Below are 57,671 nucleotides of genomic sequence, written 5' to 3'. Positions count from 1 at the left end.
AAGGCAAAACCCTGAACTACACCATTGAGGGTACGGACAGTAAAGGTTATGGCGTGGCATTTTGGGGCAATCAGACGGGCCTGGCCTACGATTCGCGCCGCATGAAAGAAAGCGAGTTGCCCCGTACCCTGCCGCAGCTCACCACCTTCCTGCAGACTCATCCTCAGGAGTTTGGCTTTAACGTGGAAAACGGCGGTTCCGGTCCGGCGTTTATTGAATCTGTCACGCGTACGCTGGTGCCTGGCTTTGATTTCACCAAAGGCGATGCGGATGTAAAAAGCCTGACGGCCTTACAACCGGCCTGGAACTGGTTCAAACAACTGCGTCCTGATTACATTATTACCGCCTCTAACGCCGACAGCGTGACGCGACTGGTGAGCGGTGAGTTTCTGCTGGTCCCCGCCTGGGAAGACTATCTGGTGGGCTTAGAAAACCACGGCGAAGTCCCCAAAACCATCCGACTCTATATCCCCGATTTCGGCATGCCCGGCGGCGGAAATATGGTGGCGATTCCCAAGAATGCGCCGCACAAAGCGGCAGCATTACTGTTTATCCACTGGCTGACGCTGCCCACGACACAAAGGCTGTTTCAACAAGTTTATGGCATTACGCCACAAAATAAAGAAGTGAATCGCGATGCTGGTCTGATCAACAGCAAAGAACGTGTTCATGGCACCCAGTTCATGCCTAAACCGCTAGGCGACGAAGTCAGAACCGAATTTTCTAACCAGGTCTTACTTAAGTAAGCCTGTGCTAACCCGACAACAGAAGGTAACGCTGAGCATGCCGACAAAAAAACACCCTGTACGCGTAGTGAATTCCCGCCTGATTGCACATCGTGGTGCGCCTCTGCTGGCACCAGAAAACACACTGCCTTCTTTTCAGGCGGCCGTTGAGCATGGCGCGACGTGGATAGAGGTGGATGTCAAACTGACCAAAGACAGGCACCCGGTCATCATTCACGATGATGCGGTGGATCGGACAACAAATGGCACCGGCTATGTCGCCAATTTAACCCTGGACCAAATCCGGTCGCTGGATGCGGGCGTCTGTTATGGCCACCTGTTCAAAGGCGTTAAAGTCCCTACACTGGCTGAAACCGTGGGATTTGTGCTGGATAAAGGTATTGGCCTTCAGCTGGAGATCAAACCAACGTCTGGTCAGGAAATTGAAACCGCGGAAATTGCCATTACGCAGCTGAAATCGCTGTGGCCTGCGGATGAAAAGAAGCTCTTTATCAGCAGCTTTTCTGAGCTCTCGCTGAAGGTTGCGGAAAGGATCATGCCTGACGTCCCGCGTGGACTGGCCGTGTGCGTTCCTCCCAGCGATCCTGTGGCATTACTGGCCAGAACCGGCTGTCAGATCCTGCACTTCCTGGCGGACTTTGCGACGGATGACGACCTGAAACGCCTGGCCGATTCCGGTATTGAATTTGCGATTGCCACAATTAATGACCCTGCTGTCGCCCGTAAATATTTACACAGTGGCGCGCAAACGATATTGAGCGATATACCTGATTTAGCCATTTAATAATAAATACATTATCAAGGCGTTATGCGCCCTGATAATCAACACCAGGGAAAACCATAAAAATACGGCCACATGATGTAGCCACGTAACGCTTTTAATTATTTCGTCATAACGAAACTGACATTTTTGAACAATGCCGCCTTGTGCGGAAATAAACCTCATGCTTCACCAACATTAAAGGGTAGATGATATGCAACGTAAAATAAAAATATGCGCGCCGCATGCACTGTGTTTGCTGATCTCATTTTCTGCATGCTCCGCTGAAATTTATAATAAAAACGGTAATAAACTTGATCTGTACGGTAAAGTCGATGCGCGTCATGTCTTTTCGGACAATACCGCCGAAGATGGTGATAACTCTTATGCGCGCCTGGGTTTTAAAGGTGAAACCCAAATTAACGATCAGCTGACAGGCTATGGTCAATGGGAATATAACTTCCAGCTGAACCACAGTGAAGGCGGCACTGACGCACAAACCGGGAATGCGACGCGTCTGGGTTTTGCAGGTCTGAAACTGGCTGACTTTGGCTCATTCGATTACGGCCGCAGCTTTGGCGTGCTGTATACCGCATCGGCTTACACCGATATGGCACCGATTTACGGTTCCGGCACCATGACCACCAACGACAACTTCCTGTCAAAACGCTCAACCGGCCTGGCCACCTGGCACTCGCCAGACTGGAACGGCCTGAAGGTCATTCTTCAGTATCAGGGGAAAAACGACCGCTCAACCGCTAAGCTGGCAAACGGCGACGGCTACGGTGCCGGTCTGACCTACAGCATTACCGATGGTTTGAGCATTGCTGCGGCCGGTATGAAAGCCAATCGTACGCTGACACAGCAAGCGGACGGTCAGGGTGACGATGCGACGGCATGGGTGACCTCGGCCAAATACGATGCGAACCAAATCTACCTTGCCGCGATGTACGGTGAGGCCAACGATGTGACCCCGTACGGCCAGCTATCGCAGATTGCTGACAAGACGCATAACTTCGAAGCCATTGCGCAATATCAGTTCCTCAACGGCTTACGCCCTTCCATTGGTTTTGTCACGCAGCGTGGAGAAAACCTGCAAGGCGCAGGCAACTTTGCCGGTGGAAGTCAGACCATGCAGAAGTATATTGCGGTGGGCACCTATTACTACTTCAACAAGAACATGCTGACCTATGTGGATTACCGCATTAACCTGTTGAAAGATAATGACTTTACTCGTGCTACCGGTATCACTACGAAAGACAGCGTCGGGATGGGCCTGACCTATCAGTTTTAATCGCAGTGACCGTGCTTTATCACATGCTTTGCCCTGTGTCGCTTCAATCCTGAGAATCGCTGTTTTAGCGAGGCCGGCAACTGCCGGCTTTTTTTATGACCGGCGTCGCCAGGATAACTAAAGGACAGTGGCAGACCGATGCGTCAACGGTGAGGGGTTCTGATCAAGGTTTTCCAGCCATTTCACATAGGCCTGATCCCACAGCGCAGCCGGCGTGCCCGCTTTACCCAGGCCAAAACCATGCCCGCCGCTGGAAAGCTGAATCAACTGAACCGGCACGCGATTGCGGCGACAGGTATCGCGCATTAACTGCGTGTTAAAGGGTTTTGAAGTGTGGTCGTCACCAGCCTGCGCCAGGAAGGTTGGCGGATAAGCGTGCGTGACGTAATTTTGCACAGACCAACTGGCTTCTTCCTGTGGGCTGGCATCATTACCGACCATCATCAGATGTGTATTGGTATGTTGATAAGGGGCTTCCAGGGTAATGACCGGATAAATCAGCCCGACACTGTCCGCTTTGGGGATTTCCTGATCCACTCTGTCAATGGGGGGATAGGACTGAAAGTCCGGACGCGCCGCCGCCATCCCCAGCAAATGCCCACCGGCCGAAAATCCTAATACATGCACTTTTCGTTCGAATGAGCGAAGCAGACGCAGCGCGCGCTGGGCATCCTGTAAAGGCGCCAGATTCCCGGCCTGCCACTTTTCACGCGGCAAACGGTAGCTGAGAACATAGGCGGTATAGCCGTTGGCATTTAACCAGTGTGCAACGGGCCAGGCTTCACGTCCCATACCGATCCAGCGGTAGCCGCCGCCTGCCGCGATGAGCACCGCTTCACCGTTGGGGTTTTCAGGTCTGAAACGCTGAATCGCCGGGCTGACGATATTCGACCAGGAGCCCCATGCATCAACACGTAATTTTCCGCCAGGGCCGCCACCGCCGGGCGGTTCGTCCGGCCAGAGGGGAATAATATCATCGCGGGCAAACAGTTTGCTGGTAGCCAGTGAAAGCGCAAGCGCTCCTGTGCCGAAAATAAAGCGTCGACGCGTAATCATGATGCCTGTTAAATCTATGCCAGAAAGGTCAGACGGCCCTGTCGGTCCGCTGCGTTTTTATTATGTATCGCACGTTTGGTGAAGACGCTGGCGATTATGTACGCAATCGGGCATGAAAATCCATTAAAAAACGCGCCATTTTAGCGCGTTTATTGACGATTTAACTGCGGTTAATCTTCCTGCTGGAACTGCGTCATCACCGTTTGCTCACACTGCTGCGTATTTTTACGCAGTTTAGCGCGCTCTTCGTCACCCAGCTGCAGCCATGCGCTGGCGACTTCATTCGCCAGTTCCTCGTCAAATTCAGGTTTATTGAAGGCGGAAGAGGACTGCGATCCTGCGACGCTGGATTTCATTTTTTCGACATACTGATCGGCTGTCGATACGCTTTTTTCACTGCTCACGATGTGACACAGCTGGCTGGCGTAAGCACTTTGTTCCGTGTCGTCTGCCGCCAGCGCACTGCCAGAGGCCAGTACGCTCAGCAACAGTATCTGAGATATCTTCATCGTCTTCTCCTGTTATCAGTTAACCCACTTTCATGACTGGCGCTGCTTTGCATCCAGTCGGGCCTGGCGCCAGTTTAGCAGCGGCGTTACCGACACGCCGTGCACCACGATGCTGCATACCACCAGCGTCAGCGCCATATCAACCATCATCGTTGCCTGCGAGCCGCCCATACCATGGACCCAGGCAAACGCAATATAATTAAGACTACCTATACCGCGAATCCCCAGCCAGCCGATGAGCAAACGGTGAGGAAGCGATACGCCGCAGCGCAGCGTGACCAGCCATACGGCGAGTGGCCGGACGACCACAAACAGCAACAGGCCGAGCATCACGCCCTGCATGTTCCAGTGATGGGCCAGCGTCACGCCGAGGACCACCATCATTGTGGCCGCCAGTAAACGCTCAATAGTATCGCCAAAAGACAGCGCGTCGCCTACCACTAAACCGACCGATTTCACCATACCGCTACCGTGTTGCTGTAAACGCTGGTTGGGATTGACCAGTGCTTCCGCAGGCAGCACCCGATCGTCATCCGGCATATCATCAGGCTGATAACGTTTGAACACACCCAGTTCAGCCCGACGTAATCCCAGGCCTGCCGCAAAGGTAGCCAGAAAGCCCGACGCGCCCAGCGATTCAGCAAGGGCATAGCTCAACGCAATGAGCGCCAGCGCCAGAAAGTCATTGGGTGCGACATCACCATGCGCATGACGAAGCCGTGCGGCCAGCAGGCCGACTAACCGCCCCAGACCAAACCCCAGCAGAATGCCGCCGCCAATGGCCCACACCACATCAATGGCTGCCCAGCGTGCCAGCATGCCCGTGCCCAGACTTTCACCGTTAAACAGCAACAGGGCCAGAATGAGTAACGGCAGCGCCGAACCATCATTCATGCCCGCCTCACTGGATATCGCAACGCGCAGGGCATCATCGTCCTGCGCATCGCTGACGGAAATCAGGCTGGCCAGCACAGGATCGGTGGGCGCAACAATGGCACCAAAGGCCAGCGCAATCGGCCACGACAGCCCCACCAGCCAGTGAGACAGCAGCGTCATTGCGGCGACCGTCAACAACATGGCCGGAAACGCCAGCAGGCTGCCCGCGCGCCATTGCCTGGCTTTCAGCGGCAGACGCAGCTTGAGCCCGGTGATGAACAGCGACGCGGCCATCGTTATCTCGGTAATATGCGCGACCAGTTCAGCATGGCGGAGGATATCGATTTCAATCACATCAAATCCCCACGGCCCACAGGCGATCCCGGTTAATAAAAAAAGACCAAAAGAGGTCACGGGGCCGCGGTGGATCCACCCTGATGCCAGCGACATTAATAACAGCAGACAGCCCGTCGCAGCTGTCCAGGCAATGAAGTTCATAACGCACCGTTTTAATTGAGTTTATGACTAAGCCTGGCACATTTGCTGGCGGGCGGAAGAATCAGTCCCTGAGGTGACGACTGGCGAGGCGGATCAACAGGCTGACAGCGGCGGCAACGGTGGATAACACGACAACGCCATTCCAGCCCCAGTGCGCCAACGCCAGGCTACCCAGTGCCGCCCCACTGGCCATACCGATAAACACCACGGTAAACAGCAGGGCATTTAGCCGGCTACGCGCCTCGGGAACCAGACCGTAAATCAATGTCTGATGGGCCACCAGGGTCGCCTGCACGCCTAAGTCAAAACCTATTGTGCTGATAATAATGACGGCCAGTTGAGCAGACAGCGGCAGGAAAGGCAGTAAAAACATCAGCGCGAAAGAGAGCGTCACCAGACCGGCACCAAACTGGGTGACGCGCGCCGGGCCAATACGATCCGCCACGTTCCCGGCCAGCGGCGCCGCCAGCGCGCCTGCCGCCCCTGCCAGACCAAAAGCACCGGCAATGGCACTGTCAAAATGGAAGCGGTCGCTAAGCATGATCGCCAGCGTTGACCAGAACGCACTAAAACTCACGGAGAGCAGTCCCTGTGCCAGCGCCGCACGCCGCAGGGTTTGATGCGCACGCCATAAGTGCACCAGTGACAACAGCAGGCGGGGATAGCTTACCGACGTACCCGGCGTAAAGCGCGGCAGTACGCGCCACAGCGTCAGGCTGATCAGCAACACGGCCACAGCCGCAATCATGTACATGGTGCGCCAGCCAAAATACTCCGCCACCACACCGCTAACGACACGGGATAATAAAATGCCGACCAGTAAACCCGTCATCACCGTGCCAACCGTTTTACCCCGGCTGGCCACCGGGGCGAGCGCGGCCGACGCCGGAACAATGTCCTGCGCCACGGTCGCCGTCAGGCCGGTGATAAAACTGGCGATAAGCAGTGCGCTGATGCCGCCGGAAAAGCCGCACAGCAGAAGCGCCATGACTAGCAGTAACCCTTTGATTAAAATAATGGTGCGACGATCGTGGCGATCGCCGAGCGGGGCCAGCAGCAGGATCCCCAGCGCATAACCCGCCTGGGTTAACATGGGCACCATACCGACGCTGCCAACGCTTATCTGGAACTGCTTGCTGATGATGTCGAGCATGGGCTGACTGTAGTAAATCGATGCCACGCTCAGACCCGCACCGGTTGCTAACGTAAAAACAAGGGGCGCAGGCAGGCGCTCAGTTGAATGCCGGTTCAGGTTATGTACCACTGTCATAGTGAAATCCTCGAAAAAAGCGTGTGGCAAGTAAAGCCTGTTTTTGGCATACGCGGTAGACTGATAAAAAACAAAACGGTTATACGTGGCGCGCATGAGCAATTTCAGCAATAACGATCGTATCGCATTGATGCATACCTTCATCCGCATTGTCGAAAGCGGCAGTTTGTCTGCCGCCGCAGTGCAACTTGGCACAACACAGCCCACTATCAGCCGTCGGTTGCAGGCGCTTGAGCACGGGCTCGGCGTGAAGCTGATACTGCGCACGACGCACGCGCTCAAGCTCACCGATGATGGCGAACGCTGTTATGCACAGGCACGTCAACTGCTCGCCACCTGGCATGCGCTGGAAGACGATCTGACCGGCGCAGGCAGCGATCCCGTCGGGACACTGCGGGTACGCGCGCCACATGCATTTGGTCAGGATCAACTGGTCGCCCCGCTGGTGGACTTTATGCGCCGCTATCCCCGTTTACGCATAGAGTGGATGCTGAACGACAGAACACCCGATTTTGTGGCCGAGAACGTTGACTGCGCCATTCAGGTCGGCGCGCCTACCGATCCTTCGGTCGTGGCGGTGCTGCTGGCCGAAGTGCCGCGCATTGTTGTCGCGGCCCCTGAACTGCTCCGGCAGCATGCACCGATCACCCGGGTCGAACAGCTGGGCGCGTTGCCCTGGCTCGCGTTAACCAGCTTCTACCGTAACGAAATCGCGTTACAGCATCAGGACAAAGGTGAACCGGTGAATCTGCCCATCGCCCCTGTTTTAAGCAGCGACAGCCTCTATGCGGTACGCAAAGCTGCGCTGGCGGGCCTGGGTGCCGCCATCGTCTCGTCGTGGGTGATACAAGAGGATTTAGCAGAGGGCAGGCTGGTCCAGCTCATGCCGGAATGGCAGGCTCCGGCGTTACCGGTATGGCTGACCTATCCCTGGGCGAGCTATTATCCTGCCCGGCTGACTGCGTTTTTTGCCATGATCAAGGCGGTGTTGCCTCATCTGGCGGGGGCACGGCCGGCGTCAGGCTGACGCCGGCATCTCGCGGGAAAAGCGACGTCAGTCGCCGGCGCGGATAACGCGTGCCGTCGGTTACACGTTTTTCTTCTCTGCCCGCGACATGCTGTCCAGCCAGCCCATCACAAAGGCCGACAAAACGAAGGTCAGATGGATGATCACGTACCACATCAGCTTATCATTTTCGACATTGCGCGCGTCCATAAACACCCGCAGCAGGTGGATGGAGGAGATAGCCACAATCGACGCCGCCACTTTGTTTTTCAGCGAGCCGGAATCCATCTTACCCAGCCAGCTCAGCTTCTCTTTGCCCTCATCAATATCGAGTTTGGAGACAAAGTTTTCATAGCCAGACAGCATCACCATCACGAGCAGCCCGCCGACCAGCGTCATGTCCACCAGTGACAGCAACAGCAGGATCAGGTCGTTTTCTGCAATGCTAAAAATGTTGGGCAACAGGTGAACAATTTCCTGGAAAAATTTGATGGTCAGTGCCAGTAATCCCAGCGAAAGTCCAATGTAAACGGGAGCCAACAGCCAGCGCGATGCATACATCAGGTTTTCGGTAAAACGTTCCATAATTTCCCAGTCATAAGCAGTAAAGTCGCGCATTATAACCGATCATCTGTGAAGTTATTTCAGCCCTTCAGGAGAAATTTCAGGTGCGGGCGGCAAGGGTAAAGAAAGGCGGAAACAGGCCCCACCTTCCGGGCGATTTTCCGCCCAGATCTGACCGCCGTGACTCTCAATGATGGTTTTACAAATGGCCAGCCCCAGTCCGACGCCAGGCACGGCCGACTCTTTGTCGCCACGCGAAAACTTATCAAAAATACGGGTCATGTCCTGTTCCGCGATGCCCGGACCGCCATCCCAGACGGCAATTTCCAGGCGGGCATGATCACACCAGGCGCGGATCCCGCGCGGCACGCAGTTACCGGCGTATTTGAGGCTGTTTTCGATCAGGTTGGTAAACACCCGCTCCAGCAAGGTGCTGTCTCCCTTAATCAGGACGATATCCGCAGGCAGATCGAGTTCGACCGCCTTTCCTTTCAGCGACGGTGCCATGCTACTGAGCGCCCCGCCGATCACCTCTTCGAGAGCCAGCCACTCTTCCCGTAAATTCAGACCGCCGGACTGAATACGCGCCATATCCAGCATATTGCTGACCAGACGAATCGTGCTCAGGGTCTGTTCGCGAATCTGGCTGGCCTGGGGCACATATTTTGAATTATCACTGGCCAGGTCGAGCATCAGCATTTCCGCCTGACCAAACAGCACGGTTAAGGGCGTGCGTAAATCGTGAGACAGCGCCGACAACAGGGCATTGCGTAACTGTTCACGCTCGGCGGCCAGCCGCGAGGCCGCTTCACTCTGCGACAGCGCCAGACGTTCCAGCGCGTTCGCAATCAGGACGGTGAAGGTTTCTAACAGCCGCTGCTGTTCGGGAATCATCAGCTGGCGCACGTTTTCTGGCTCGACGACCAGCAGCCCGCGACAGGATTCTCCTACCTTCAGCGGCAGAATCTGGTAGGGCACGGCCGGTAACGTGTCTGTGCCTGCGCCGGCTGGCTGGCCTTTGCTGTAGCTCCATTTGGCGATAGCCCAGTCCGGTTCATTTCCCGGCAGCGCGTTGCCCAGGGTTTGCAGCTCGCCCTGCTCATCCGGCAGCAGCAGCAGGGATCGGGCCTGCAATGTGGCGTCGAGCACGCGCTGACTGGTGGCCGCGATATCCTCGGGTGTCAGACCGCTGCCCAACGATTTAGCCATTTCATACAGTTGCCGGGTGCGCTGTTCGCGATAACGCGCGACGCGCGCCTGGTAGCGCACGCCCGCCGTCAGGTTACCCACGATCACGCCGACCGCCAGCATTACGCCAAAGGTCACCAGGTACTGTAAATCGGAGACGGCAATCGTGCCTTTCGGTGCCACAAAAAACAGATCAAAGGCAATGATGTTGATGACTGTGGCGATCACGGATGGCCATCGGCCATAACGCAGGGCCACGATCACCACCGCCAGCAGGTAGATCATCACGCAGTTGGCCGGATCAAAGCTGATCAGCACCGATTGTCCGGCGGCGGTGACCAGAATACACAGCACCAGCGCCATCATGACGCCGCGCAACTGCATGCGCCATTTGTCGCTGTTAACCCGGTCGCTGGCTAAGGGATGCGGCGCATCCTGCATGGGCTCATTGAGTGCCACTACCAGCAAATCCAGATCCGGGCCCAGTTGCCCAAGCCGCTCAGCAAAACTGTCGCGCCGCCAGCGTCGCACGGGACGCCGTCCGGTCACAATCTTGCCCAGATCGTGTTCCCGCGCGTAGCGCAGCACCGCCTGAGCGTCGTCGGGATCGGAGAGCGTTGCCGTTTCCGCGCCCATCTCCTGCGCCAGTTTGAGCGTCCGCAAAATGGCGCGGCGACGGGCCTCCGGTAAGCGGTTGAGGCGCGGCGTTTCAACATAGACAGCGTGCCATTCGCTGCCGAGCCGGGCGGCCAGCCGTGCCGCCGTACGAACCAGTTTCTCGCTGCCCGTATCGTCTCCGATACAGAGCAAAATCGCGTCGCGCGTGTGCCAGACCTTGTCCCGTCCCTGGCTGTCGCGCCAGGCGCGCATCTGGTCGTCTACCCGATCGGCCGTGCGGCGCAGTGCCAGCTCACGAAGCGCAAACAGGTTGCCTTTGCGGAAGAAATTTTCGATGGCCCGCTCGGCGCGATCGCCAATGTAGACCTTGCCCTCTTTCAGGCGTTGCCGGAGATCGTCAGGCGGCAGATCCACCAGCACCACTTCATCGGCGCTGTCAAAAAACGGGTCTGGTACGGTTTCACGCACCTGAATGCCGGTAACGCCGCCGACCACATCATTCAGGCTTTCCAGGTGCTGAACGTTCACTGTGGTCAGCACATCGATGCCCGCATCCAGGAGTTCTTCAATATCCTGCCAGCGTTTGGGATGTCGCGAGCCTTTCACGTTGGTATGAGCCAGTTCATCCATCAGGATGACCGCCGGATGACGTGCCAGCGCGGCATCCAGATCGAATTCAGCATGGCGGGATCGGCCGGTAGCGCGACGCGGCAGCACCACCAGTCCGTTAAGAAGCTGGGCCGTTTCCGGCCGCTCGTGGGTTTCCACCACGCCGACCAGCACGTCGAGTCCCTGGGCACGGAGCCGCTGCGCCTCCTGCAGCATGGCGTAGGTTTTCCCTACCCCCGCACAGGCACCAAAATAGATCTTGAGCTTACCGCGATGGCTGTCACTGTTGGCCTGTAACAGCGCATCCGGATCGGGGCGCAGCGGTTCGTGATTCATAGCGTCCTTTTACTTATTTAAGATCGTTCAGCGCCAGATTGAGTTGCAGCACATTCACCGTGGGTTCGCCGATAAATGGGAGCAGCGGACGTTGAGTCAGGCTGTCCACCAGCGCATCCACTTTCGCCAGCGGCAACTGACGGGCCGCCGCCACGCGCGGTGCCTGCCACAGCGCTGCCTGTGGCGAAATCTCTGGATCAAGCCCACTGGCTGAACTGGTCACCAGATCTACCGGCACCGGCCCATTGGCCTGCGGATTGGCTGCACGTAACGCGGCAACGCGTTCAGCCACCGCTTTGTCGAGTGCCGGATTACTCGCGGCCAGGTTACTGCCACTGGATGCCAGGGGATTATACGGTTTGTCGCCGGTGGCAGAAGGACGGCCCCAAAACTCGCCAGGCTGGCTAAAAGCCTGCCCAATCAGTGCAGAGCCCCGTTCTTCACCTTCTACCTTTAACAGCGATCCGTTAGCCTGCCAGGGAAACAGCCACTGCGCCAACCCGGTCGTGAGCAAAGGATAAACTACGCCACATACAACCGTTAGCAGCAGCAGCAGAAAAATTGCCGGACGTAACTGACTCATTTTATTCTCCTCAGGCCATACCAAACAGCACAAGCAACATATCGATCGCTTTGATACCGATAAACGGCACCAGCAGTCCACCTAATCCATAAATCAGCAAATTACGGCGCAGCAGTGATGCGGCGCTTAATGGCCGGTAGCTCACGCCTTTTAAGGCCAGCGGAATCAGGAAGACGATTACCAGGGCATTAAAAATCACTGCCGACAGAATCGCGGAGGACGGTGAGTGCAGCTCCATCACGTTGAGCATATTGAGCTGAGGATACGTAGCCGCAAACGCCGCCGGAATAATGGCGAAGTATTTGGCTACGTCGTTGGCGATACTGAACGTGGTTAACGATCCGCGCGTCATCAACATCTGTTTACCGATATGTACCACTTCCAGCAGCTTGGTCGGGTTGGAATCCAGATCGACCATGTTGCCTGCCTCTTTTGCGGCCTGCGTCCCCGAGTTCATCGCGACCGCGACATCGGCCTGCGCCAGCGCAGGCGCATCGTTGGTGCCGTCGCCGGTCATCGCCACCAGGCGGCCTTCGGCCTGATACTGACGGATCAGCGCCAGTTTGGCTTCGGGTGTCGCTTCCGACAAAAAGTCATCCACGCCCGCTTCGGCTGCAATCGCGGCGGCGGTCAGCGGGTTATCACCGGTAATCATCACGGTTTTAATGCCCATTTTGCGCAGTTCGGCAAAGCGCTCTTTGATCCCGCCCTTGACGATATCTTTCAGCGCGACCACGCCCAGCACTTTCGGGCCTTCAGCGACCACCAGCGGAGTGCCGCCCGCCCGGGCAACCTCTTCTACCCGGGCGTTTACTTCTGCCGGGAACGCACCGTGACTGGCTTCAATATGACGGCGCACCGCATCGACCGCCCCTTTACGAATCAGGCGGTTCTGCACGTTCACACCACTCATGCGCGTCTGGGCTGAGAAGGGAATAAAACTGGCTCCCATGCTGCTCAGGTCCCGCTCACGCAGATTAAATTTTTGCTTCGCCAGGACCACGATACTGCGACCTTCCGGCGTTTCATCCGCCAGCGAGGCCAACTGGGCGGCATCGGCAAGCTGTTCTTCTGTGACGCCGGGGGCCGGTAAAAACTGGGTCGCCTGGCGGTTACCCAGTGTGATGGTGCCGGTTTTGTCCAGCATCAGCACGTCCACATCCCCGGCCGCTTCGACAGCACGACCACTGGTGGCAATCACGTTTGCCCCCAGCATTCGGCTCATCCCCGCAACGCCGATGGCGGAGAGTAAACCACCAATCGTGGTAGGGATCAGGCACACCAGTAACGCAACCAGCACGGTGATGGTCACCGGCGTACCGCCCCAGGCGGAGAACGGCCACAGCGTGACGGTAGCTAACAGAAACACAATCGTCAGGGACACCAGCAGAATCGTCAGGGCGATTTCATTGGGCGTTTTACGGCGCTGTGCGCCTTCCACCATCGCGATCATGCGATCCAGGAAGGTTTCGCCGGGGTTTGCACTGCAGGTGATGACCAGCCAGTCGGACAGAATACGCGTCCCGCCGGTTACCGAGGCAAAGTCACCGCCCGATTCACGAATCACCGGTGCGGATTCCCCGGTGATGGCACTTTCATCAACCGATGCGCCCCCTTCGACCACCTCACCATCGCACGGGATAACGTCACCCGCTTCCACTAATACCGCATCCCCTTTGCGCAGCTCATCGGCCGCAATCTGCTGCCATTTTGCTCCGTAATGCGCAGCCGACAGTTTTTTCGCAAAGCTGGTTTTTTTGACGCCTTTCAGGCTGTTCGCCTGGGCTTTACTGCGCCCTTCGGCCAGCGCTTCTGCCATGTTCGCAAACAGCACGGTAAACCACAGCCAGACAGACACCGCGCCGGTAAAACTGGCGCTGCCGCTCTGATAGCCAGTAGACATCAGCACCGCCAGTACCGTGGTCAGGAGACTGCCCAGGTAGACGACAAACATCACCGGATTACGAAACTGAACGCGTGGGTCGAGTTTTTTCACGGCATCGATTGCTGAAGTGCGCAAGAGCGCTGCGTCAAACACCTGTTGTTGACGACTCATGATTAATGTCCCTGAATAAGTTGCAGATGCTCGGCTACCGGACCCAGAGCCAGAGCGGGGATAAAGGTCAGTGCGCCCACCAGCAGGACGGTGCCCACCAACAACGCGATAAACAGCGGACCATGCGTTGGCAGCGTCCCGTTACCGACCGGCTGAATTTTTTTACCGGCCATAGAACCGGCAATCGCCATTACCGGCAGGATGATGCCAAAGCGCCCCAGGAACATGCAGATGGCCAGCAAAACGTTCCAGAACGGCGTGTTCGCGCTCAGACCGGCAAAGGCACTGCCGTTGTTGTTAGCGGCCGACGATACGGCGTATAACACTTCACTGAAGCCGTGGGTGCCTGGGTTAGCCATACCGGCCCGGCCAGCGTCGGTCATCATGGCGATGGCTGTACCGATCAGCACCAGCGCGGGCGTCACCAGAATGGCAAGTGCGGTCATTTTCATTTCCCAGACTTCGATTTTTTTGCCGAGAAACTCGGGAGTACGGCCAATCATCAGTCCGGCGATAAACACCGCCAGCAACACGAACAGCAACATCCCATACAAGCCCGCACCGACACCGCCGAAGATCACTTCGCCCAGTTGCATCAGCAACATAGGTACCATGCCGCCCAGGGCCGTGAACGAGTCATGCATCGCATTCACCGCACCACAGGACGCGGCGGTCGTGATAACCGCAAACAGGCTGGAATTGAGAATGCCAAAGCGCGTTTCTTTTCCTTCCATATTGATGGCGCTGTCCGCGCCCAGCGTCAGGAAGTGCGGATTCCCGTTCACTTCCGCCCACATCACGAAGGCCGCCGCCACGACAAACATCAGCGTCATTGACCACAGCAGCATGTTGCCCTGACGACGGTCTTTCACACATTCGCCAAAGGCAAAGCACAGCGCGGCCGGTATCAGGAAGATACTGAGCATCTGCACGAAGTTGGTCAGCGCGGTGGGGTTTTCAAACGGGTGAGCAGAGTTCGCGTTAAAAAAGCCGCCGCCGTTGGTGCCCAGCATTTTGATGGCTTCCTGCGAGGCCACCGGGCCCATTGCCAGCGTTTGCTGCGCCCCATCCAGGCCGGTAATCGTCTGATAAGGCAGGACGTTCTGAATGCTGCCCTGGCTGACAAAAAACAGCGCCATCAGCAGACTGACGGGCAATAACACGTAAAGCGTCACGCGCGTCAGATCGCGCCAGGCGTTACCCAGGGTTGCAATCGAGCGATTCGCAAAGCCCCGAATCAGGGCAAAGGCGACGGCGATACCGGTCGCGGCAGAGAAAAAGTTCTGCACGGTCAGGCCCACCATCTGGCTGAAATAGCTCAGGGTGCTTTCGCCTGAATAAGCTTGCCAGTTGGTGTTAGTGACGAAGCTAATCGCGGTGTTAAGCGCCAGATCCCAGCTCAAGGCCGGAAAGTGTTGTGGATTGAGCGGGAGCTTGTCCTGAAGCAGCAGTATAGCCAGCAGGAGGATCAGGCCGAACAGGTTGAACAGCACAATGGCCAGCAGGTATTGCGGCCAGCGCATATCGCCTTGCTGTACCCCGGCGACGCGCCAAAACAGCGCTTCGGCACGGGTAAAAAGGGGTTTGTCCGCCACCAGCGCTGCCAGACCACGTCCCAGCGGCTGTGCCAACACCATCAGCACCAGCAGATACACCGCGATCAGTAAAAATGCATTGGCCGCCATCAGAAGGCCTCCGCATTCAACAGGGCATACACTAAATAGCCCAGCAACAACACGACCAGCACAATGCCGGTTATCACGCCTGCACTCACAGCAACCTCCAGAGGTTTGGATTTGCTGAATAGCTTGCGCTGAGTCACATAAAGAAAGGGTTAAAAAGCACTGGCACGCTGTAAAAAAGGTATAAAAATGGCGATGTTGGCTCAGGCAACGTCCAGCAACCAGACCCGGTTGAGGTCGATCGTTGGCCAGGCCGCGAGACTCTCCGAGCAGACAATGCTGTCCGTGCAAAAACTGTCCCCCAGATCGACCACTTCTGGTCTGACGGGGCGCTTAGCGTGCAACGACCAGAAAACATGTACGCGCGGCTTCTGAAGCGATTGTTCGCCCGCCTTGACCACCAGTGCAATGCGTCCCGATGCCAGCCGCACCAGCGACCCCACCGGATACAGACCGATTGTCGTAACGAACGCATGCAGCAGCGTTGTGTCAAAATGCCCGCGCCAGGCCAGCATCGACTGTAAAGCTTGTGCGGGTGTCCAGCCCTCGCGGTAAGGACGCGTTGAGGTCAGGGCATCGTACACATCACAAATGGTGGCCATACGGGAATAGACGCTAATCTCATGGCCTTTATGGCGGTAGGGATAACCGCTGCCGTCATATTTTTCATGATGATGCAGGGCAATATCGACCAGGTCATCCCCTGCGTTCGCTTCCATCAGCATCTGTGCACCCGCTATCGGATGCTCGCACATGATGGCAAACTCGTCGTCGCTCAGCTTATCCGGTTTATTCAGGATACTGAGCGGTACGGCCGCTTTGCCAATGTCATGTAACAACCCTCCCATGCCAACGCGCTGAAGTTGATGCGCATCCAGGCCGAGCTTTTTACCCAGGGCGATCATCAAGCCGCAGACCGCCATGGAGTGCAGGTAGGTGTAATTATCGTGATCTTTCAGTTGTGCCACGCGCAGAAGTGCGCTGGGCTCGCGCTCAATCGAACCGGCTATTTTATCCACAATATCAATCATACTGCTCAGATCGAGGCCGCAACCCATTCGCGCTTCGTTAAACAGCGCCAGGACCTTGATTTTGCCTTGTTCAAACAGCTGCTGTGCCTGTTCACGTTCCTGCGTAAAGGGAGCCTGCTGGCAGGGTGCGGTATGGACTGGCTCAGGAGGTGGTGATGAAATCGATTTCTCTTCATCAATCCATAACCGCTGAATACCTTCACGACGGAACATCGCAACCTGCTGCGGATCGGTGATCAGCATCTGATTACGAATACGTTTGTCTTTAAACCACCAGACCTCAAGTTTGTGGACGAACATGCCCGTTTTCAGTTCGTCGATCGTTATTAGTTTTATCACAATCGCCCTCCAGAGCATCAGTGGGTGATACCGTCATATCGGCAGGCGATGGGTTTTATGCAGGGCATTTTGTGCGAACTGTGGCACAGAACAACGTTTAAACATGTTGCGCGACTTTTGACCTTAACGCCGCGCGCAAAAACGGGCAATGCGCGGTCGTTACGCCACGTTGAGCAGTTTGGCCATCATCACCACATCATGAAGTTTACCTTCACGTAAGGATGCCTGACGACGCACCCCTTCGCGCTCAAAACCCAGCCTTTCATACAGCGCCAGCGCCCGATGATTGTCATGAAACACCTCAAGCTCCATGCGGGTGATGCCCAGCCAGTTACGTGCATAATCCATTGCCGTGCGGATCAACAGCTCGCCAATGCCGCGCCCTGAGAACGCCGGATTGACACCGATGCCGAAGCTGATGCAGTGACGCGTACGCGGATTATGATTTGTAAACAAGGTCAGCTCACCAACCATTTCGCCGTCTACTTCGGCAACAAAATTGATGAAGCCCTCGGCATCCATTTTTGCGAATTTCTTTTCCCAGGTGGCGACGCTGGGAAACGGCAATTGCAGCGTCCAGGGGAAAACCGCCGGATGGCCGTAAAGCCGTTGGTAAGCCGCTGCATCATGTGGTTCACGGCCGCGCAGAGTGATATCCATAGAGAATCCTTTTTTTTAATCGGGCGTACACATGCACTAAGCTGTAATTCTTATCGAACGGAAAGAGTAACTGTATGTTGTATCGTCGTTTCGAACGTTTTATCAATATTTTTCAGGATGCCCCCACCGATATGCCGCCCTCACGGGTCTGGCCTTTTTATTTTTACTACCTGCGCCAGGTGTGGCCAAGCTTCGCCGCACTGCTGGTGGTGGGGTTGGTGGGCGCGCTCATTGAGGTGGCGCTGTTCAGTTATCTGAGCCGCATCATTGATCTGGTTAACCATTCCACCCCGGCTACGCTGTTTCACGATAACTGGCCAACCTTACTCTGGATGGGCTGCGTCGCCCTGATACTGCGGCCGGTGTTTATTGCGCTGCACGATATGCTGGTTCACCAGAGCATTAATCCCGGCATGACCAGCATGATTCGCTGGCAGCACCACAACTACGTTCTGCGTCAGAGCATGAATTTTTTCCAGAACGATTTTGCGGGCCGGATTGCGCAGCGCATTTTGCAAACCGGCAACTCGCTCCGCGATTCTGCGGTGCAGTTGGTCGATGCCATCTGGCATGTGCTGATCTACGCCGCGACGGCGCTGGTGCTGTTCGCCGAAGCGGACTGGCGTTTGATGATTCCGCTCATTATCTGGATTGTGCTTTACAGCGCGGCGCTGCGCTATTTTGTGCCGCGCGTAAAGGCCCGTTCCGTGGTGTCCTCAGAAGCGCGCTCGAAACTCATGGGCACGATTGTGGATGGTTACACCAATATCGCTACCATCAAGCTGTTCGCCCATAGCGACCTGGAGCGGCAGTACGCACGTGAGGCGATTCAGGAGCAGACAGACAAAACGCAGCAGGCTAACCGCATGGTAACCAGCATGGATTTGACGCTGTCGACGCTCAACGGCGTTCTGATTGTCGCCACGTCCGGCCTGGCGCTGTGGCTGTGGAGCGCATCGCTGATTAGCGTCGGTGCCATTGCCCTGGCGACCGGCCTGGTTATCCGTCTGGTTAATATGTCCGGTTGGGTGATGTGGGTGGTGAACGGCATTTTTGAAAATATCGGCATGGTGCAGGACGGACTGAACACCATTTCCCAACCGCTTAGCGTGCAGGATGCGCCCCAGGCGAAACAGCTCAGAGTGACGCAGGGGGAGATTCGCTTCGACAACATCCGTTTTAACTATGGTGGCGAGCGGCAGGTGATTAATGGCCTGAACCTGACCATTAAACCGGGGGAAAAGATTGGCCTGATTGGACCTTCCGGTGCCGGAAAATCGACGCTGGTCAATCTGCTGTTGCGTCTTTACGACCTGAACGGCGGGCGCATCCTGATTGACGGTCAGTGTATTGCCGAGGTGACGCAGGAAAGCCTGCGCAGCCAGATTGGCATGATCACCCAGGATACCTCGCTGCTGCACCGCTCTATCCGCGAAAATCTGCTCTATGGCCGGCCCCATGCCAGCGAGGAAGAACTGCAACTGGCTATCCGTCGCGCCCGCGCCGACGAATTTATCCCGCTGCTGTCGGATTCCCAGGGCCGGACGGGGCTGGATGCGCATGTCGGTGAGCGCGGCGTAAAACTGTCTGGCGGGCAGCGTCAGCGCATAGCCATTGCGCGCGTGTTGCTGAAAGACGCGCCAGTTCTGATCATGGATGAAGCCACTTCCGCTCTTGATTCAGAGGTGGAAGCGGCGATTCAGGAAAGCCTGGAGTCGCTGATGCAGGGTAAAACGGTGATTGCCATCGCTCACCGTCTGTCCACGATTGCAAAAATGGACCGGCTGGTGGTGCTGGAACACGGCCAGATTGTCGAAATCGGTAGCCACCAGGAACTGCTGGCACAAAATGGCCTGTATGCCCGGCTCTGGCAACATCAGACCGGCGGGTTTGTCGGGGCGGACTAGTCGCCGCGTCGGTAGGGCAAGGCGTCCCTGGCTTCTTCGGCCCACAGGTGAACGCCCTGCCGCTCCTGCTGCAAAAAATCGTCAACGGCGGCGCGCAGGCCGGGATGACACAGGTAGTGCCAGGAGTGGGTAATCTGCGGTTCGAAACCACGCACCAGCTTGTGTTCGCCCTGCGCGCCCGCATCGAAGCGTTGCAGGCCTTCGGCGATGGCGAAATCCATCCCCTGATAAAAACAGGTTTCGAAGTGAAGCTGGTTAAATTCCGCCAGGCAGCCCCAGTAGCGGCCATACAGGCTTTCCCCGTCTTTAAGGTAAAAAGCCATCGCTGCGGGCTGCTGCTGCAAACGGGCAATGACGACGCGAATGTTTTCCGGCAGACGCGCGGCCAGTAAGCTAAAAAAGGCACGCGTCAGATAAGGACGCTGACCACGCACCGCGTACGTGTTGGCATAGCAGGTGTACACAAAATCCCATTGATCTTCACGCAGTTGATCGCCGCGATACCAGTCAAATTCAAAGCCGTTCAGGGCGACCTGCTCCCGTTCCTTGCGCAGCTGTTTGCGCTTGCGTGACATCAACGTATCCAGAAAGTCCTGGAAGTCGCGATAGCCGCGATTGTGCCAGTGATACTGGCAGCCCAGCCGCGCCAGCCAGTCGGGTTGTTCCGCCAGCAGCGCGTTAGCGTGAGAGTCGGTGAAATTGATATGCGCGCCACTCAACGCCTGGCGCTCCAGCCAGTCTGGCAGCCTCGACAGCAGTCGGATAGCGGCATCGGATTTGCCCAGCACGCGCGCGCCCGTTACCGGGCTGAAAGGAATGGCACCGAGCCATTTCGGATAGTAAGCGATACCGGCTCGCTGACAGGCATCGGCCCAGGCGTGATCGAACACGTATTCACCCTGTGAATGGCTTTTTTGGTAGCCGGGTAGCGCGGCGCAGAGTTCACCCTGCTCACGCCAGACCAGATGGGCTGGCTGCCAGCCCCTTTCCGGCCTGACGCTGCCGCTGTCTTCAAGGCTCAGCAAAAAGGCATGGCGCAAAAAAGGCTGATCATCAGGCAGCAGCGCATCCCATTCAGCGGCGGGAATGTCGGATAACGTGCTCAGGGTAAACAACGACATGCATAACTCCAGACGGCAAGCGGTGACGTTTCAGTCAAGCAGGTTTTACGTTACAGGGAAAGGGAGACGGCACGTAATGTTTGCCTTCCCCTGTACGACAGGCGGCCTTCCCGGCGGTCAGTTTGATTTTGACGTTAACCGGTGTAACTGTTCAAATACCTGTCAGACAACATAACTTTTACAGGAACCGGCATGGCAAAAGCACTGGTGATTTTTCTGCACGGCGTAGGCAGTAACGGCGACGATCTGGCGCCTGTCGGCGACTATTGGGCAACCTTGTTACCCGATGTGGTCTTTGCCTCACCGGATGCGCCTTATGCTTTTGAACAGGGCATGGGCTATCAGTGGTTCAGTCTGGCGGGCATTACGCCGGAAAACCGTCCAGGGCGGGTTCGCGAAGCCCGTGAGGCGTTTGACCGCGTTCTGCGTGACCTGATGGCGCAACATGATATGGCAGAATGCTGGGAGAAGGTCATCCTGGTGGGCTTTTCTCAGGGCTCGATCATGGCGCTTGATCTACTGGCCTCCGGCCGTTATCCCCTGGCGGGCGTGGTGGCATTTTCCGGCCGACTGGCCTTTGACGGCCCACTGACACCACTCGCGCATACGCCAGCCCTGCTGATCCATGGCCGGGCTGATGCGGTGATCCCCGTCAGCGAAAGTGAGTCAGCCGCGGCCCGCCTGAAAGCCGCGGCGGTTCCGGTCGAGGCATTGATTGAGCCACAGACTGGCCACACGATTTCAGCCAAGGGCGCCCTGCACGCCGCCAGCTTCATCGCTCAGTGTCTGCAGGACTGATGGCATCCGGTTTCGCGGCGGCGTTAACCCAACAGGTTAATCAGCGCGAAACCGGCAAAACTCATCAGCAACGAGCCAATGACATGCACCAGCGCGCTGCTCATCGCCCAGAGATATTTTCCGGACTGCAACAGGGTCATTAATTCTGCGGTAAACGTGGAAAACGTGGTGAGCCCGCCACATAAGCCTGTAATGATCAGTAACCGCCAGGCGGGATCGAGCTGGGGATTTTTAATAAACCAGGCCATGGCCCCCCCGATCACAAAGCCGCCAATCAGATTCACCAGCAACGTACCCGGTGGAAGATTGGGGAAAAACGCATTGAAACGCATACCGAACCACCAACGCAGTACACAACCTACGCTGCCGCCCACAATCACAGCGAATAGCGGTTTTAACATCTTATACTCCCGTTAACAGGCATTGTGCAGAAGACGGTGGAGGGTCAGCAAATACCGGCACCTGACGCTCCCGCTCCCACGAAAGGATAAAGGATAGTGTCAGGCGTCATCAGCCGCAGGGGAAACCTGCTGGCGGTTGGGGAAGGTGGAACGCCATCACCTTGCGCAGGCAATCATACGATGCCTTTTTCTGACTGGCAACTCAGACCATGTGAACGCGCGCCCGTGATGTGCGGCTGACATGCTGTGTCAAAAACCCGACGCGGGTAGCCTTAAAAGGGGGGAGAATTCAGGTTTCCCCTTTTTCCGTTTTCCGCTTAAATAAATGACGGCTTTTACGCTTGCCGCGCCCACACAACGATTGTCGCCCCGGGTGAGGCGCTCACGCTTTCTGGAGAATCCTGTGCGCACTGTCATTTTTGATACTGATATCGGCGTGGATGATGCCTTTGCGCTGGCCTATGCCGCGCGGACGCAACATCTGCTGGGCATTACCACGGTATTCGGCAACGTTGCCGTGGGCCAGGCGGTGAAAAATGCGCGGCTCTTTTGCCAGAAAATGGCGATTGACGTGCCGGTGTACCGCGGCTGCGCCCGTCCGCTGGCACGGGAACCGAGCGCACCTGCCAGGCTGCATGGTGAAGACGGTTTAGGGGATACGTTTGATAATCCGTTTAGCGACGACGCGCCCGGTGCCGTGCAGTTTATTATCGACAGCGTTCGTGCTAATCCCGGCGTCATTACGCTGGTGGCAATCGGTCCCCTTACCAATATCGCCAGCGCCATCAATCAGGCACCGGATATTATCCCGCTTGTCAAAGAACTGGTCATCATGGGCGGCGCCTTTGGTACCGATGGCCACAGCGGGAATGTGACACCGTTCAGTGAATTTAATATCTGGAAGGATCCTCATGCTGCGGATCAGGTCCTGTCCTCGGCCTTGCCGGTTATTCTGATCCCGCTGGATGTTACCCATAAGGTGTTGATCAATAGCGATGAGGTGGATCAACTGCAACAGCCGATCCTGCGGGCGATCTGCCGCCCTTATCTGGCGTACAGTCTTGAGAAGGAAGGATTTGCGGGAATGGCGTTGCATGACACGCTGACGATATCCTGGCTGTGTTTGCCCGAGGCATTTACGCTGGTGGAAAGCCCACTGCGGGTGATTACCGAAGGCATCGCCTGTGGTCAGACGGTGCGCCAGATCAGCACGCTGGCTTCCCGTCACAACCCTTTTCGCGATTTGCCCCGACAACGCATCGCATTGGGCGTGGATGCCGACGCCGTGCGTCGCCACTTTTTCCAGTCGCTCTCCGGAACGGCGTAGCGCGTGCGGAGACAGCGCCCCCCGTTGTCTCCGGCTTCAGCGATCAAAATCGATAACGCCCTTAATTAACGCTCGATTGTTGATGACCTGCGCCTCAAAGTGTTCTGCCAGCGTCGAAAACGCGAAACGCCGGTTGAGCATCATATCGGCACGTAACGTCCCGGCCGCCATGAGTTCACGCACCCGATCAAAATCCTCACGGGTGGCGTTACGGCTACCCATGATCGTGCTCTCCTTCTTGTGAAACTCACTGTCAGGAATCACCAAATCCCCTTTATGCAGACCGACATACACGACTGTTCCGCCATGGCGAATCAGGCTCACGGCCGCGTTCATCGCCGCAGGATTGCCTGTGGCATCAAGCACCTTCAACGGCAGCCTGCCATCAAATTCGTTTCGCAGTGAGGTTATAAACGCCGCATCAGACGGATTGAGTGCACAGAGGCCCAACTGCTGGCTGACGTGCTGACGGCGGTAATCACTGGTATCCGCGACCACCACCTGCGCGCCGTTAGCAGCGGCAATGGCGGCAGCCCCCAGGCCGATCGGCCCCGCCCCCACGACCAGCACCTGCTCGCCCTGCGCCACCGCCGCTCGCCGCACCGCGTGGGCGCTGATGGCGAAAGGCTCAATGAGCGCTGCGGCTTCTGGCGCAAGATCGTCCACCACCAGCAGGTTAGCTGCCGGTACGCAAAGATAGTCGCTAAAGCCGCCATCCTGATGAACACCCATCACCGAAATGTTTTCGCAGCAGTTGGTTTTACCGCTGCGGCAGGCATCGCATTCAAAACAGGAGAGATAGGGAATCAGTGCCACCCGCTGTCCTGCGGCTAAATCGTGAACGGCAGCCCCTGTCTCCACCACCTCCGCACAGAGTTCATGGCCGAGGACTCGCGGATAGCTAAAAAAGGGTTGGTTTCCTGCCCAGGCATGAATGTCGGTGCCGCAAATGCCTGCGCTGACGATTTTAAGCAGCGCTTCAGTCGCGGCAGGCCGGGGTTGAGGGCGTGTAGCCCAGACCAGCGAACGCGGTTCTGCGATGACTAAGGCTTTCATAGTGGTCATGGCCCCTCTCCGGTTATCAAAAGCGCAGTTATGGCGAATCTGGCTGCGGCACCGTATTCCCCTCTTCTCACTTTGTGAACCAGAACGGCTTTTTTGGGCCTTCAATGGTTTTTAATGCATAAAAAACCGGAGCCCCCGCATGAGCCGCAGCCAAAATTTACGCCATAACGTCATCAACCATATGCTGGAAAGCATCGCCCAGGGCCACGTTCAGTCACCGCTGCCACCGCAGGCCGCCCTGGCCGAAATGTTCACGGTCAGCCGCACGACCGTGCGTCATGTGCTGAGTTATCTGCATGAGCGAGGCGTACTGGAAAAAGTCAAAGACAGCTGGGTTATTGTGCGCGCGCCGGAGGCGCAGGACAGCCTGAACGCGGTGATGCCGCCGATTGATCAACAGGCCAGTCTGGTTGAAAAGCGTTTTTTCGATCTGATCAATCAGCGACAGTTGCAGCCCGGCGATACCTTCAGCGAGCTGCAACTGGCAAAGCAGGCCAATGTCAGCCCGGTGGCCGTGCGCGAATTCTTACTGCATTTTATGCGCTACAACCTGCTGGAACCGGTCAAACGCGGCCACTGGCAGATGAAAAAGTTTTCGCAGACGTATGCGGAAAAGCTGTTTGAGCTACGTGAAATGCTGGAAACCCATGCCCTGACGCGTTTTTTAAACTTGCCCATGGACGATGAACGCTGGATTCAGGCGCGCGATCTACTGGATCGGCACCGATCGATGCGTGAGACCATTGCCAGCAACTATCGCCATTTTGCGGCGCTGGATAAGCAACTGCACTCGCTGATTCTGTCTGCCGCCAATAACCCGTTCTTTAATCAGTCGCTGGAGATTATTTCCGTTATTTTCCATTCGCACTATCAGTGGGATGAAAGCGATCTGAAGCAGCGCAACATCGTTGCCCTGGAGGAGCATATGGCGATTTTGTCTGCGTTAATCGGTCGCCGGGATGTGGATGCGCTTTGCGCCCTGCACAGTCATCTGGCCACAGCCAAGCGATCCATGATCCGCAGCATTAATCAGTACAATTAAAAACCGATTAAAAACCGCAAAGCATTAGCTCTCGCACGATTTTGAAACAACTTTACAACATCTCTGCTTTATCGCCCTTACTCTTCATCGCAACGCGCCGGCGGCCCTGTGCCGTCGGGCATCCTTAATGCTCACAATAATGATAAATCGCCTGCTCAGGGAGATTGCCATGGAAAACAGATCGGTTATTGATCGTTCAACCTCGCCCGCCGCCGCTGCACCTGATGAGGCGTTTGTGCCGTTGCGCAGTGATATCGTGCGCTCGCCGCGCATCCGTAAAGTTCAGATTACCGCCATGCTGTTGCTGCTGCTTGCCGCCATCATTAACTACCTTGATCGCAGCTCGCTGTCGGTGGCCAATATGACGATTCGTGAGGAGATGGGGCTGAGCGCGACGGAAATTGGCGTGCTGCTCTCGGCATTTTCGCTGGCTTACGGGCTGGCACAACTGCCCGCTGGCGCCCTGCTGGACCGCAAAGGCCCACGTATTATGCTGGGCGTGGGCATGTTCATCTGGTCACTTTTCCAGGCCGCGTCCGGACTGGTGCATAACTTTACTCAGTTCGTGTTGGTGCGCATTGGCCTCGGGATAGGTGAAGCGCCCATGAATCCATGCGGCGTAAAGGTCATCAATGACTGGTTCAATATTAAAGATCGCGGGATGCCGATGGGGATGTTTAACGCCGCCTCGATGATCGGATTATCGGTAGCGCCGCCGATCCTGGCGGCCATGATGCTGCTGCTGGGCTGGCGCGGCATGTTTGTGACTATCGGTATTTTAGGGATTTTCCTCGCGATCGGCTGGTACATGACTTATCGCGACCGTGATAACAACACCTTAAGTGCGGAAGAGATCCATTATCTGCAGGCGGGCAGCGTGGCATCGCGTAAAGCGCCGATCAGCTTTCGTGAATGGCGAGGCCTGTTTAAGCAGCGCACCATGTGGGGCATGATGATTGGCTTCAGCGGCATTAACTACACCGCCTGGCTGTATATTGCCTGGCTGCCGGGTTATCTGCAGTCGACCTATCACCTTGATCTTAAGAGCACAGGCTTACTGGCGGCGATTCCTTTCCTGTTTGGCGCAGCCGGCATGTTGCTCAACGGCTATGTGGTGGATGCGTTAGTGAAACGCGGCTGGGATGCGGTTAAAACCCGTAAGGTGTGCATTGTCAGCGGCATGGTTCTGTCTGCGGGTTTTACCGCCTTCGTCACGCGCGCCACTGAGACCACCAGCGCCGTCACCCTGATTGGCATGGCCCTGTTTTGTATTCACTTTGCGGGGACCTCATGCTGGGGCCTGATCCACGCTAACGTGACCGCGCGCATGACGGCCTCCGTAGGCAGCATTCAAAATTTCGCCAGCTTTATCTTCGCGTCCTTTGCTCCGGTGATTACCGGCTGGATACTGGACACCACGAAGTCCTTCAGCCTGGCGCTGATGATTTGTGCCTGCGTAACCCTGATGGGCGCACTGGCCTATCTGGTGCTGGTTCGCAAGCCCATCACCGACGGAGCCTGACTCAGGTCAGCGCCCTGATGCTCACGCCATGACGGGCGCCGTAACGCTGAATACCGGCGATCGCTGTCCCGACAGTGAGCGGCGGCGGCGCAGGCAGCAGCGGTGCCCGCTCACGGAGCGCCGCGTCAAACTGCGAAACACTGGTGACATCATGAGGAAAACGCGTTTCATCCACACCGACCAGCGCGCCTTCGTCTTTGGCGAAGGTAAGCAACTGCTGCCAGCGGGCGATGTCGGCCAGCCCGATGCTGTCGGCCCCTTGTGAGTACAACAGCATATCGATGTAGCGGAACGGCGGCTGTTTTTCCAGAAAACGCTGCAGCGCATCTGCCGAGGCGGCAGAGGGGAACATCAGCCAGAAGGGAATCGCCTGTTGCTGCATACTGCACCAGGGATCCAGCAATATAAAGCTGTCTACCGTAAGCCGGGTGGGCAGCACGCCTGCCGCCAGATACCAGTCACGGTAGATTTCCGCCACCACAAAACTCAGCGCCTCCGGTTGCTCATAACGAATTTCCATCAGCGTCCAGCGTTGAGCTTCTGCCAGTTTTTTCAGAGGAGAGATCAGGTAACCATCCAGCCCCCATTCGGCTTCAGGGACATGATCGGTGATGGCAGGCGGCGTCCAGCGCGCCCGATCAACCCCTGCCCGCGCCAGATATTCCGCAACGCGGGGGCCGCCCTGCAAATACTCGCTTTCCGTTGCCCCACCGGGTGCGCCAAACTGGAAAAACGAACGGTCGCTGGTGCGGGTGACCGGCCACTGGCGCGTGCAGTGATTGATAAACAGGGTCGCGCCTGCGGGCAATCCTCCCAGCAGAAATTCATTAAAGGCGAGTGGCATATCGCGTAATTTAAGCCGGAAAGCCTGCATATTTTCGAGCAGCAGCCGGTCCTGACTCGGATCCTGCCTGTGATGGACCGCCAGCCTTGGCCAGGTCGCCAGCAGCGCCGCGGCCACCGCTTTGCCTTGCTCAAAGCCGGCCTGGGCATCGTCCGGATCGCTGGGTTCCACGCGCACCGGGCACAGAAACGTTTGCGGTAGCCAGGGCGTTCCCATCGCCGCCGCCAGATGGACCAGCGCCCCGTTCGATGCGCCGATAAATGCCGCCGAATACTCGCGCTGCGGGTAGGCACTCACCATCCATTCGGCGATGCCTTCCACATCCAGCTCACCCGCCTGTTTCGGGCTGATTCCGTCCGCCTGGCCACTTATCGCATGGCCCCATTCACGTAACCGGCTCGGTAGTCGATCCAGTGAAGGCAGTAACCGGTCCAGCATCGATGACGAACGGGTCAGGGGCTCATCGCGCAGTGCACTTGCCAGAGCCAGCAACATGGTTGCTGCGGAATCAAAGCGGGCGATGCCCTTCGGCGGTTTACTCATCGGCGTTCTCCTGCTGAATACGGGCCAAAAAGGGTCGGATCGCATGGCAGAAGCTCCATGGATAGACATAGTGCAGCCGGTGGGTACCGCCGCGCAGGGTGATTTTTTCACACTGAGGCAACAGCCCCGCCAGCTCATCCAGCCAGCGCGCCGGACAAACCGGGTCCCGCGAACCCCGGAGCAACAATGTGGGGGCCGTCAGATACGTCAGATGGTATTCAATCGGATCGTTAAGCATGGCGCGCAGCGTGCCAAATACACGGGGGAGACCGGCTTTCGCCCAGTCGATGCGGGCCAGCGGGTCAGGTGAACGGTGGGCTTCCAGTCGGCTGTTGCGCCAGCCGCGCCAGAGCTGGCGCAACAGGCTTCGCGCATGGCGATCGGCTGTGGGTCCCTGTAGCACCAGTCCGGCCACGGCGTCCGGGTGTTTATCCGCCAGCGCCGCCAGCACCTGACAGCCAAAGGCGCTGCCGACCCAGATTGCCCGCCGGAAACCATTATGCTGGAGCCACTGCCACAGGATATCGGCCAGTTCACTGACGGAAAGCACCGGTGCCGATGCGGGCAACGCGCTACCGCCAAAGCCTGGCAGGTCGGGGACCAGCACGTGATAGTCCCGACCCAGCGCGAGGGCCAGCGCCTCCATCGAACGGCCTGACATCGCCAGACCGTGAAGCAGGACGACAGGTAAACCATGAGGTGCGTCGGGCGTCACGCGGGTGAACATGCGCCAGTCACCGATCTGTTGATAGTAACCCGCCAGTCCCGCATGGTGACTACGCGGTGAAACAGGCGGCGTTTGTTTCATTTGCTGCCAGCGCTTCGCGCCCCACAGCACTGCGCCTATACCTAAACCAACCCCTGCGGCCACGGCTATGCCCTGTCGCCTTTTAAACCGGATGGTACGCCTCATCAGCTGCTCCTGTTCCTGGGTACTTATTGAGTGTAGGACGGGATCGGCAGAGAGGCAGTGAATACGCTGCGTCAGGCGACAGGGTTACGCAGGCAACCGATTTTTTCTATCTCGACTTCCACCACGTCCCCACGGAACATGAACAGGGGCGGCGTCCGTTTTTTCCCTACGCCGCCGGGGGAGCCGGTGATAATGACATCGCCGGGTGATAGCGGACTGAAGGCAGAGATATATTCGATAATGCTGGCGACCGGATGCACCATGCTGGCGGTGGTATCGTTTTGCACTTCACGACCATTCAGTCGGGTTTTAATCGATAACTGTTGGGGATCAGGAATCTCGTCCGCAGTCGTCATCCAGGGGCCAAATCCTCCGGTCTGCGGCCAGTTTTTCCCGGCGGTAAACCAGGTAAACTGCATGTCGCGCACGGTGGCATCCATAAAGCAGCTGTAACCCGCAATGACGTCCAGCGCGTCGGCGGCCTTAACCCGATGCGCCGGTTTACCAATAATCACCGCCAGCTCACCCTCGTAATCGAATTCCTGGGTAGTCAGCGGTTTTTGCAGCGGTTGCTCATGGCCGGTCAGTGAATCAGCAAAACGGATAAATAAGGTTGGCGCGTCCAGCGTTGCGGCAAACTCCTGGCGTTTATCTGCGTAGTTCATTCCTACGCAGAAAATTTTTCCAGGCTGCTCAATAACGGGAAGAAACTGCACGGCAGAAAACGCGTGATCGACGGGCATGTTCTGAAAGGCGGCAAGATCGGCCAGAGAAGAACGTGTCAAAAAGGTTTTTAAATCCGGGCAGGCTTTGCCCAGGCGCATCCCGACATCGATCACGCCCTGTTCCCGTACGATACCCACGCTTTTTTTCCCCTGAGCGGGAAGATAAAAACTGCATAACTGCATTGCTGCCTCTTTTATTATGTCGGGCTATCCACCCGTGTTGAGAATAAATCGGCGCGCAGAGTAGCAAAAAACATGACGGAAATCGTACTGCGATTGGCACAGTGGATGTCCAGATGTATCACAGTATGTCAGGCGGAATGCAAGGCCAGTGCGGGCTGAACAGAGAGGCGGAGTCAGGTGAGAAGAACGACAAAATGAGGTGATAATCACCGGTCATTCCCTGACCGCGACTATCGAGGGTAAAACGTGGCGCTTAGTTCAGCGCACCGGGTGGTACGTGTTTAAAGGTTTCCACATACGCGTGAAACACGTACTTAAAAAAACGTTTCATACAGCATCCAGTTAAAAATTTGTTGAATAACTACAGGAAAAGTATAGCTCCTGCTGTTTTAATCAGCAATAAATTTTGAACCAGATCACAAAATACGATTTTGCGAGCGTTACTGAAACAGCCCGAGATGCTCGGTGAGGATGGTGGAGCCGATTGCGATGAGGACCAGTCCGCCCAGCACTTCGGCCCATTTGCCTAACACAGGCCCAATGAAGCGGCCGACCAGCACGCCAGTGGTAGCCATAACGGTAGTGGCGGCACCGATTGTCAGAGCCGTGGTGACGATATTAACCTGAAGGAAGGCCAGCCCCACGCCAACCGCCAGCGCATCCAGGCTGGTGGCAACGGCGGTCGCCGCCAGGACCATAAAACCATGGCTTTGCGGCGCTTCGCACGGTTCAGACGCCGTTTTACGGAAGCCTTCCATCATCATTCGGGCACCCAGGAAAGCCAGCAGGAAAAAGGCTATCCAGTGATCCCACGCGGCAACATACTGGCTGGCAGCAAGACCCAATGCCCAGCCAATCAGCGGCGTCAGGGCTTCGATACAACCGAAAATCAGACCGGTGCGCACGGCTTCTTTCAGGCCCGGGCGATGCAAGGTCGCACCCTTGCCCAGCGCAGCAGCAAATGCGTCCATCGACATTCCAAAAGCAAGAATCAGGGTGGCGATAAAGGTCATGATTTGTTCACTTGGGATGAAAAGCCAGCATTTCGGGCTGAATTCATCACACATATGGCTCGGTTATTAAAAAGTGCGCGCAGTCTATCACGCAATAATCGTTATAAAAAGACAATAAAATCAGGGATTTAAGTATAGCAAAGGCTATAACTCATAACAATCGCTATGAATGTCTCTAAGTTAATGTCATTTAAGCCTTTTCTTTGCAATGCACAGCGTGACTTCCTGCCCTGAACAGTCCGTCATTGAACCTTCCCGCGGAATGCCGGAAAATGGCGGGCTGGTAAATACGGAATTTTTGTCCATGACTAACCCCTTCGAATCCCTGATCATTCCCGGCGGCATTTTACTGTTGGGCTTTCTCTCTGCCCTTCTGCTTCCCGCTCCCGCGTTTAGCCTGGCCGTCGCGCAGCACCTGCAACAGATGTTCCATCTGCAGGACCTTAATCAGCTTTATACCGTGGTCTTTTGCCTGTGGTTTTTACTTTTGGGCGCGCTGGAGTTTTTTGTTATTCGCTTTATCTGGCGCCGCTGGTTTCGGGCGTAATCACGCCGTCAGGGCGACATCTGCCTGCTGCCCCTCTTTTTTTAAAAGACTGAATTACTGAGAGGCTGGCGGTGGTGAACCTTTGATCATGCAAAGCGTCAGCGATGCGGCGCGCTTCCTTGCCGTCGGTCAGTCACCTGGCTGGCTCTGAGGTCACAAAAATGTAACATTTGTTTTACAAGATAGCCTTCGCCGCCTTATCGATTAAAAATTCAACGCAAAGAATAAATTTCAATAATCCCTTTTTTTCATTAGGTTAGATTATTCCTTTCGCTAAGTGACATTTTCATACCGCACCATTATGGGGCAATCCCGCAACATCCTCTTTTACTTAACCCGTTGAGTTAGCTGCAAAAAAGGCTTATGGCGCGCCTGTTATTATGATTCTTTCTTATGCTGAATCATTTCTGCATTTAAAAAATAAACAAATGTTTAATTCGAACGCGAGAATGTTATATTTGGGCAACAAAGCATAACGTTCAGTTAACTCGTTATCGTCGCTTTAACCTATACCTGAGTCTTAACCCGGAAATAGCGCAACGCGCTCGACAGAAGCGTGACTATTTCACCTGCAACACTGTTGAGCTTCAGGTCAACAGAAGAGGAGATGTCGCCTCATGTGCAAATCAGCTGTAAATCTTGCGCTCACAATGAGTGTTAGCGGAAAGGACACCACCGGGGCGCAGGAGCGTAAAGACGTCGATGTGCTACTCATTGGCGCTGGCGTCATGAGCGCCACCTTAGGCACCTGGCTGCAGGATCTTGAGCCAGACTGGTCCATTGAAATGGTGGAACGGCTGCCGCATGTGGCGGAAGAGTCCTCTAATGGCTGGAACAATGCCGGTACAGGCCATGCCGCGCTGGCCGAGCTGAACTATACGCCGCAGAGAGCTGACGGCAGTATCGATATCGCGAAAGCCATTGCGATTAACGAAGCCTTCCAGATTTCTCGCCAGTTCTGGGCCTATCATGTCCAGAAAGGCAATCTGCATACGCCAAAAAGCTTTATCCACAGCACACCGCATATGAGCTTTGTCTGGGGCGATGACAACGTTAACTTCCTGCGCAAACGCTTTAACGCATTACAGAAAAGCACTTTGTTCCGTGGCATGGCTTACTCTGAAGATCCACAGCAAATTGCGAAGTGGATTCCGTTGGTGATGAAAGGCCGTCCCGCCAGTCAAAAAGTGGCCGCGACCTGGACCGATATGGGCACCGACGTCGATTTCGGTGAAGTGACGCGTCAGTTGATTGCCTCACTGGAGAAAAAAGCCAGTTTCCGTTTGCGCATGAGCCAGGAAGTTCGCGACATTACACGCCTGAACGATGGTCGCTGGCAGGTTACCCTTGTCAGCCTGACAGACGGTTCACGTCGTACGTTAACCGCCGGTAAGATTTTCATTGGCGCAGGCGGTGCGGCGTTGCCGTTGCTGCAGAAGGCTGGCGTTCCCGAAGCCAATGGCTATGCGGGCTTCCCGGTCGGCGGCTCTTTCCTGGTGACCGAAAATCCCGATGTTGTGAAACAGCATATGGCGAAGGTCTATGGTAAAGCGAGCGTCGGTGCGCCGCCAATGTCCGTGCCGCATGTGGACACGCGCGTTCTGAACGGCAAACAGGTTCTGCTGTTTGGGCCGTTCGCGACCTTCTCGACCAAGTTCCTGAAGCAGGGTTCGCTGCTGGACATGTTTGCCTCGCTGAACAGTACTAACCTTATGCCGATGATCAAAGTCGGACTGAAAAGCTTTGATCTGGTGAAGTACCTGATGGATCAGGTTCTGCAAAGCGACCGTGACCGGATGGACGCGCTGCGCGCCTATGTTCCGCAGGCGAAGCAGGAAGACTGGCGTCTGGTGACCGCAGGTCAGCGCGTGCAAATCATCAAGAAAGATGAAAAAGAAGGCGCAGTATTGCGTCTGGGCACAGAAGTGGTGTCGTCGGAAGATGGCTCGATTTCGGCACTGCTGGGTGCTTCGCCGGGCGCCTCAACAGCGGCACCGATCATGCTGGAACTGCTGCACAAGGTCTGTCCAGAGCAGATGGCGTCACCGGAATGGCAAAATAAAATTCGTGCCGTTGTGCCGTCCTGGGGCCGCAAACTTAACGGTGACGTCGCCCTGACTGAAAAAGTGCTGGCTGAAACCAGCCGCGTCCTGCAACTGCCGTATACGCCTGTAACGCCGGTGGCCGCGAATGACGAAGGCCGTGAAACTGCCTACGTCGTCGGTAAATAACCGTCTTCTACCTGTCTGAGGCCTCGCTTGCGAGGCCTTTTTGTTTGCCGCTTGCCTGGTTGACTCCCCCATTCTCTATTAGGGTTAGTGCATCGTCTGACGTAATGCAGGAGAAAATGGCATGGCTCAACCGAACACGGCACACGAACTCACGTTACTTGATCGCTACTGGCGCGCCGCTAACTATCTGTCTGTCGGGCAGATTTATTTGATGGACAATCCGCTGTTACGCGAGCCATTGAAGCCAGAGCATATTAAACCGCGCTTACTGGGCCACTGGGGCACCACGCCCGGACTGAATTTTATCTATGCCCATCTGAACCGGATTATTCGTCAGCGCGACCTCAACCTTATTTATGTCTGTGGTCCCGGCCATGGCGGGCCTGGCATGGTTGCGAATACCTGGCTTGAGGGGAGCTATAGCGAAATCTATCCGCATATCCGTCAGGATGCCGACGGCATGCAGAAGCTGTTCAAACAGTTTTCTTTTCCGGGCGGTATTCCCAGTCATGCGGCACCCGAAACCCCGGGCTCGATCAATGAAGGTGGAGAGTTAGGCTACTCACTTTCTCATGCCTTTGGCGCTGTCTTTGATAACCCCGATCTGATCGCGCCCTGCATCATTGGCGACGGCGAAGCCGAAACCGGGCCGCTGGCCTCCAGCTGGCACGGGATTAAGTTTCTTAATCCCCAGCGCGACGGTGCCGTGCTGCCCATTCTGCATCTGAATGGTTATAAGATTGCGAATCCAACGATTCTGGGCCGCGCCAGTGACGACGATCTGCGTCAGCTGTTTCGCGGTTACGGCTATGAACCGCTGTTTGTCTGCGGTCATGAACCTGAAGAGATGCATCCGTTGATGGCCGACACGCTGGATCGCGCTTTTTCAGAGATTGCCGGCTTTCAACAGGCCGCCCGGCAGGGCTCACCAATGAAGGCCATTCCCCGCTGGCCGATGATTATCCTGCGCAGCCCTAAAGGCTGGACCGGGCCGAAAACGGTAGACGGCAAGAAAGTGGAAGGTTTCTGGCGGGCGCACCAGGTGCCCGTAGCGGCCTGCCGCGAAAACGAAGACCACCGTAACATTCTGGAGAACTGGCTGCGCAGCTATCAGCCTGACGATCTGTTTGATGAACAGGGGCGGCTTAAGCCGGAACTGCAGGCGCTGGCCCCACAGGGCGACAAACGTATGGGCGCGTCCCCGTTTGCCAACGGTGGTTTACTGCGCCGTGAATTAGTTACGCCTGATATTCGCGAATTTGCTTTCGATACACAGCATCCCGGCTCGCAGGCCGGACAGGCAACTGAACAGTTTGGCCGTTATCTTAACGCCCTGTTCCAACGCAATCGGGACAATTTCCGCGTGTTTGGTCCGGATGAAACCGCCTCTAACCGTCTGACGCCGGTATTTGACACCACCAGCCGCACCTGGCTTGAAGCTATTGAGCCTTATGATGAGCAGTTGGCCCCCGATGGTCGGGTAATGGAAATTCTCAGTGAACATCAGTGTCAGGGCTGGCTGGAAGGATATCTGCTTACCGGCAGGCACGGATTATTTAACTGCTACGAAGCCTTTATTCACATCATTGACTCGATGTTCAACCAGCATGCCAAATGGTTAAAGGTGACACGCAAGCTGGGCTGGCGTCAGCCCATCTCCTCGCTTAACTATCTGCTGTCTTCTCATGTCTGGCGTCAGGATCATAACGGTTACAGTCATCAGGATCCGGGCTTTATCGATCACGTTGCCAATAAAAAAGCCGACATCGTGCGTATTTACCTGCCGCCCGATGCAAATACGTTGTTATGGGTGGGCGACCACTGTCTGCGAACATGGGACCGCATCAACGTGATTGTGGCCGGCAAACAGCCTGCGCCGCAGTGGCTGGACATGGACAGCGCCATCGCCCATTGCGAGGCCGGAATGGGTGAATGGCACTGGGCCGGCACAACCCCGCAGGGCGCAGAGCCGGATGTGGTGATGGCCTGCGCGGGTGATGTGCCCACCATGGAAACGCTGGCGGCCGTCGATCTGCTGCGAAGTTATCTGCCGGACCTGCGCATTCGGGTGGTTAACGTGGTAGACCTGCTGGCGCTGCAAACGCAGAAACAGCATCCTCACGGCAAGTCAGAAGAGGCGTTTGATGCGCTGTTTACCGCAGACAAGCCGGTGATTTTTGCCTTCCATGGTTACCCCAGTCTGATCCACCGGCTGACCTATCAACGCAATAACCATAGTAATTTCCATGTGCATGGCTTTAATGAAGAGGGCACAACTACCACGCCTTTCGACATGACGGTGCTGAACGAGCTGGATCGCTATCATCTGGCGCTGGCGGCCATCAGGCATATCCCGGGACTTGCCGATCGCCATCCTGAACTGCCTGACGATCTGCAGCAGCGCCTGGCAGAGCATCATCGCTATGTACGGGTCTATGGCGAAGATGTGCCGGAGGTGCAGAACTGGAAGTGGCCCTCCGCCAGCGCCCCCGGCGCACCGGACTAAACCGCTTTCAGGGCATCGGCCAGCATCCAGATCGTCGTTACCACCAGTGACAGCGCCATCAGGCTGTTGAACAGCTGGCGTTTCCAGGCGATTTGCAGGTGACCGCGCAGGCGGTCACCTAACGCCGCCCACAATAATATGCAGGGCAGGTTGAGCAGCATAAAACTCGCCATCACGATCAGGACGTGACTGTTGGCGCTGTACAACAGCGCCACGTTGCTGGCCATTAACCAGGCTTTAGGATTCACCGCCTGAAAGCAGGCACCGCCGAGAAACGTCATCGGCTGAGGCTTGTGCCGGGCCTCAGGTGCAGCCGCACGAAATATTTTCCAGGACAGCCACAGCAGATAGCTACATCCCACCAGCGTAAGCGGCAAGCGGATGGATGCCATCCAGTGCAGCAACAGCTCCAGTGTCATGCCCGCAATAACCGTTTGCAGGCCGCATCCAAGTAAAATGCCAAACACCATCGGCAGCGTCCGGCGCATACCAAAATTCACGCCGGAAGTGGCAAGCAACAGGTTGTTAGGACCCGGCGTAATCGACATCACGGTGACATAACTGAAAAAAGAGGGATCAAGCATCATGGTATTCCTGACAGGGAGACAGAGCACCATGCTACGTTGCGAAAAGTGATGGTAACAGGGACAGGAAATGGCTATTTTGATGGGTACAATCACGATGATGTCAAACTGTACCTGTCGTGCCAGGAGGCAATTGTGTCCCTTGAAATTCAGCCTGAACAAACGCTTTACCAGCAACTGGCCGATAGCTTCGCAGAGGCCATTCATCAGGGTACTCTCAAGCCTGGTAAGCGCTTACCGGCTATCCGTCGCGTCGCCCAGTCGCACCAGGTGAGCGTGAACACCGTGCTGAATGCCTGGCAGCTGCTGGAGAACCGTGGCCTGATTGAGGCACGACCGCAATCAGGCTATTACGTGCGCGGCGTCCTGCCTGTGGTCACCCGGCATACTCAGCACGCTGCTCGTGTGATACGCGATCCCAGCAACGAAAAGCTGGATTTGATCGATAAAGTGTTCGCCGCGCAGAATCATCCTGATTACATCAATATCTCGCTGGCCTGTCCGCAGGACAGCGAACTGTTCCCCTCGGCCCGGTTAGCCCGCATCACCGCCTCATTGCTACGACGCAATCCCAACCTTATCGGTCGCTATGCGCTTCCGCCCGGTAGTGAGCGCTTACGGGAGGAGATTGCGCGACGCGCATTACATGCGGGTCAGTCACTCACCGCCGATGATATCACCCTCACCCATGGTTGTATGGAGGCGTTGCAGCTGGCATTGCGCGCGGTGACGCAGCCCGGCGACTGCGTAGGGCTGGAATCACCTACCTACTTTTTTTTGTTCCCTTTGCTGGCTTCACTCGGCCTCAAAGCGCTGGAAATCCCCACCGATCCGCAGCGTGGTTTGTCGCTGGATGCGCTGGAAATGCTGCTGCAGGAAGAGCGACTTCAGGCGATTGTGGCGATGCCCACGGCACAAAATCCGCTGGGTTACTGTATGAGCCTGCCCGACAAGAAAAGGCTCGCAAGGTTGGTAAATACTTACAAAGTGCCGCTCATTGAAGACGGCCTTTACGATGAATTGCAGTTTGACTGGCCGCTTTCCCCTGCCGTGAAGGCCTTTGACGAGCAGGGCTGGGTTTTATACTGCACCAGCTTTACCAAAACCGTTGCGCCGGATTTCCGTGTCGGCTGGATTGCGGCCGGACGCTTCCACGATGCTATCGCACGGCTTAAAGCCGTGTCATCGATGGCGGAGTCCGCTCTGCTGTCAGAGACGCTGGCAGAGTTTCTTGCCAATGGCGGTTATGACCATCATCTGCGTAGCCTGCGGCGCTGTTATGCCAGCAATCTGGATGAGGCGCGAGGGTTAATTGCCCAGCATTTTCCCCAAGGCACGCAGGCCACGTTGCCGCGCGGCGGCTTTGTTTTTTGGGTGGAACTGCCGGGCAACGTGAACACGACCGAGATGTTCTCTCGTCTGCTGAAAGAGCAGATCTGCGTGACGCCCGGCGCGCTGTATTCGCTGAGTGAGCGCTATAACCATGCACTGCGCCTCTCGTGCTGCTATCCGTTTACCGATCGCTACATTCGCGCTATCGCCCGCGTCGGTGCCATCGCCTGTGAACTTGCGGGCCTGCCGCCGGGTCGGGCTCAGGGCGTTCCGTTCCGTCCCCAGATGGTATAACCATGACGTTCAGTCAGACGCTCGTAATAGGTCCGGACAGCCGGCAGGTCGGGATGATCCAGCGGGGTTTCAAACCAGCGGTTCACGGCAAGGCCAATCGGGATATCCGCCAGCGTGAAGTTGCGTCCGGCGACATAGCGACCGGTGTGCTCCAGCTGCTGGTTGAGAATCCCCATGGTATGGGACCAGCCTTTGCAGGCCGCAGCTAACAGGCGGGGATCCTGATGCGCGGGCGAATGGCGCACCAGCGACATAAAGGCATAGCGCCACGAGGTGTTAAGTTCGGTTGATTGCCAGTCCATCCACTGATCCACCGGCGCGCGCGCGCGCGGATTTTCCGGGTAAAGCCACTCGCCGCCATAGGCCGTGGCCAGATAGCGCAAAATAGCGTTGGATTCCCACATGACAAAGTCGTCGTCGAGTAATACCGGGATCATGGCATTGGGATTAAGCGCCATAAATTCTGGCGAGTGAGTGGATTTGAAACCTTCGCCCCACTCTTCGCGTTCGTAAAGCAGGTCCAGCTCGTCACACAGCCATAATACTTTGCGCACATTGATTGAGGAGGCGCGTCCAAGAATTTTTAACATAGCAGGCTCCATCCGGTTGCTTAACTTATTCATAGCCCTGTTAACTGACATAAGCAATTGCCCGGGCATGAAAAAACCGCTTTATCTCAATGAAAAGGAGTGACAATGAAGGTTGCGTTTAAACAAGTGGACGTTTTCACCTCGATTGCGTTCAACGGCAATCCGCTGGCCGTCATCATGGATGCGCAGGGCCTCGACGACAGCCAGATGGCGGCGATTGCACGCTGGACCAACTTATCCGAGACGACCTTTGTCCTGCCGCCAGAAGACAGCCAGGCTGACTACCGCGTGCGCATCTTCACCGTACAGGGCGAGCTACCGTTTGCAGGTCATCCCACGCTGGGTACCGCCCATGCCCTGCTTGAGGCGGGCTGGAAAACCAAAACACCAGGCAGGATGGTGCAGCAGTGCGGCGTCGGCAATGTGGTGGTGACAATCGCATCCGATGGTACGCTGGCTTTTGCCGCGCCCAGCGCCACCCTGACGCCCTACCACGATGCCCTGATCAGCACAGCATTAAACAGCGACGCGCTGGATCATTCACAGCCTGTCACCGTGGCGGATATGGGCATTCGCTGGTTGCTTATCCCGATGGTCAGTGCCGAGGCGGTGCGCGCCGTCATACCCGACGTCAACGATCTTGAGCGGTTAATTACCCACGCCAGCGTGGATGGTGTAATGCCCTTTGGCCCGCTGCCCTCGGGAGAAACAGAACAGTATGAAGTGCGGGGATTACTGGTTGAGCACGGCAGCCTGACAGAAGATCCGATTACCGGCAGCGCAAATGCCTGCCTGGCGCGCTACTTCGCGGCTCAGGGTAAACCGCACAATTACCGCGTTCGTCAGGGCACGCAGGTCAGACGTCAGGGCCGGGTGAACGTGGCTTATGAGGGCGAAACCATCTGGATTGGCGGAAAAACAGTGACGATCGTTGAGGGCACAATTGACGTTACGCCCTGAGACACGACAGGGCGACGGAGTCGCCCTTACTGTTACAGTCCCTGCCCGCCCGATGCTTCGATGCGTTGCGCGGTGATCCAGCCGGTTTCCTCGCTCAGAATGGCGCAAATGGCGTCGCCAATATCATCAGGTAATCCGACCCGCCCCAGAGCGGTCAACGCAGCGATGCTTTCATTCACGGCTTTATCGTCACGCACCCGTCCACCGCCAAAATCCGTTTCAATCGCGCCCGGCGCCAGGATATTAACGCGGATTCGACGTTCCCCCAGCTCTTTGGCCTGGTAACGGGTCAGCACTTCCATCGCCCCTTTCATCGCCGCATAGGTGCCCGAGCCAGGATAGGTCAGGCGCGTTAATCCACTGGAGATATTCAGAATGCGCCCGCCGTCGCTGATAACAGGCAGCAGTTTTTGCGTCAGGAAGTACGGCCCTTTGAAATGCACATTCATAAGCGCATCAAATTCCGCTTCCGTCGTCTCGGCAAAAGGTTTGTAGTGACCATGCCCGGCATTGTTCACTAAATAATCAAATGTCTCACGCTGCCAGTGCTGCTGTAAGGTGTTTTTGACATCAGAAATGAAGCGGTCGAACTGGCTAACATCACCCACATCCAGCTGTAGCGCTATGGCGCGGCCGCCTGCGCGCTCAACAGCGTTGACGACGTCCTGTGCTTCGTTTTGATGATTGCGGTACGTCAGGATGATATCCCGGCCTTTTGCCGCCAGTTTTAGCGCTGCATTCTTGCCTAAACCGCGATTTGCGCCCGTAATCAAGACGATTTTACGATTCATGTTGATTTCCTGTTGCAAAATTGAACACAGATTCAGGATATTCGTTAAAAATTGTTCTATAAACGCTTAAGAATGCGCAGCACTGTTCCACTTACAACAACAATCGGCAGGCTATATGGATAAAATTCATGCAATGCAGGTGTTCGTCAGAGTTGCAGAGATGGGCAGTTTTACGGCGGCGGCTGACAGCCTTGGGTTACCAAAAGGCAGCGTATCACGGCAAATTCAGGCGCTGGAGAATCTGATGGGCACACGGCTGCTGCATCGTACTACCCGCCGCGTGCAGCTTACTCAGGATGGCCTGGTATACTATGATCGCTGTCTTGATTTGCTGGCGATGATTGGCGATATGGACAGCCTGTTTCAGCACGATCCCGCGACGTTAAGTGGCAAACTGCGGGTCGACATGTCCGTGGCAATGGCGAGCGATCTTATTCTTCCGCGTCTGCCTGAATTCCTTCAGCACTATCCTGGCGTGGAAATTGAACTCAGCAGCAACGATCGCCAGGTTGACGTCATTCGCGAAGGTTTTGACTGTGTGATTCGCGTTGGCGAGCTAAAGGATTCGGGACTGATCGCTCGCCGTATAGGTACGCACACCTTGATTAACTGTGCCAGTCCTGACTATCTTGCGCGTTTTGGCAGGCCGATTCGGCTTGAAGAACTGTCGCAGCATGCAATGGTGCATTACAGCCAACCGTTAGGTCAGGCGGCGCAGGGCTTCGAATACTTCGATGGTAAGCAGTGCCACTATGTGCACACGGGCGGCGTCGTGACGGTGAACAGCACCGAAACCTACCGCGCCGCCTGCCTTGCGGGCCTGGGCATTATTCAGGTGCCGACGGTGGGCATCCAAAAATATCTGGAAAGCGGTCAACTGGTCGAGGTGCTCCATGCGTTCCCGGCCAAACCGATGCCCATTCACTTGCTCTATCCCCATCGCCGGAATGTCGCGCGTCGGGTTCGGGTGTTTATGGAGTGGTTAAGTCAGGTGCTCCAGGAGTATGTCACCTGACAGGCTATAATGTGATTTTAAGGTTCAACAGGAAAGTGAATGTCTATGACAGACGAGCAGGACAACGTAAAAGACGCCAAACCGCTGATCGATATTAAAACCGGCAACAAGTCCGTCGATCGTTCCATCGTGCGCGTATCACGCTTCGCCGCCTGGTTCCAGGCGATACCGGCGGTAGCGCACTTTATTCGCGCGCTGGATCGGTTTAACGATCGCCTCGGCAGCCAGTTTGGTGCCGCCATTACCTATTTTTCGTTTCTGTCGCTCATCCCCATTTTAATGGTGTCTTTTGCTGCCGTGGGTTTCGTGCTGGCCTCGAATCCGGACCTCCTGACCGATATCATCAACAAAATCGTCAGCAGCATCAGCGATCCGTCGCTGGCGACCACGTTAAAAAACACCGTGAACACGGCCATTCAGCAACGCGCAACCGTGGGCATCACCGGTTTGTTGCTGGCGTTGTATTCCGGTCTCAACTGGATGGGGAATTTACGCGAGGCTATTCGCGCGCAGTCACGCGACGTCTGGGAGCGTCAACCCGACGATAAAGAGAAGATCTGGAAACGCTATATTCGCGACTTCTTGTCTCTGACCGGCCTGATGCTGGCGCTGGTGATTACTTTGTCACTGACCTCCGTCGCCGGTTCCGCCCAGGCGACTATCGTTAATGCGTTAGGGCTGGATGGCATTGAATGGTTGCGCCCGGCACTGACGATCATCGCGACGTCCATCTCTGTACTGGCAAATTATCTGCTGTTTCTGTGGATTTTCTGGATTCTGCCTCGCCATAAACCGCGCAAAAAAGCCCTGCTGCGTGGCACCTTACTGGCAGCCATCGGGTTTGAAGTCATTAAGTTTGTGATGACGTTGACGCTGCCGAAACTCGCCAGCTCGCCCTCGGGTGCGGCTTTTGGCTCGGTGTTGGGGCTGATGGCGTTCTTCTATTTCTTTGCCCGCCTGACATTGTTCTGCGCGGCCTGGATTGCCACCGCCAAATACAAAGACGATCCACGCATGCCTGAAAAAGGCGCAATGGCCAGCCACGAACAGCAGTAACCAGCGAAAAATCCCTGCCCCCGGTTATTTATCAGCCACTTTACAGCATGAATAACCAGGGGGTCACTTTTCTTCAGCGCTTTCACAGAGTATCTCGCCATGTTTATCTCTGTTAACGCTGCCATTCTCCGACATTTCACATCAGGCAAAGATTTTCTACTTTTAGGCAGAGAAAGCCGCGGCTGACGCGGTTTCCAGCCATTGAATGCCGCTATACAGGTGCGTAAGATTCCTTAACGGTATTTAAAAATAAGAAACATTTATGCAAGCCTCCATCTCAGAAACTCTTGATAAACAACATGAGCCAACGCCAGTGAACTCACGCAGTAAAGTCGTTATTGCTTCACTGGTTGGCACCGCCATCGAATTTTTCGATTTCTATATTTATGCCACCGCCGCGGTCATTGTCTTTCCGCATATCTTTTTTCCTCAGGGTGATGCCACTGTCGCCACGCTACAGTCACTGGCGACCTTCGCGATTGCGTTCGTTGCGCGCCCTATCGGCTCAGCGCTGTTTGGTCACTTCGGTGACCGTGTCGGTCGTAAAGCCACCCTGGTAGCCTCGCTGCTGACCATGGGGATCTCTACCGTGGTCATCGGTTTGTTACCCAGCTATCAGAGCATTGGCGTTCTGGCCCCGCTGCTGTTAGCACTGGCCCGCTTTGGTCAGGGCCTGGGACTCGGCGGCGAATGGGGCGGTGCGGCCCTGCTGGCCACGGAAAATGCGCCAGCCAAAAAGCGTGCGCTGTACGGTTCCTTCCCGCAGTTGGGTGCGCCCATTGGATTCTTTTTTGCCAACGGCACCTTCCTGCTGCTCTCCTGGTTGCTGACCGACGAGCAGTTTATGCAGTGGGGCTGGCGCGTGCCTTTTGTACTGTCTGCCGTGCTGGTCCTGATTGGCCTGTATGTGCGCGTGTCGCTACATGAAAGTCCGGTCTTTGCCAAAGTGCAGAAAGAGAAGAAGCAGGTGCGCGTGCCGATTGCCTCACTTCTGAGCAAACATCTGACGGCGACCATTCTGGGCACCTTCATCATGCTCGCCACCTACACGCTGTTTTACATCATGACAGTTTACTCAATGAGTTACGGCACCGCCGCCGCGCCTGCGGGGCTGGGCATCTCACGTAACAGCATGCTGTGGATGTTGATGATGGCGGTCATTGGCTTCGGCGTGATGGTCCCCATCGCGGGCCTGCTGGCTGACCGCTTTGGTCGCCGGAAAACCATGATCACCATTACGCTGATGATTATTGGTTTCTCATTCCTGTTCCCTGTGATGTTGGGTTCCGGCTCTCAGGCGCTGGTGATGGCCTTCCTGCTGCTGGGATTAAGCATTATGGGCCTGACATTTGGCCCGATGGGTGCGCTGCTGCCCGAGCTGTTCCCGACAGAAGTGCGCTATACCGGCGCGTCGTTCTCATACAACCTGTCGTCGATTCTGGGGGCCTCCGTTGCGCCATATATCGCAACCTGGCTGAACGTGCACTACGGCTTATATGCCGTCGGATTGTACCTGGCCTCTATGGCCTTCCTGACGCTGATCGCCCTGATTGCCTGTAAAGAAACCCGGCATCAAACGCTGTATGAAGTGTGATCTCAGGTCACGCTCATAAAAAAACCCGGCTCAGGCCGGGTTTTTTATGCGTTTTCGCGGCGAAAGCGCGCTATTTCGACTTAAGCCAGGCCATAAAATCATCGATAAAAACCCGGGTTTTTAGCGGCAGCAGACGGTTGGGTAAGGTGATGGCCCAGGGCGTCATCGGTGTTGTGTTTTCACTGTGCCAGTCCGGCAAAACACGACGCAGTGGACCATTAAGCAGATAGCCGTTTGCGATAAATCTACACACATTGCGCAGCCAGACTCTTCCCGAAGCGCATTTGGGGAAAAGGCGGGGACTGACTGAATGCCGACCCGACCCGCAGCGCACGGCTGTCGCTTCTGTCGCCGTATGCTATGCCCTCAGACATCATCACGAGTATTTTGCTGGCAACCTTACGGCTGGCATGTTCCTTATTCTTGCCGGGTGTCAGTATGTTGGTTACAGGAGCCTTTTACCGCCTGTTATCGTGTCGCCAGGCGCATGCTAAAACAAAAAGGCGCAGCCAGATGGCTGCGCCTTTTTGTCTTACATTTGCTGAAAACGGTGGCGGTGCGACTTAGCCTGCAACCGCGATGCGTTTCATATCGGTCATGTAACCACGCAGTTTGCGGCCAACCTGCTCGATAGGATGCTGACGAATGGCTTCATTAACGTCGCGCAGTTGGGCGTTATCCACCTGCGTGCCGTCAATAGCTTTACCCAGATCGCCCGGCTGCAGTGAGGCCATAAACTCTTTCAGCAGCGGCACCGCCGCAAAAGAGAACAGGTAGTTACCGTACTCAGCGGTATCAGAAATAACCACGTTCATTTCATACAGGCGTTTACGGGCAATGGTGTTCGCGATCAGCGGCAGCTCGTGCAGTGACTCGTAGTAAGCCGACTCTTCGATGATGCCAGCATCTACCATGGTTTCAAATGCCAGCTCAACGCCCGCTTTGACCATGGCAACCATGACAACGCCTTTGTCGTAGTATTCTTGCTCTTCGATTTTGCCGTCGAACTGAGGGGCGGTTTCGAACGCGGTTTTACCGGTCTCTTCGCGCCAGGTCAGCAGCTTCTTATCGTCATTCGCCCAGTCCGCCATCATGCCAGCAGAGAAATCGCCTGAGATGATGTCATCCATGTGCTTCTGGAACAGAGGAGCCATGATGGTTTTCAGTTGCTCAGACAGTGCGTAAGCACGCAGTTTCGCCGGATTAGACAGGCGGTCCATCATCAGCGTAATGCCGCCAAATTTCAGGGATTCGGTGATGGTTTCCCAGCCAAACTGAATCAGTTTCTCGGTATACGCCGCATCGTGACCTTCAGCCACCAGCTTATCGAAGCACAGCAGAGAACCGGCCTGCAGCATGCCGCACAGAATGGTCTGCTCACCCATCAGGTCAGATTTCACTTCCGCAACGAAAGAGGATTCCAGCACGCCAGCGCGGTCGCCACCGGTGGCAGAAGCCCAGGCTTTGGCGATAGCCATACCTTCACCTTTCGGATCGTTTTCCGGGTGAACCGCGATCAGCGTCGGTACCCCGAAGCCACGCTTGTATTCTTCACGGACTTCGGTGCCCGGACACTTCGGCGCCACCATAACGACGGTGATATCTTTACGGATGGTTTCGCCCACTTCGACAATGTTGAAGCCGTGTGAATAGCCCAGCGCGGCACCGTCTTTCATCAGTGGCTGTACAGCCTGAACCACGGCGGAGTGCTGTTTGTCTGGCGTCAGGTTAACCACCAGGTCCGCCTGAGGAATCAGTTCTTCGTAAGTGCCCACTTTGAAACCGTTGTCGGTGGCTTTGCGATACGAGGCACGTTTTTCGGCGATGGCTTCTGCACGCAGGGCATAAGAAACATCCAGACCGGAATCGCGCATGTTCAGGCCCTGGTTCAGGCCCTGCGCACCACAGCCCACAATCACAATCTTTTTGCCTTTCAGGAAGCTGGCGCCATCCGCGAACTCGTCACGCCCCATAAAACGACATTTGCCCAGTTGCGCTAACTGGTTGCGCAGATTCAGTGTGTTGAAGTAATTAGCCATGGGTACTCCGGTTAAATGTTGTGTTTGCTTTTGTCTGTTGACGGCGTGAGATTCAGCACCGCGAATGACCCCATCATATGACAGGATTTCTGTTGCTTAAATTGATATATTAACAACATTACATTGCAATAATCGCAATGCATTCCTGAGGTGGAACCTGTATGGATTTACGCGATCTCAAATTGTTTTTACATCTGGCAGAAAGCTGCCATTTTGGCCGCACCGCACGGGCCATGCACGTCAGTCCGTCCACGCTGTCACGCCAGATTCAGCGGCTGGAAGAAGATGTCGGCCACGCGTTGTTTCTGCGTGATAACCGCACCGTCACGCTCACCGAAGCGGGCGAAAGACTGAAATTATTTGCACAACAAACCTTACTGCAGTATCAGCAATTGCGCCATGCCATGGATCTCAACGGTCCGTCACTCAGTGGTGAACTGCGCCTGTTTTGCTCGGTGACCGCCGCGTACAGCCATCTGCCGCCCATTCTGGATCGCTTCCGCGCCGAGCATCCTCAGGTGGAAATCAAACTGACTACCGGCGATGCGGCCGATGCGATTGAAATGGTCCAGTCGGGTAATGCCGATCTGGCGATTGCCGGTCGACCTGAATCGCTGCCTGCCAGCATTGATTTCACCACGCTGGGACTGTTGCCGCTGGGGCTGATTGCACCTGCACTGCCCTGTCCGGTGCGCAGTCAGGCGACAGAAGAGGCACCGGACTGGTCACAGATTCCGTTTATCCTGCCCGAGCAGGGACCGGTCCGGCGGGCGATCGAGCTATGGTTCCGCCGTCATCGCATCGTTAACCCATTAATTTATGCGACCGTTGCCGGTCATGAAGCAATCGTGTCGATGGTAGCGCTGGGCTGTGGGATTGCGCTGCTACCGGATGTGGTGCTGGAGAACAGCCCTGAGCCGGTACGAAACCGTGTGCTGCCGCTGGAAAGCGTGGCGTCCGTCGCACCGCTGGAGCTGGGTGTTTGTGTACAAAAAAAGCGGCTCGGAGAGCCGCTTATCAGTGCATTCTGGCACCAGCTATAGTTACTGGCCTGCCAGGAAGAAGCGGAAAGCCGGGTTATGCGTTTCGTCGTGGAAATCGTAACCCAGGTCGGCAAGGTGCTCTTCAAAACGCGGTTCGTCGTTGCCAAGCTCGAAGGCCGTGAGGACCCGGCCGTAGTCCGTGCCGTGGCTACGGTAATGGAACAGTGAGATATTCCAGTGCGTGCCCAGCGTTTGCAGAAACTTAAGCAATGCGCCGGGCGCTTCCGGAAACTCAAAGCTGAACAGGCGCTCACGCAGCGGCTTGGAAGGCCGTCCGCCCACCATGTAACGCACGTGCAGCTTCGCCATCTCATCGTCAGACAGATCCACCACCTGATAGCCGTTTTCCGTTAACTGGCTGATGATCTCTGCGCGCTCATCCATCCCGCGCGTCAGCCGCACGCCGACAAAAATGCAGGCTTTGTCGGTGTCGGCATAGCGATAGTTAAACTCGGTAATCGAGCGACCACCCAACGTCTGACAAAACTTCAGGAAGCTGCCCTGCTGTTCCGGGATCGTGACCGCCAGCAGAGCTTCGCGTTGTTCACCCAGCTCACAACGTTCAGAAACGTAGCGCAAACCATGAAAGTTAACGTTAGCCCCCGACAACACGTGCGCCAGGCGTTCGCCCTGAATATCGTGCTGCTGGACGTATTTCTTCATGCCCGCCAGCGCCAGCGCGCCTGAAGGTTCTGCCACGGCGCGCACATCTTCAAACAGATCTTTCATTGCCGCGCAGATCGCATCGCTGTCCACGGTGACGATGTCGTCGAGATATTCCTGGCACAGGCGGAAAGTTTCGTTACCGATGCGCTTCACGGCCACACCTTCGGCGAACAAGCCCACGCGCGGTAAATCCACCGGCTCACCAGCCTCCAGCGCCGCTTTCAGGCAGGCCGAGTCTTCTGACTCGACAGCGATCACTTTGATTTGCGGCATCAGCTGCTTGATGAGCACCGCCACGCCCGCGGCCAGACCGCCGCCGCCCACCGGAACAAAAACCCGATCGAGATGTGCGTCCTGCTGCAGCAGTTCCATCGCCAGCGTGCCTTGTCCGGCGATGACCGCCGGATGGTCAAACGGTGGCACAAAGGTGTAACCCTGCTGCGTCGCCAGTTCAATGGCTTTGGCTTTCGCCTCGTCAAAGTTGGCACCATACAGGAAGGCTTCACCGCCAAATGCACGCACCGCATCCACCTTGATGTCCGCTGTCGCCAGCGGCATGACGATCAGCGACTTGATGCCCAGCTTCGTCGCCGATAACGCAACGCCCTGGGCGTGGTTACCGGCCGACGCGGTGACAACACCGCGTGCTTTCTGCTCTTCATCAAGGCCGGCAATCATCGCGTAGGCACCGCGCAGTTTAAAACTGTGCACCGGCTGGCGATCTTCTCGCTTCACCAGAATGGTATTGCCCAGACGTGCAGAGATTTTTTCCATCTTCTGCAGTGGGGTAACCTGTGCCACTTCGTATACCGGTGAACGTAACACCGCACGCAGATACTCGGCACCGCAGGGCGCCTCGGGTAGCGGTTGAGCCTCAGCCATCTTAGCCTCCCAGCTTACTCTTATCGCGCACAGCACCTTTATCGGCGCTGGTCGCGAGCGATGCATAGGCGCGCAGGGCAAACGACACGTCGCGCTGACGGTTCATCGGCGTGTAAGCTGCGTCGCCACGGGCTTCCTGCTCTTCACGGCGGGCATGCAGTTCATTATCCGGTACGGCCAGTCTGATACCGCGGTTTGGGATATCGATATCGATGATATCGCCATCTTTCACCAGCGCGATGGTGCCGCCGTTAGCGGCTTCAGGTGAGGCGTGACCAATTGACAGGCCAGAGGTGCCGCCAGAGAAGCGACCGTCGGTGATCAGAGCACAACTTTTACCCAGCCCCATCGACTTCAGGTAAGTGGTGGGATACAGCATTTCCTGCATGCCCGGCCCACCTTTTGGCCCTTCGTAGCGGATCACAACCACGTCACCCGCTACCACTTTGCCACCGAGGATAGCTTCAACAGCGTCATCCTGGCTTTCATAGACTTTAGCCGGGCCGCTGAACGTCAGAATCTCTTTATCGACGCCCGCGGTTTTTACGATACAGCCATCTTCGGCAATGTTGCCGTAGAGCACGGCCAGACCACCATCCTGGGAATAGGCATGTTCGCGCGTACGGATACAGCCTTCAGCGCGGTCATCATCCAGCGTGTCCCAACGGCAACTTTGCGAAAACGCCTGAGTCGTTCGAATACCGGCTGGACCCGCACGGAACATGTCCTTCACCGCCTGATCCTGAGTCAGCATGATGTCGTACTGATCGAGCGTTTCACGCAGGCTCTGCTGCAGAATGTTACGGGCGCTGGTGTCAATCAGCCCGGCACGATCCAGCTCGCCGAGAATACCGATGACGCCACCCGCACGGTGCACATCTTCCATGTGATATTTCGGCGTGCTCGGTGCCACTTTGCACAACTGAGGAACTTTGCGTGACAGGCGATCGATATCAGAGATGTTAAAGTCCACCTCACCTTCCTGCGCGGCAGCCAGCAGGTGCAGAACGGTATTTGTAGAGCCGCCCATAGCGATATCCAGCGTCATGGCATTTTCAAACGCGGCTTTGGTGGCGATGTTGCGCGGCAGCATATTCACATCATCCTGCTCGTAATAGCGTTTGGTCAGGCTGACGATGCGCTTACCGGCGTTAATGAACAGCGCTTTACGGTCGGCATGGGTGGCCAACAGTGAACCGTTACCCGGTTGTGACAGGCCGAGGGCTTCGGTCAGGCAGTTCATTGAGTTTGCGGTGAACATGCCCGAACAGGAGCCGCAGGTTGGACAGGCGGAGCGTTCAATCTGCTCACTGTCAGCATCGCTGACGTTCGGGTTAGCCCCCTGGATCATGGCATCCACCAGATCCAGCTTGATGATCTGATCGGACAGTTTGGTTTTACCGGCTTCCATTGGGCCGCCGGAAACAAAGATCACCGGAATATTCAGGCGCAGCGCGGCCATCAACATGCCGGGGGTGATTTTGTCGCAGTTTGAAATGCAGACCATGGCATCAGCACAGTGCGCGTTCACCATGTACTCGACAGAGTCGGCAATCAGCTCACGTGAAGGCAGAGAATACAGCATGCCGCCATGGCCCATGGCAATACCGTCGTCCACCGCGATCGTGTTGAACTCTTTGGCCACGCCACCTGCCGCTTCGATTTGCTCGGCAACCAGCTTACCCAGGTCACGCAGGTGTACGTGGCCCGGCACAAACTGGGTGAATGAGTTAACGACGGCGATAATCGGTTTGCCGAAATCATCGTCGGTCATTCCTGTTGCGCGCCAGAGGGCACGGGCACCAGCCATGTTGCGGCCGTGGGTGGTGGTAGCGGAACGGTACTTAGGCATGCTCTTTACTCCAGTCAAAATAAGATCGCGGACATCCAGCGACATCCGCGCAAGGTCTGGTTATGCGTTAACCGGGTCCAGCCAGCCCCATTTGTCTTCGGTCTCGCCGGTAAACAGGCCAAAGAATGCCTGCTGAATGCGTTTGGTGACGGGCCCACATTTGCCTTCGCCAACCTGAATGCGATCCACGCTGCGTACCGGGGTGATTTCTGCCGCCGTGCCGGACATAAAGACTTCGTCAGCCAGGTACAGAGATTCACGAGACAGTGCCTGTTCACGCACTTCGATGCCCATATTACGCGCCAGCGTGATGATGGCATCGCGGGTGATGCCCGGCAGTGCAGAGGAGGTAAACGGCGGGGTAAACAGCACGCCATCTTTCACTTCAAACAGATTTTCGCCTGCGCCTTCTGAAATCAGGCCATTGGTATCCAGCGCAATGCCTTCCTGATAGCCATGGCGGCGCGCCTCACTGCCTACCAGCAGGGAAGACAGATAGTTGCCGCCCGCTTTTGCTGCGGTTGGCAATGTGTTTGGCGCAACGCGGTTCCATGAAGACACCATGGCATCAATGCCGTTTTCCAGCGCTTCAGCACCCAGGTAAGCGCCCCACGGGAACGCTGCAACAATCACATCCGTGGTGAAGCCATCCGGCGGGTTCACGCCCAGACCGACATCGCCCACGAAAGCCAGCGGACGGATGTAGGCGCTTTTCAGGTTGTTCACGCGAATCACTTCACGGCAGGCTTCCATCAGTTCATCAACGCTGTGCTTGATCGGGAAACGGTAAATTTTGGCGGAATCGTGCAGACGCTGCATGTGCTCGCGGTGACGGAAGACGACCGGGCCTTTGTGTGAGTCGTAGCAGCGCACGCCTTCAAATACCGAGGTGCCGTAATGCAGAGCGTGAGACATCACGCTGACTTTCGCCTCTTCCCACTTAACCATTTCGCCGTTGAACCAAATGAAATCTGCTTTCTTGGTGCTCATTATTATTTCCTTTCGCGACTACGCGCGGATTTGTTGTGATGTCTGTTGTTGAATCTGGACGCAGGCGACATCCATCAGTTTGCTTAACTGGGAAGACAGTAAATCGACAGAGCGCTGGCTGGCAACGGTCATTTCGATATTAATGTTTTCGGCGTTAGCCACAGTCGCCATGTTCATTGAACACACCTGAAAGCCACGATGGCGTACTACACGTAAAATGCGTTCCAATATTTCAGGTCGAAAGCGCGCTTCGATAGACAATTGATGCTGGTTCATACGGTTTTCTCCATCATGTTGGCGTTGCTGGCACCGGGCGGTACCAATGGCCAGACGTTTTCATGCTCATCAATTGACACGTGCAGGAAATAAGGACCTTCACTGTTCAGCAGAGCATCGATTGCGGCGTCGACCTGATCTTTACGGGTGATTCGCTGGCCCGGGATATCAAATGCGCTGGCCAGCGTGAGGAAGTCGGGGTTATCGGTCAGGATGGTTTCACTGTAGCGACCGTCAAAAAACAGCTGCTGCCACTGGCGAACCATGCCCAGACGCTGGTTATCCAGCAGCAGAATTTTCACAGGCAGTTTGCCACGCTTAATGGTGCCCAGTTCCTGAATATTCATCATGATCGAGCCGTCGCCCGAGACACAGATGACGGTATCGTGAGGGCGCGCAACCTGTGCGCCGATTGCCGCAGGCAGGCCAAAGCCCATGGTGCCTAAGCCACTGGAGGTGATAAAATCTTCAGGCGCGTCACAGGCTATATGCTGGGCCGCCCACATCTGATGCTGACCTACGTCGGTGGTAACAACAGTGTTTGCCGGTTTGCGATCGGACAATTGTTTCAGTAATAACGGCGCATAGATGGCTTCACCGGGATGATCGTAGCGCCACGCATGCTGTGCTTTCAGCGCCATGACTTCGTCGCGCCACGCCTGAATCTGTAAAGGCTGGCTCAGGGCCGGCAGGACATGGTTGAGATCGCCTTGCAGCGACACATGTGCACGGCGCAGCTTATTCAGTTCTGCAGGGTCCACATCCAGATGGATCACGCTGGCCAGCGGGGCGAAGGTGTCCAGTTTACCGGTGACGCGGTCGTCAAAACGGGCACCCACCGCGATTAACAGGTCGCAGGACTGGACGGCCAGATTAGCGGCCTTAGTGCCGTGCATGCCCAGCATGCCCAGATAACATTCGCTGTCGGCATCCACACTTCCCAGGCCCTTCAGCGTGGCAACAGCGGGAATGCCGGTTTCCTGCATCAACGCGCGCAGTGCCGGTACCGCTTGCGCCATGCCGACGCCACCGCCGACATACAGCATAGGTTTTTTGGCCTGCGCCATCATTGCCCGCGCGTCAATAATTGCCTGATGCGGCATCGACATCGCTTCTTCCACCGGCATCAACTGCGGTGAAGGTTCCCCTTTTGCCAGCTGAATATCCTTTGGGATATCGACTAATACCGGCCCGGGGCGACCCGACTGCGCAATGGCGAACGCCTCGGCCATCACGGAAGGCAAATCATCCAGCGATTCAACCATGAAGCTGTGTTTGGTGCAGGCTAACGACAGACCGAGAACATCGATTTCCTGAAAGGCATCCGTACCGATGAAGGCAGAAGCGACCTGACCGGTCAACGCGACAACCGGCACGGAGTCCATCATGGCATCAGCCAGGCCGGTGATCAGATTTGTTGCACCGGGGCCCGAAGTGGCAATGCAGACACCGGTTTTACCGGTTGAACGGGCATAGCCGATTGCGGCCATCACCGCGCCCTGCTCGTGACGGCACAACAGGTGTTCGACGCCGCCGTCGTATAGCGCATCGTACACTGGCATGATGGCGCCGCCAGGGTAACCAAATACGGTATCAACGCCTTGTGCGCGTAAAGCCTGAACTACCCATTGTGCACCTGTCATCGTTATTCTCCTGTCGCCTGAGGGGAACAACAGAATTTTATGCTACTGTTCATTGTTTGTTCCTTGCAGATTTACTGAATTTTGCCAGGTCAAAAAAAAACCCCCGGACCTTTCGGTGCGGGGGGTTTTTTAGAGTTCTGGCTTGATTTTTAAGCCTTTCTTGCTCCAAGCGTTGCCCCGCACAGTGGGTTAATAATCACCACCACGCTAATCACGACAAGGCTAATCACTAGTAGAAGGGCTTTCATAACGTATTCGATTCTTTAACTCGTTCGAAGTAATGCCTACAGAGTTATCATAGTTAGTAGGCTAATTACAATATTTTTTATCAGGTTTTTTATTGCGGCCCATTGCGTTCTTTCGTTATCAATTTGTAATTAAAAGATTATTTTATTGAGCCCCGACTTTGACAAAAAAACCATGCCGATGCGGTTATACCGCGTTCAAAGTCCGGTTCCACAAAAAAAGCGTGCGGATGTATAGTGCGCAAAAAAATCACGGCGCAGCTTACATTTTGTCCTTTTGGCCCTCGCCGTCATTGAAGCGCCAGGGCAGACTTGCCGCATTTGGGAGCGGCCATGTCTTTGTCAAAAGTTCTGACACGTGCAGCCATCGGGGTTGATGCGCCGCTGGTGACTATTGAAGTCCATATCAGCAACGGATTGCCTGCCCTGACGTTGGTGGGCTTACCGGAAACTACCGTCAAGGAGGCACGCGAACGTGTCCGTAGCGCCATCATTAACAGCGGCTTTGACTTCCCTGCCCGGCGAATCACCATCAATCTGGGCCCGGCCGATCTGCCTAAGGAAGGCGGGCGCTACGATTTGCCCATGGCTGTCGCCATTCTGGTCGCGTCTGAACAGCTCCCTGCAGAGAAGCTGGGCGGATATGAGTTTCTGGGCGAGCTGGCGCTAAACGGCGCTCTGTGTGGTGTACAGGCCGCCATTCCGGCTGCCCTTGCGGCGATTAAAGCTGGCAGGCAGTTGATTCTCTCAGCAGAAAACCAGACTGATGTGGGTTTAATCCGTAAAGGCTCAACGCTGGTAGCCGCCCATTTGATCGACGTTTGTGCTTTCTTACACAACAGGGGTGAACTCACGATTGCCACCGCCCACGCCGATAACACCGACGAAATCACAGACGATCTTCGCGATATTGTCGGGCAGGAACAAGGACGCCGTGCCCTGGAGATCACGGCGGCCGGTGGACATAACCTGATGCTGATCGGACCGCCAGGCACAGGCAAAACCATGCTTGCCACTCGTTTACCGGGCATCATGCCGCCATTAAGCGATCAGGAGGCCTTAGAATGCGCAGCGATAGCCAGCCTGAGTAATGCGGGCCCTGTGCATCATTCATGGCGTAAAAGGCCGTTCAGGGCCCCTCATCATAGTGCTTCACTGTATGCGCTCATTGGCGGTGGCGCATTGCCCCGTCCCGGCGAGATCTCGCTGGCCCATAATGGAGTGCTTTTTTTAGATGAATTGCCTGAATTCCAGCGCAGCGTTCTGGATGCATTGCGCGAACCCATTGAGTCCGGTGAAGTCGCGATTTCGCGAGCCAGGGCTAAGGTGGTTTACCCTGCACGTTTTCAGTTAGTCGCTGCGATGAATCCCAGTCCGACAGGACACTATCAGGGACAGCATAACCGCACCTCGCCGCAGCAGATTTTACGCTATCTCAGCAAACTTTCCGGCCCCTTTCTTGATCGCTTTGATCTGTCGCTGGAGGTGCCATTGCTACCGCCGGGACTGTTAGGCCAGCAACAGCAGACGGGAGAAAGTTCTGTGGCGGTACGCGAGCGCGTGCTTGTTGCCCGGCAAAGACAGATAGCGCGTTCAGGAAAAATCAACGCTCATTTAGCTAATGCGGAGGTATTACGGTGGTGTGCGCTTTGTTCTGCGGATGCGAAGTGGCTGGAGTCTGTTTTAAATCAGTTGGGCTTATCAGTACGGGCTTGGCAGCGGATCCTGAAAGTGGCGCGCACGGTGGCCGATTTGGCCGGTGAAGAGACGATCAGCCGTTATCATTTGCAGGAAGCCGTCAGTTACCGAAGCATTGACCGCCTCATGACCTATCTTCATAACAACCTGCAGTAAAAAGGGGCTTTCGCCCCTTTTCATTAATCGTCGCTTTCTGTGTAGTCTTCAACGGTATCCATTTGTGGCTTACCGCCTGACAGCGTGTGAAAACGCTTAGGACGCTTGATACGGGTCATGTATTTGGACCAGACACGTTCTGCTTCCGTCTGCGGCTCACGGACACCACGACATACCTCGATGAACAAACGCTCTTCTTCTGTCGCTGGTTCACGTTTGGCAAGATCCAGCTCATTAAACGCGACGCCGTGGCGTTCAAGTAGCTGTGCTTCTTTAATCGTAAAGTCCCCATGACGCGAAAATCCGCGTGGGTAATGTTTGTTATCAAAGAAACGATTTTCCGTTGAGAAGCTTTCCGCCATGTTACACGCTCCTGTTTCTCTTATGGCCGTGCTATTTATGGCGCGGAGTATTAGATACGCTTGACAGAGTGTAAAACAAAACATTTAAATCTATACGACAAACAAATTTTGGGAGAAGGCTGTGGATACGGAATTACTGAAAACTTTCCTGGAAGTGAGCAGAACTCGCCATTTCGGGCGTGCTGCAGAAGCACTTTACTTAACGCAGTCTGCTGTCAGTTTTCGCATCCGCCAGTTAGAAAACCAACTGGGAGTGAATCTTTTTACCCGACACCGCAACAACATCCGTTTGACCTCGGCAGGTGAGCGTCTTTTGCCTTACGCGGAAAGTCTGATGAACACCTGGCTTATGGCGAAGAAAGAAGTGTCTCACACGCAGCAGCATCATGAGCTGTCCATTGGTGCCAGCGCCTCACTTTGGGAAGCCTATCTGACGCCATGGCTTCAGACACTCTACGAAAACAGGGAAAGTCTGCACCTGGAAGCGCGCGTGGCGCAGCGTCATTTGTTAGTTAAACAGTTGCATGAACGCCAACTGGATTTATTGATTACGACGGAAGCACCAAAGATGGATGAATTGACCAGCCAGCAGATAGGTCATATCTCGCTGGCACTGTTTCGTTCCCGGCAGACCGAAAAGCGTGAGAAATATGACTATATTAAGCTGGAATGGGGCGCGGACTTTCATCAGCACCAAAGTTATCTTTCCGGCGGGGACGATGTTCCGGTATTAACAACGACATCAGCACAGGTGACGCGTGAATTGTTGCACACGACAGGAGCCTGCGCGTTTCTGCCCGAGTTCTGGCAAAGCTTGTACAGCGACCTGATAGTGATGCCCGATACGTCTGTGGCGGTGCGGCCTTTGTATGCGGTATGGCTGCAAAACAGTGATCAGCAGACGTATATCCGTCAGTTGCTGAAGTTTCCAGTCGTGCCGAATTAAAGAGAGGGAGGAAAGCGAGGATTAAGCCAGTCTTTGCTGGCTGGTTTTCTGTTTTGCTTTTCTTAAGGCAAAAAAAAATCCTTCGCATACGCAAAGGATTTTTCTTTTTCTGGCAGGGGCGGAGGGACTCGAACCCCCAACACCCGGTTTTGGAGACCGGTGCTCTACCAATTGAACTACGCCCCTAAAAAGGGTGGCGGAACGGACGGGGCTCGAACCCGCGACCCCCTGCGTGACAGGCAGGTATTCTAACCAACTGAACTACCGCTCCACCGATTCTGTACTGAT

At 55.9% G+C, this 57,671-nt stretch carries 51 protein-coding genes, 2 tRNA genes and 1 riboswitch (1 of these 54 running past the window's edge); of the genes, 20 read left to right on the top strand and 33 right to left on the bottom strand.

Going from position 1 to position 57,671, the window contains the following annotated elements; genetic code table 11:
* The 3 genes from C7434_RS19815 to C7434_RS19805 all read left to right on the top strand — a co-directional run.
* Positions 1-746, top strand: partial view of an extracellular solute-binding protein gene (locus C7434_RS19815; protein WP_033738282.1) — the 3' portion only. 358 nt of this gene lie to the left of the window's left edge; 746 of the gene's 1,104 nt are visible here — the last part of the coding sequence; the start codon falls outside the window, past its left edge; it ends in the stop codon at positions 744-746.
* 37 nt (positions 747-783) lie between these two features.
* Positions 784-1,530, top strand: a complete 747-nt coding sequence (locus C7434_RS19810; protein ID WP_006121123.1) for a glycerophosphodiester phosphodiesterase family protein — start codon at positions 784-786, stop codon at positions 1,528-1,530.
* A gap of 190 nt (positions 1,531-1,720) precedes the next feature.
* A complete protein-coding gene (locus C7434_RS19805; protein ID WP_006121125.1) occupies positions 1,721-2,800 on the top strand; it encodes a porin in 1,080 nt (359 codons plus the stop codon).
* Positions 2,801-2,917: 117 nt separating this feature from the next.
* Here the strand turns inward: C7434_RS19805 and C7434_RS19800 are convergent, their stop codons facing one another.
* The 4 genes from C7434_RS19800 to C7434_RS19785 form a co-directional block, all read right to left on the bottom strand.
* Complete coding sequence (locus C7434_RS19800; RefSeq protein ID WP_006121126.1) at positions 2,918-3,856, bottom strand: alpha/beta hydrolase; 939 nt, start codon at positions 3,854-3,856, stop codon at positions 2,918-2,920.
* A gap of 170 nt (positions 3,857-4,026) precedes the next feature.
* Positions 4,027-4,365, bottom strand: a complete 339-nt coding sequence (locus tag C7434_RS19795; RefSeq protein WP_006121127.1) for a hypothetical protein — start codon at positions 4,363-4,365, stop codon at positions 4,027-4,029.
* A 30-nt stretch (positions 4,366-4,395) separates the two neighbouring features.
* On the bottom strand, positions 4,396-5,739 hold the full coding sequence (locus C7434_RS19790; protein WP_006121128.1) for a cation:proton antiporter: 1,344 nt from the start codon (positions 5,737-5,739) through the stop codon (positions 4,396-4,398).
* A gap of 61 nt (positions 5,740-5,800) precedes the next feature.
* On the bottom strand, positions 5,801-7,009 hold the full coding sequence (locus tag C7434_RS19785; RefSeq protein ID WP_058701475.1) for an MFS transporter: 1,209 nt from the start codon (positions 7,007-7,009) through the stop codon (positions 5,801-5,803).
* 94 nt (positions 7,010-7,103) lie between these two features.
* Between C7434_RS19785 and C7434_RS19780 the strand changes: the two genes are divergently transcribed.
* Complete coding sequence (locus C7434_RS19780) at positions 7,104-8,036, top strand: LysR family transcriptional regulator (protein ID WP_006121130.1); 933 nt, start codon at positions 7,104-7,106, stop codon at positions 8,034-8,036.
* Between the two features lie 60 nt (positions 8,037-8,096).
* Here C7434_RS19780 and C7434_RS19775 read toward each other — a convergent pair whose 3' ends face one another.
* The 8 genes from C7434_RS19775 to C7434_RS19740 all read right to left on the bottom strand — a co-directional run bounded on the left by C7434_RS19775 (position 8,097) and on the right by C7434_RS19740 (position 17,681).
* Entirely contained in the window at positions 8,097-8,600 is a 504-nt protein-coding gene (locus C7434_RS19775) for a TIGR00645 family protein (RefSeq protein ID WP_006121131.1), read from the bottom strand.
* 54 nt (positions 8,601-8,654) lie between these two features.
* Complete coding sequence (kdpD, locus tag C7434_RS19770) at positions 8,655-11,330, bottom strand: two-component system sensor histidine kinase KdpD (protein WP_033738288.1); 2,676 nt, start codon at positions 11,328-11,330, stop codon at positions 8,655-8,657.
* 13 nt (positions 11,331-11,343) lie between these two features.
* Positions 11,344-11,913, bottom strand: coding sequence for a potassium-transporting ATPase subunit KdpC (gene kdpC, locus C7434_RS19765; RefSeq protein ID WP_006121133.1), 570 nt, complete (start codon positions 11,911-11,913; stop codon positions 11,344-11,346).
* 10 nt (positions 11,914-11,923) lie between these two features.
* Positions 11,924-13,969 (bottom strand): potassium-transporting ATPase subunit KdpB, encoded by a 2,046-nt coding sequence (gene kdpB / locus C7434_RS19760; RefSeq protein WP_033738291.1) that lies wholly within the window; start codon positions 13,967-13,969, stop codon positions 11,924-11,926.
* Positions 13,970-13,971: 2 nt separating this feature from the next.
* A complete protein-coding gene (gene kdpA, locus C7434_RS19755) occupies positions 13,972-15,654 on the bottom strand; it encodes a potassium-transporting ATPase subunit KdpA (RefSeq protein ID WP_033738293.1) in 1,683 nt (560 codons plus the stop codon).
* Complete coding sequence (kdpF, locus tag C7434_RS19750; protein ID WP_033738296.1) at positions 15,654-15,743, bottom strand: K(+)-transporting ATPase subunit F; 90 nt, start codon at positions 15,741-15,743, stop codon at positions 15,654-15,656. Before kdpF ends, kdpA begins: the two co-directional genes overlap by 1 nt.
* A 111-nt stretch (positions 15,744-15,854) precedes the next feature.
* Complete coding sequence (locus C7434_RS19745) at positions 15,855-17,021, bottom strand: HD-GYP domain-containing protein (RefSeq protein WP_039342807.1); 1,167 nt, start codon at positions 17,019-17,021, stop codon at positions 15,855-15,857.
* Between the two features lie 159 nt (positions 17,022-17,180).
* Entirely contained in the window at positions 17,181-17,681 is a 501-nt protein-coding gene (locus tag C7434_RS19740) for a GNAT family N-acetyltransferase (protein ID WP_006121137.1), read from the bottom strand.
* 74 nt (positions 17,682-17,755) lie between these two features.
* On the opposite strand from C7434_RS19740, the gene C7434_RS19735 reads away from it, so the two are divergent.
* Entirely contained in the window at positions 17,756-19,588 is a 1,833-nt protein-coding gene (locus C7434_RS19735; protein ID WP_006121138.1) for an ABC transporter ATP-binding protein, read from the top strand.
* Here the strand turns inward: C7434_RS19735 and C7434_RS19730 are convergent.
* A complete protein-coding gene (locus C7434_RS19730) occupies positions 19,585-20,709 on the bottom strand; it encodes a GNAT family N-acetyltransferase (protein WP_006121139.1) in 1,125 nt (374 codons plus the stop codon). The genes C7434_RS19735 and C7434_RS19730 overlap by 4 nt on opposite strands.
* 192 nt (positions 20,710-20,901) lie before the next feature.
* Between C7434_RS19730 and C7434_RS19725 the strand changes: the two genes are divergently transcribed.
* Positions 20,902-21,507: a prolyl oligopeptidase family serine peptidase gene (locus tag C7434_RS19725; RefSeq protein ID WP_133745836.1), complete on the top strand. Its 606-nt coding sequence runs from the start codon at positions 20,902-20,904 to the stop codon at positions 21,505-21,507.
* 23 nt (positions 21,508-21,530) lie between these two features.
* Here the strand turns inward: C7434_RS19725 and crcB are convergent, their stop codons facing one another.
* The gene (crcB, locus tag C7434_RS19720; RefSeq protein WP_006121140.1) at positions 21,531-21,908 is read right to left on the bottom strand and encodes a fluoride efflux transporter CrcB; all 378 of its coding nucleotides are present in this window, start codon (positions 21,906-21,908) and stop codon (positions 21,531-21,533) included.
* Positions 21,909-22,001: 93 nt separating this feature from the next.
* Positions 22,002-22,078: riboswitch (Fluoride riboswitch) on the bottom strand.
* Positions 22,079-22,311: 233 nt separating this feature from the next.
* Between crcB and C7434_RS19715 the strand changes: the two genes are divergently transcribed.
* The gene (locus tag C7434_RS19715; protein WP_133745835.1) at positions 22,312-23,235 is read left to right on the top strand and encodes a nucleoside hydrolase; all 924 of its coding nucleotides are present in this window, start codon (positions 22,312-22,314) and stop codon (positions 23,233-23,235) included.
* A 36-nt stretch (positions 23,236-23,271) separates the two neighbouring features.
* Here C7434_RS19715 and C7434_RS19710 read toward each other — a convergent pair whose 3' ends face one another.
* A complete protein-coding gene (locus C7434_RS19710) occupies positions 23,272-24,300 on the bottom strand; it encodes a zinc-binding alcohol dehydrogenase family protein (RefSeq protein ID WP_133745834.1) in 1,029 nt (342 codons plus the stop codon).
* Between the two features lie 139 nt (positions 24,301-24,439).
* Between C7434_RS19710 and C7434_RS19705 the strand changes: the two genes are divergently transcribed.
* Both C7434_RS19705 and C7434_RS19700 read left to right on the top strand, forming a co-directional pair.
* Positions 24,440-25,342, top strand: coding sequence for a GntR family transcriptional regulator (locus C7434_RS19705; protein ID WP_054632905.1), 903 nt, complete (start codon positions 24,440-24,442; stop codon positions 25,340-25,342).
* 169 nt (positions 25,343-25,511) lie between these two features.
* The gene (locus C7434_RS19700) at positions 25,512-26,864 is read left to right on the top strand and encodes an MFS transporter (protein WP_199227868.1); all 1,353 of its coding nucleotides are present in this window, start codon (positions 25,512-25,514) and stop codon (positions 26,862-26,864) included.
* 1 nt (position 26,865) lies between these two features.
* Here C7434_RS19700 and C7434_RS19695 read toward each other — a convergent pair whose 3' ends face one another.
* From C7434_RS19695 to mntP, 4 genes are all read right to left on the bottom strand, one after another.
* On the bottom strand, positions 26,866-28,251 hold the full coding sequence (locus C7434_RS19695; RefSeq protein WP_133745833.1) for a hypothetical protein: 1,386 nt from the start codon (positions 28,249-28,251) through the stop codon (positions 26,866-26,868).
* Complete coding sequence (locus C7434_RS19690; protein ID WP_185200394.1) at positions 28,244-29,164, bottom strand: alpha/beta fold hydrolase; 921 nt, start codon at positions 29,162-29,164, stop codon at positions 28,244-28,246. Before C7434_RS19690 ends, C7434_RS19695 begins: the two co-directional genes overlap by 8 nt.
* A 71-nt stretch (positions 29,165-29,235) precedes the next feature.
* The gene (locus tag C7434_RS19685) at positions 29,236-30,072 is read right to left on the bottom strand and encodes a fumarylacetoacetate hydrolase family protein (RefSeq protein WP_006121146.1); all 837 of its coding nucleotides are present in this window, start codon (positions 30,070-30,072) and stop codon (positions 29,236-29,238) included.
* A gap of 440 nt (positions 30,073-30,512) precedes the next feature.
* On the bottom strand, positions 30,513-31,085 hold the full coding sequence (gene mntP, locus C7434_RS19675) for a manganese efflux pump MntP (RefSeq protein ID WP_033738352.1): 573 nt from the start codon (positions 31,083-31,085) through the stop codon (positions 30,513-30,515).
* Positions 31,086-31,389: 304 nt separating this feature from the next.
* Here mntP and C7434_RS19670 point away from each other — a divergent pair, with 304 nt between their 5' ends.
* The 3 genes from C7434_RS19670 to C7434_RS19660 all read left to right on the top strand — a co-directional run bounded on the left by C7434_RS19670 (position 31,390) and on the right by C7434_RS19660 (position 36,369).
* A complete protein-coding gene (locus tag C7434_RS19670) occupies positions 31,390-31,632 on the top strand; it encodes a DUF1158 domain-containing protein (protein ID WP_033738354.1) in 243 nt (80 codons plus the stop codon).
* 617 nt (positions 31,633-32,249) lie between these two features.
* Complete coding sequence (gene mqo, locus C7434_RS19665) at positions 32,250-33,863, top strand: malate dehydrogenase (quinone) (RefSeq protein WP_033738313.1); 1,614 nt, start codon at positions 32,250-32,252, stop codon at positions 33,861-33,863.
* Positions 33,864-33,984: 121 nt separating this feature from the next.
* On the top strand, positions 33,985-36,369 hold the full coding sequence (locus C7434_RS19660) for a phosphoketolase family protein (RefSeq protein WP_133745831.1): 2,385 nt from the start codon (positions 33,985-33,987) through the stop codon (positions 36,367-36,369).
* Here C7434_RS19660 and C7434_RS19655 read toward each other — a convergent pair.
* Positions 36,366-36,953, bottom strand: a complete 588-nt coding sequence (locus C7434_RS19655) for a LysE family translocator (protein WP_033738356.1) — start codon at positions 36,951-36,953, stop codon at positions 36,366-36,368. The two genes, C7434_RS19660 and C7434_RS19655, sit on opposite strands and share 4 nt — an antisense overlap.
* A gap of 135 nt (positions 36,954-37,088) precedes the next feature.
* Here C7434_RS19655 and C7434_RS19650 point away from each other — a divergent pair, with 135 nt between their 5' ends.
* Positions 37,089-38,579: a PLP-dependent aminotransferase family protein gene (locus tag C7434_RS19650; RefSeq protein ID WP_039342848.1), complete on the top strand. Its 1,491-nt coding sequence runs from the start codon at positions 37,089-37,091 to the stop codon at positions 38,577-38,579.
* Here the strand turns inward: C7434_RS19650 and C7434_RS19645 are convergent.
* On the bottom strand, positions 38,546-39,169 hold the full coding sequence (locus C7434_RS19645; RefSeq protein ID WP_033738317.1) for a glutathione S-transferase: 624 nt from the start codon (positions 39,167-39,169) through the stop codon (positions 38,546-38,548). The genes C7434_RS19650 and C7434_RS19645 overlap by 34 nt on opposite strands.
* A gap of 105 nt (positions 39,170-39,274) precedes the next feature.
* Between C7434_RS19645 and C7434_RS19640 the strand changes: the two genes are divergently transcribed.
* The gene (locus C7434_RS19640) at positions 39,275-40,129 is read left to right on the top strand and encodes a PhzF family phenazine biosynthesis protein (protein ID WP_033738318.1); all 855 of its coding nucleotides are present in this window, start codon (positions 39,275-39,277) and stop codon (positions 40,127-40,129) included.
* A gap of 32 nt (positions 40,130-40,161) precedes the next feature.
* Here C7434_RS19640 and C7434_RS19635 read toward each other — a convergent pair whose 3' ends face one another.
* Entirely contained in the window at positions 40,162-40,920 is a 759-nt protein-coding gene (locus C7434_RS19635) for an SDR family oxidoreductase (protein WP_006121151.1), read from the bottom strand.
* Positions 40,921-41,035: 115 nt separating this feature from the next.
* On the opposite strand from C7434_RS19635, the gene C7434_RS19630 reads away from it, so the two are divergent.
* The 3 genes from C7434_RS19630 to C7434_RS19620 all read left to right on the top strand — a co-directional run bounded on the left by C7434_RS19630 (position 41,036) and on the right by C7434_RS19620 (position 44,585).
* Entirely contained in the window at positions 41,036-41,935 is a 900-nt protein-coding gene (locus C7434_RS19630; RefSeq protein WP_033738321.1) for a LysR family transcriptional regulator, read from the top strand.
* A gap of 39 nt (positions 41,936-41,974) precedes the next feature.
* Positions 41,975-42,991 carry an inner membrane protein YhjD gene (gene yhjD, locus C7434_RS19625; RefSeq protein WP_133745830.1) on the top strand — a complete coding sequence of 339 codons (1,017 nt, stop codon included), beginning with the start codon at positions 41,975-41,977 and terminating at the stop codon, positions 42,989-42,991.
* 262 nt (positions 42,992-43,253) lie between these two features.
* Positions 43,254-44,585 carry an MFS transporter gene (locus C7434_RS19620; RefSeq protein WP_033738323.1) on the top strand — a complete coding sequence of 444 codons (1,332 nt, stop codon included), beginning with the start codon at positions 43,254-43,256 and terminating at the stop codon, positions 44,583-44,585.
* 70 nt (positions 44,586-44,655) lie between these two features.
* On the opposite strand, the gene C7434_RS19615 is transcribed toward C7434_RS19620, so the two are convergent.
* The gene (locus C7434_RS19615) at positions 44,656-44,838 is read right to left on the bottom strand and encodes a hypothetical protein (protein ID WP_054632899.1); all 183 of its coding nucleotides are present in this window, start codon (positions 44,836-44,838) and stop codon (positions 44,656-44,658) included.
* Between the two features lie 310 nt (positions 44,839-45,148).
* Entirely contained in the window at positions 45,149-46,624 is a 1,476-nt protein-coding gene (gene ilvC / locus C7434_RS19610) for a ketol-acid reductoisomerase (RefSeq protein ID WP_033738325.1), read from the bottom strand.
* Between the two features lie 161 nt (positions 46,625-46,785).
* Between ilvC and ilvY the strand changes: the two genes are divergently transcribed.
* A complete protein-coding gene (ilvY, locus tag C7434_RS19605; protein WP_039342836.1) occupies positions 46,786-47,667 on the top strand; it encodes an HTH-type transcriptional activator IlvY in 882 nt (293 codons plus the stop codon).
* On the opposite strand, the gene ilvA is transcribed toward ilvY, so the two are convergent.
* The 6 genes from ilvA to ilvL form a co-directional block, all read right to left on the bottom strand.
* A complete protein-coding gene (gene ilvA / locus C7434_RS19600; protein ID WP_006121157.1) occupies positions 47,668-49,215 on the bottom strand; it encodes a threonine ammonia-lyase, biosynthetic in 1,548 nt (515 codons plus the stop codon).
* A gap of 1 nt (position 49,216) precedes the next feature.
* A complete protein-coding gene (gene ilvD / locus C7434_RS19595) occupies positions 49,217-51,067 on the bottom strand; it encodes a dihydroxy-acid dehydratase (RefSeq protein ID WP_006121158.1) in 1,851 nt (616 codons plus the stop codon).
* Positions 51,068-51,127: 60 nt separating this feature from the next.
* On the bottom strand, positions 51,128-52,057 hold the full coding sequence (locus C7434_RS19590; RefSeq protein ID WP_033738329.1) for a branched-chain amino acid transaminase: 930 nt from the start codon (positions 52,055-52,057) through the stop codon (positions 51,128-51,130).
* Between the two features lie 18 nt (positions 52,058-52,075).
* Positions 52,076-52,333: an acetolactate synthase 2 small subunit gene (ilvM, locus tag C7434_RS19585; RefSeq protein WP_006121160.1), complete on the bottom strand. Its 258-nt coding sequence runs from the start codon at positions 52,331-52,333 to the stop codon at positions 52,076-52,078.
* Positions 52,330-53,976, bottom strand: a complete 1,647-nt coding sequence (ilvG, locus tag C7434_RS19580; RefSeq protein WP_006121161.1) for an acetolactate synthase 2 catalytic subunit — start codon at positions 53,974-53,976, stop codon at positions 52,330-52,332. The genes ilvM and ilvG overlap by 4 nt, the downstream gene beginning before the upstream one ends.
* 149 nt (positions 53,977-54,125) lie before the next feature.
* Positions 54,126-54,224 (bottom strand): ilv operon leader peptide, encoded by a 99-nt coding sequence (gene ilvL, locus C7434_RS19575; protein ID WP_071785161.1) that lies wholly within the window; start codon positions 54,222-54,224, stop codon positions 54,126-54,128.
* Positions 54,225-54,554: 330 nt separating this feature from the next.
* On the opposite strand from ilvL, the gene C7434_RS19570 reads away from it, so the two are divergent.
* A complete protein-coding gene (locus C7434_RS19570; RefSeq protein WP_006121162.1) occupies positions 54,555-56,075 on the top strand; it encodes a YifB family Mg chelatase-like AAA ATPase in 1,521 nt (506 codons plus the stop codon).
* A gap of 23 nt (positions 56,076-56,098) precedes the next feature.
* Here C7434_RS19570 and C7434_RS19565 read toward each other — a convergent pair whose 3' ends face one another.
* Positions 56,099-56,437 carry a DUF413 domain-containing protein gene (locus tag C7434_RS19565; RefSeq protein WP_006121163.1) on the bottom strand — a complete coding sequence of 113 codons (339 nt, stop codon included), beginning with the start codon at positions 56,435-56,437 and terminating at the stop codon, positions 56,099-56,101.
* 121 nt (positions 56,438-56,558) lie between these two features.
* Here C7434_RS19565 and hdfR point away from each other — a divergent pair, with 121 nt between their 5' ends.
* A complete protein-coding gene (gene hdfR, locus C7434_RS19560) occupies positions 56,559-57,383 on the top strand; it encodes an HTH-type transcriptional regulator HdfR (RefSeq protein WP_006121164.1) in 825 nt (274 codons plus the stop codon).
* Between the two features lie 110 nt (positions 57,384-57,493).
* On the opposite strand, the gene C7434_RS19555 is transcribed toward hdfR, so the two are convergent.
* Both C7434_RS19555 and C7434_RS19550 read right to left on the bottom strand, forming a co-directional pair.
* Positions 57,494-57,569 (bottom strand) — tRNA-Trp (locus C7434_RS19555).
* Positions 57,570-57,577: 8 nt separating this feature from the next.
* A tRNA-Asp gene (locus C7434_RS19550) sits at positions 57,578-57,654 on the bottom strand.
* Between the last annotated feature and the right edge of the window lie 17 nt (positions 57,655-57,671).

It is taken from the genome of Pantoea sp. PNA 14-12, from assembly GCF_004364735.1.
GTDB lineage: Bacteria > Pseudomonadota > Gammaproteobacteria > Enterobacterales > Enterobacteriaceae > Pantoea > Pantoea stewartii.
Note: the sequence above shows the minus strand (reverse complement) of the source record. Positions and strands in the feature narration are given on the sequence as shown.

Excerpts from the sequence above, each read along its gene's own strand:
- C7434_RS19635 (WP_006121151.1), bottom strand. The coding sequence starts at position 40,920 with ATGAATCGTAAAATCGTCTTGATTACGGGCGCAAATCGCGGTTTAGGC.
- ilvG (WP_006121161.1), bottom strand. The coding sequence starts at position 53,976 with ATGACAGGTGCACAATGGGTAGTTCAGGCTTTACGCGCACAAGGCGTT.
- kdpD (WP_033738288.1), bottom strand. The coding sequence starts at position 11,330 with ATGAATCACGAACCGCTGCGCCCCGATCCGGATGCGCTGTTACAGGCC.
- ilvL (WP_071785161.1), bottom strand. The coding sequence starts at position 54,224 with ATGAAAGCCCTTCTACTAGTGATTAGCCTTGTCGTGATTAGCGTGGTG.
- kdpC (WP_006121133.1), bottom strand. The coding sequence starts at position 11,913 with ATGAGTCAGTTACGTCCGGCAATTTTTCTGCTGCTGCTGCTAACGGTT.
- C7434_RS19780 (WP_006121130.1), top strand. The coding sequence starts at position 7,104 with ATGAGCAATTTCAGCAATAACGATCGTATCGCATTGATGCATACCTTC.
- ilvC (WP_033738325.1), bottom strand. The coding sequence starts at position 46,624 with ATGGCTAATTACTTCAACACACTGAATCTGCGCAACCAGTTAGCGCAA.
- ilvA (WP_006121157.1), bottom strand. The coding sequence starts at position 49,215 with ATGGCTGAGGCTCAACCGCTACCCGAGGCGCCCTGCGGTGCCGAGTAT.
- C7434_RS19670 (WP_033738354.1), top strand. The coding sequence starts at position 31,390 with ATGACTAACCCCTTCGAATCCCTGATCATTCCCGGCGGCATTTTACTG.
- C7434_RS19710 (WP_133745834.1), bottom strand. The coding sequence starts at position 24,300 with ATGACCACTATGAAAGCCTTAGTCATCGCAGAACCGCGTTCGCTGGTC.
- C7434_RS19645 (WP_033738317.1), bottom strand. The coding sequence starts at position 39,169 with ATGTTAAAAATTCTTGGACGCGCCTCCTCAATCAATGTGCGCAAAGTA.
- C7434_RS19730 (WP_006121139.1), bottom strand. The coding sequence starts at position 20,709 with ATGTCGTTGTTTACCCTGAGCACGTTATCCGACATTCCCGCCGCTGAA.
- C7434_RS19700 (WP_199227868.1), top strand. The coding sequence starts at position 25,512 with ATGGAAAACAGATCGGTTATTGATCGTTCAACCTCGCCCGCCGCCGCT.
- C7434_RS19795 (WP_006121127.1), bottom strand. The coding sequence starts at position 4,365 with ATGAAGATATCTCAGATACTGTTGCTGAGCGTACTGGCCTCTGGCAGT.
- C7434_RS19810 (WP_006121123.1), top strand. The coding sequence starts at position 784 with ATGCCGACAAAAAAACACCCTGTACGCGTAGTGAATTCCCGCCTGATT.
- C7434_RS19740 (WP_006121137.1), bottom strand. The coding sequence starts at position 17,681 with ATGGATATCACTCTGCGCGGCCGTGAACCACATGATGCAGCGGCTTAC.
- C7434_RS19630 (WP_033738321.1), top strand. The coding sequence starts at position 41,036 with ATGGATAAAATTCATGCAATGCAGGTGTTCGTCAGAGTTGCAGAGATG.
- mqo (WP_033738313.1), top strand. The coding sequence starts at position 32,250 with ATGTGCAAATCAGCTGTAAATCTTGCGCTCACAATGAGTGTTAGCGGA.
- C7434_RS19655 (WP_033738356.1), bottom strand. The coding sequence starts at position 36,953 with ATGCTTGATCCCTCTTTTTTCAGTTATGTCACCGTGATGTCGATTACG.
- kdpA (WP_033738293.1), bottom strand. The coding sequence starts at position 15,654 with ATGGCGGCCAATGCATTTTTACTGATCGCGGTGTATCTGCTGGTGCTG.
- C7434_RS19685 (WP_006121146.1), bottom strand. The coding sequence starts at position 30,072 with ATGCAGTTATGCAGTTTTTATCTTCCCGCTCAGGGGAAAAAAAGCGTG.
- kdpB (WP_033738291.1), bottom strand. The coding sequence starts at position 13,969 with ATGAGTCGTCAACAACAGGTGTTTGACGCAGCGCTCTTGCGCACTTCA.
- C7434_RS19620 (WP_033738323.1), top strand. The coding sequence starts at position 43,254 with ATGCAAGCCTCCATCTCAGAAACTCTTGATAAACAACATGAGCCAACG.
- yhjD (WP_133745830.1), top strand. The coding sequence starts at position 41,975 with ATGTCTATGACAGACGAGCAGGACAACGTAAAAGACGCCAAACCGCTG.
- C7434_RS19565 (WP_006121163.1), bottom strand. The coding sequence starts at position 56,437 with ATGGCGGAAAGCTTCTCAACGGAAAATCGTTTCTTTGATAACAAACAT.
- C7434_RS19775 (WP_006121131.1), bottom strand. The coding sequence starts at position 8,600 with ATGGAACGTTTTACCGAAAACCTGATGTATGCATCGCGCTGGCTGTTG.
- C7434_RS19570 (WP_006121162.1), top strand. The coding sequence starts at position 54,555 with ATGTCTTTGTCAAAAGTTCTGACACGTGCAGCCATCGGGGTTGATGCG.
- C7434_RS19725 (WP_133745836.1), top strand. The coding sequence starts at position 20,902 with ATGGCAAAAGCACTGGTGATTTTTCTGCACGGCGTAGGCAGTAACGGC.
- ilvY (WP_039342836.1), top strand. The coding sequence starts at position 46,786 with ATGGATTTACGCGATCTCAAATTGTTTTTACATCTGGCAGAAAGCTGC.
- C7434_RS19695 (WP_133745833.1), bottom strand. The coding sequence starts at position 28,251 with ATGAGTAAACCGCCGAAGGGCATCGCCCGCTTTGATTCCGCAGCAACC.
- C7434_RS19640 (WP_033738318.1), top strand. The coding sequence starts at position 39,275 with ATGAAGGTTGCGTTTAAACAAGTGGACGTTTTCACCTCGATTGCGTTC.
- C7434_RS19735 (WP_006121138.1), top strand. The coding sequence starts at position 17,756 with ATGTTGTATCGTCGTTTCGAACGTTTTATCAATATTTTTCAGGATGCC.
- ilvD (WP_006121158.1), bottom strand. The coding sequence starts at position 51,067 with ATGCCTAAGTACCGTTCCGCTACCACCACCCACGGCCGCAACATGGCT.
- C7434_RS19660 (WP_133745831.1), top strand. The coding sequence starts at position 33,985 with ATGGCTCAACCGAACACGGCACACGAACTCACGTTACTTGATCGCTAC.
- ilvM (WP_006121160.1), bottom strand. The coding sequence starts at position 52,333 with ATGAACCAGCATCAATTGTCTATCGAAGCGCGCTTTCGACCTGAAATA.
- crcB (WP_006121140.1), bottom strand. The coding sequence starts at position 21,908 with ATGTTAAAACCGCTATTCGCTGTGATTGTGGGCGGCAGCGTAGGTTGT.
- C7434_RS19800 (WP_006121126.1), bottom strand. The coding sequence starts at position 3,856 with ATGATTACGCGTCGACGCTTTATTTTCGGCACAGGAGCGCTTGCGCTT.
- C7434_RS19705 (WP_054632905.1), top strand. The coding sequence starts at position 24,440 with ATGAGCCGCAGCCAAAATTTACGCCATAACGTCATCAACCATATGCTG.
- C7434_RS19785 (WP_058701475.1), bottom strand. The coding sequence starts at position 7,009 with ATGACAGTGGTACATAACCTGAACCGGCATTCAACTGAGCGCCTGCCT.
- mntP (WP_033738352.1), bottom strand. The coding sequence starts at position 31,085 with ATGACCTTTATCGCCACCCTGATTCTTGCTTTTGGAATGTCGATGGAC.
- C7434_RS19590 (WP_033738329.1), bottom strand. The coding sequence starts at position 52,057 with ATGAGCACCAAGAAAGCAGATTTCATTTGGTTCAACGGCGAAATGGTT.
- C7434_RS19790 (WP_006121128.1), bottom strand. The coding sequence starts at position 5,739 with ATGAACTTCATTGCCTGGACAGCTGCGACGGGCTGTCTGCTGTTATTA.
- C7434_RS19805 (WP_006121125.1), top strand. The coding sequence starts at position 1,721 with ATGCAACGTAAAATAAAAATATGCGCGCCGCATGCACTGTGTTTGCTG.
- C7434_RS19690 (WP_185200394.1), bottom strand. The coding sequence starts at position 29,164 with ATGAGGCGTACCATCCGGTTTAAAAGGCGACAGGGCATAGCCGTGGCC.